A 57,671-nucleotide genomic window follows, 5' to 3' on the forward strand; every position below is an offset into this window, starting at 1 on the left:
CGAATCCGGTGCACTGGACGGTGACCCGCTGCTGTCGACGATTCTGCTATTTGTGCTGTTCGGTTTCTTCGCCAAGTTCTGGACCCATTCCGGGCAAACCCTGGGCATGCAGGTATGGGGCGTGCGCGTGCAAAACGCCGACGGCACGCGTATCAGCCTGTGGCAGGCACTGCTGCGCTTTGTGGTGTCGATTGCGTCGTGGTTGTGCGTGGGGCTGGGGTTTATCTGGTCGCTGTTCGACAAGCAAAAGCGTAGTTGGCATGACATCTATTCGAACACGCAACTGGTGCGTATCCCCAAGCAAAAGAAGTAACCACAAGATAGCGCAGATCCAAATGTGGGAGGGGGCTTGCCCCCGATGGCGGTGTGCCAGTCACCCGATATATTGACTGATCCACCGCTATCGGGAGCAAGCCCCCTCCCACAGTTTTTACCCGGGCAGCCTTGAGTCAGGCGTTGCCGGCGAGCTTGAGGCGTGCAGCCTGGGTGAAGTCGAGCATGCGCTTGAGCGGCCGCACCGCCTGCGGGATCACCGAAGGCTCGACGAATACCTCGTTAGTGCCCTCGCGCAAGCACTGCAATGTACGCTCCAGCGTATTCATCGCCATCCACGGGCAATGCGCGCAGCTGCGGCACGCGGCACCGTTACCGGCGGTAGGTGCTTCGATGAAGACCTTGTCCGGGCACAGCTGCTGCATCTTGTAGAAGATGCCGCGGTCGGTGGCGACGATGAACGTCTTGTTCGGCAGGCGCTGCGCCGCCGCAATCAACTGGCTGGTGGAACCGACGGCGTCCGCCAGTTCGATCACCGAAGTCGGCGATTCCGGGTGGACCAGGATTGCGGCCTCCGGATACAGCGCCTTCATGTCTTCGAGCTGCTTGGATTTGAACTCTTCGTGGACGATGCAGGCACCGTCCCACAGCAGCATGTCGGCGCCGGTCTGACGCTGGATGTAAGTGCCCAGGTGTTTGTCCGGCCCCCAGATAATCGTCTCGCCGTTGTCCATCAGGCTTTCGACGATCTCCAGCGCGCAACTGGACGTCACCACCCAATCGGCACGGGCTTTGACTGCCGCCGAGGTATTGGCGTAGACCACCACCGTGCGCTCGGGGTGCTGGTCACAGAACGCGGAGAACTCATCCACCGGGCACCCCAGGTCCAGGGAGCAGGTGGCTTCCAGGGTCGGCATCAGGATACGTTTTTCGGGGGTAAGGATTTTCGCGGTTTCGCCCATGAACCGCACCCCGGCCACCAGCACGGTCCTGGCCGGATGAGCGGCGCCGAAGCGCGCCATTTCCAGGGAGTCGGACACACAGCCGCCGGTCTCTTCGGCCAGGGCCTGAATCACCGGGTCGCAGTAGAAGTGGGCGACCAGCACCGCGTCTTGCGCTTTGAGCTCGGCGGCAATGGCAGCCCGCAGGCTCGCCTCTTCATCGGCGCTGAGGGCCTTGGGCTGCTTGGCGTCCAGATGGGCTTGAACCAGTAGGCGTTCGGAAATATGGGTCATGTTCGCAAGACCTGCAGGCGCAGTAGCGCGAAAGTCGAGTGTACCACCGGCTCTGGAGCCCTTCGGGCGCCGCCGGACGAAGTGTGTGTTCATCAAGCACGGGTAAAGCTGAAGCTGCGCAAGGCTACAGAATATCGAATGGATTCAAAAGCCTAATCTGGCGCACGCAGGCCTGCCCGTCGGCTACAAACACACGTGAGCCTACGCCGGCCGCGTCACTTGCCTGACTCTATAGTTTCACTAGTGCCCACAGCCCGTTGATAGTATCTTCGCCGCGATGTTTCTAAACATTTCAAGGCTGCATGCAAGGCTGCATGAATGTCAGGTCAGATCTGCTTCATTCAGGCGCGGCTGAAAAAAATAAGGATGGGACGCCGCTCCCGGCACCTTCATCAGGTAACGCGGAGCCAGGCACAGTCCCTGAAACGTGACTTGCCGTTGAGGCAGAGAGACAAGGAGGTCTGATGAATACATGGAAAGGCGATATGTGGAACATTTTCGAGTTCGACATATGTGAACAAAGTATTTTCAAAAAAATTACCGCCACTGCGCAGCAACTCGGCTTTGACCACTGCGCTTATGGCCTGCAACTGCCTTTGCCACTGACCGCCCCCAAGGTCATTATTCTCGACAACTACCCTGATGCCTGGAGAGCCCGCTACAGCGCGGCTCACTACGTCAAGAGTGATCCTGCGGTCCTGCACGGGCGTCGCACGCAGGATCCACTGGTCTGGAGTGCGTCAAGTTTCAGTCTCGCCCCTGAACTGTGGGAGGAAGCAAATGCTCATGGCATTAAAGTAGGCTGGTCGCAGTCGCACATCGATCTTGTTGGCGCCGGCGGTATGCTCAGCGTGTCCAGGTGCGCACAGCCACTGAGCCCATCAGAACTGGCGGATATTCAAAGCAAACTTGTCTGGCTGGTGTCCATTGCTCATTCTTCGCTGTCGAGAGCCATCACCCATCGTCATCGAAAAGAACAAGACCCCAACCTGACGTTTCGTGAATTGGAAGTACTCAAATGGACCGCCGATGGAAAATCAGCAGGCGAGATTTCAGACATTCTTACCGTGTCTAAAAACACCATAGACTTTCATATTAAAAATGCCATTCTCAAGCTAAAAACCTGCAATAAAACCGCTGCCGTCGTGCGTGCGGCCATGCTCGGTTTACTTGTGTGAATGAGTGATCGAATACTCAGCGCGTCAATAATATAGCGCTGTCGAGTGCCAGAATCATGGCATGTACGAAACTAGCACGCGGTGCCCAGTCGGGCAACCTACGATTTATGGTAGGTGGCCCGCGACCCATTTTTATATCTAATTGCCCGGCAGACTCTCGCCAGGTGATAAAAAGTGCACTTCATTACCGGAACATCATCCACATTGCCGCCCGCTGTAATGACCGCGATAGGACACTATCGTCACAAAGTGTTCGTTGAACACCTGGGTTGGAAGCTGAATTGCACCGACGGTCTCGAATACGATCAATTCGATCGTGACGACACCGTCTATGTGGTTGCTCGGAATGACGATGATCACATCATCGGCACTGCCCGGTTACTCAGCACCACCCGCCCCTATTTATTGAGCGAAGTGTTTCCCGAGTTGTTAAGCGGCGAAACACCGCCGAATTCGGAAACTGTCCTGGAATTGTCGCGCTTCGCCGCAATGGATTTCGACGTGCGAAATAAAAAAGCGGCGTCTCAGTTTTCTTCCGATATCGCCATCGACTTGATGCGCGAAACCCTGGCGAGCGCCGCCGGCCAGGGCGCAAACAAGTTAATTACGGTGTCGCCCCTGGGCGTTGAACGGTTGCTGCGCAATGTCGGCATTCATGCCAGCCGTGCCGGAAAAGTCACGCACTCCGACGGAAAGAAGATTTTCGCATCGTGGATAACAGTCGCGTGATTCACCCCTTTTTTATTAGCTGACAGACACACCACCGTCGACCGCGACGCTGTTCGCGCCTCGTGTCTCAACCCCTGGAGGGCCGTCATGCCTGAATCTCAATTGCTCAATAAAATTACCGACACCTGGTACGCCAAGGCGACCGTACGTTCAACACCACGCATTCTCGTGCCCGACTACAGCAGCGAACAGCTTATTTATCCAGTGGCGCGCTGCTCTATCTGCGAGCACCCCTTGGTGCTGGAGCTGGGCCCGCAGGTACGCTCGTATATCTTGACCCAGGCGGCTTATCAGTTTTTGTACGGCGTCGGCTTACTGGAAACAAAATTCGTCATCCAGTGCTGTCTGGACATGCTTCATAACAATATTAAAGACATCAGTGATGCAGCCAAACTGCAGGCGCTGACGGTGATCGTTGACGAGGGCTACCATGCTCATGTTGCGCTTGACTACATCATTCAGATGAAGAAAAAGAGCGCCATTGACCCCCTGGAAGTGCCGCAAACCAATCGCAAACTTGATGCCACCGCGCGCGCCTATGCCAGCCTGCCGGAAAGTATGCGCATGGACTTCCAACTGTTGGCCGTGACACTCGCCGAGAACGTCTTGACCGATGAAGTTGCCAACTTGGGCCGTGAGCGGGAACTGGCCCAGTCGTTTACCACATTGATGATGGACCATGTACGCGATGAAGGCCGCCATTCTCGATTTTTCGCGGACTTGATGAAAGAGCGCTGGCCACAACTGCCTCGCGCAACACAAGAACACTTCGGTTTAATGCTACCGGCCTACCTGGATGATTTTCTCGGGGCCGATCTCAGCCGTGGTTTCGAACGCAAGATACTCGCTCATTGCGGTTTGACCGAGGCGCAGGCAGAACAAGTGATTCATGAATCCGATCCGCACTTCTCGACGGATCAGGCACGCATGAAAAAATCGATATTGCAACGTATCTACCGACTGCTCAACCAGATCGGCGTATTAGAACTGGACAGCGTTAAAGATGCTTTTTCAGATCGCAACTATGTCACGACTTGAGCGTTAAGAAACGAGAGCCGGCCCCATGTTCAAGACTTTGATCATCGATAACTTCGATTCTTTCACCTACAACCTCTATCAATATATGGGGCAAGTAACGGGGGAAGAACCTGATGTCTTTACCAATGATGCGTCGCCCCACGATATCGACTTGGGCCGCTACGACTGCATCATCGTATCTCCAGGCCCGGGCACACCCAAGCGCCGGCAAGACGTGGGGATCAGTGAAGACATGATCCGCGACGCGCATGTGCCTCTGCTGGGGGTTTGCCTCGGGCATCAGTGCATGGCGCACGTGCATGGCATGGATGTGGACCATGCGCCGGAACCCATGCACGGCAGGGTCAGGCATATACGCCACAACAATGAAGGCGTGTTCAAAGGCCTGCCCGTGGATATGCCGGTGGTTCGTTATCACTCCCTCGTGGTGAAGGCGCTCAAGGGGCCCTTCGAACTCAGCGCCTGGGATGAAAACGGCATGATCCACGGTATCCGCCATACCGAACGACCGCTCTACGGCATCCAGTTCCATCCCGAATCCATCTGTACCGACTCCGGGCTCGACCTGCTGCGCAACTTTCGAGACATCGCGCATCGGCACAAGCTCGAGCGTCTACCCCGCTAAACCTGCCGGATGCCGGCATCACAACTATCAGGAGTGGGCAATGACGACCTTTGATGTCGAAGTCAGAGCGCTTGATTACAACCCCGATCCATTGCGTGTATTTCGCAGCGAGTTTCTTGCTTCGCCGCGTCATTTCTTTCTCGAAAGCAGCGTGGTGAAACCAGGTTTTTCGCGTTTCTCCTTTATGGGCGATTCCCATGGCCGCCTTGCTGAAACGATCACCTACGACACCTCCTCCCGCAGCGTGCGCGTTGAGCGCAGCGACGGCGTTACCCGGGAGCCGACGTCGGACTTTCTTGAGTTGATGGCCGCGCGCCTCAACCATTTCCACTGCGAGCAGCCGCAGTGGCTGCCATTTGACTTCAACCTCGGGTACGTCGGCCTGCTGGGCTACGAACTCAAGTGCGAAACCCTCGGCGCTCAGGCTTACGCATCCCACTCACACGATGCAGCATTCATCCTGGCAACCCGGATGATTGCTTTCGACCACGCCGAGCAGCGCTGTTACCTGCTGTACCTGGTTGAACATGACGAAGACCGGCAGGATGCGGCGCAGTGGTTCGATCAGGTCCAGGCGCGACTGCGCGAGCAACCCCAGGTGGCGGAGCCTGTCAGTCGTCAACGCAAGCTGTCACTGCCTCAGGTTGAGGCGTGGATACAAGAGCACGCCTGCATACGGCACTCCAAGCAGCGCTATATCGACAAGATCAACGAGGCCCAGCGCGAGATCATTGACGGTGAGACCTATGAGGTCTGCCTGACCAACTTGATCGAGTTTGCGTTCGCCGACTCATCCTTCGACCTTTATTGCGTAATGCGCGAGCTGACGCCCGCTCCTCACGCCGGTTATTTTTCGATCCCCGACTTTCAGATCATCAGTTCGTCACCGGAACGCTTTCTGAAAATCGACCGTCACCACCAAGTGGAAGCCAAGCCGATCAAAGGCACCCGGCCGCGCGGGCGGTGCGCCGAGGAAGATCAGGAACTGATCGAACAGATGCGCGGTGACGAAAAAGACCGGGCAGAAAACCTGATGATCGTCGACCTGTTGCGCAACGACCTGGGGCAGGTCTGCACCATTGGTTCGGTAAGGGTGCCAGCGCTGTTTGCGGTCGAAACCTACTCCCACGTGCACCAACTGGTCTCGACCATCAGCGGGCAGCTCAAACCATCACTCAGCGCGGTTGACTGTGTACGGGCGACGTTTCCGGGTGGCTCGATGACCGGCGCGCCGAAGAAACGCACGATGGAAATCATCGACCGCCTCGAAGAGGGCCCACGTGGCGCCTATTCCGGCTCGCTCGGCTGGTTTGGCCTGGGCGGCGCCTGCGATCTCAACATCATGATTCGCTCCATCACCGTCGACGCCCAGGTCGCCCGCTTCGGCGTCGGCGGCGCAATTACCTCGCTCTCTGACCCGCTGGGCGAATACATCGAGACCATGGTCAAGGCCAGCGGTGTTGTCGAGGCCGTCACACAATTGAGGAGCACATCGGTATGAGCCTTTCCTCCCCGCATCGCCATGCCGTTGTCGTCGGCATACTCGGCTCAATCGGCCAGCTACTGGCCAATCAACTGAGCATTGCCGGGTACAGCGTCACCGGTATTGATATTGCCGTCGATGATCAATCGGCGCAGCCCCACACGGTTATCCAGGGCGATGTCTTGCGTCCCGGCAATGAAATGAAGCAGCGACTGGGTGATGCTCAAATCCTCGTGTTGGCGCTGGCCCAGAACGTCCTGAGCGAAGCGCTGCCGCAGCTGTTGCCCTCTTTACGCTCCGATTGCCTGATCGTCGACACCCTGTCGATCAAGAGCGAATTCGCCGACTTCGTCGCGACGCTGGATGTAGCGCAACCCATGGTCGGCATCAACCCGATGTTTTCCGGCGACCTGGATCCTGCCGGCAGGCCTGTGGCCGTGGTGACCTACCGCGATGGCGACGGCGACGCAGTGGCCCGGCTTGTCGAGTGGTTGCACAGCTGGCCAGCGAATGTTTTCCAGATGACCGCCAGCGAGCATGATCGGACGATGGCATACCTGCAGACCCTTGGCCACGCGTTGGTCATGGGAATGGGTTTGACGCTGGCGGAGTCCGCCGCCCCTCTGGAGAACTTGTTCGAACTGGCCCCGCCCCCCTTCAAGGTCATGCTCGCGCTGCTGGCGCGCATGACTAAAAACCATCCCGATGTGTACTGGGAAATCCAGTCGAACAACCCCTACTCCCAGGAAATACGCAGTCGCATGCTGGCGCAGCTGGGCAAGCTTGATGACAGGGTCAATAGCGGCTCACGCCTGGATTACCACGTGTCGATGGCGATGCTGAGGAACGCGCTGAAGCCACTGAATCCGGGGCTCGAAAATACCAGTCGCCACCTGTTTGAGCAGCTTGACCAGGCGCCCAAAGCGATTGAAGGGGCACCTGAAAGCCTGGCCGACTACCGCCAACGTATCGACCACATCGACGATCAACTGGTGGACTTGCTCGGCCAGCGCCTGAGCCTCATTCGAGAGGTAGCGCAAAGCAAAAAAGATCACCAGACCGCGGTCATGCAGCCCAACCGCGTGGTCCAGGTCGTCGAGCGTTGCAAGGCCAGGGGTCGCCGGCACCACATCCGCGAATCCCTGATCGAGCAACTCTACGGGCTGATCATCGATGAAGCCTGCCAGATCGAATACGACGTGATTGGCGGCCCCCGCGAGTCGCTTTACGAAGCCAGCCCATCCGCCTTCACCTCAAGCGCAGAGAAAACCCAATGAGCAATGTCAAACAACAAACCGCCCAGATCGTCGATTGGTTGAGCTCAACCCTGGGCAAGGACCACCAGTACCGTGAGGACAGCCTGAGCCTCACGGCGAACGAAAACTATCCCAGCGCCCTGGTGCGCCTGACATCCGGCTCTACAGCCGGTGCGTTCTACCATTGCTCGTTTCCCTTTGAAGTACCCGCAGGCGAGTGGCATTTCCCGGAACCGGGTCACATGAATGCCATCGCCGATCAAGTGCGTGACCTGGGTAAAACACTGATTGGCGCGCAGGCCTTCGACTGGCGCCCGAACGGCGGCTCGACAGCCGAGCAGGCTCTGATGCTCGCGGCGTGCAAACCGGGTGAAGGCTTTGTCCATTTTGCTCACCGCGACGGCGGCCACTTTGCGCTGGAGAGCCTGGCGCAGAAAATGGGGATCGAGATTTTCCACCTGCCGGTGAACCCGACCAGCCTGCTGATTGACGTCGCCAAACTCGATGAGATGGTCCGGCGCAACCCGCATATCCGTATCGTCATTCTCGATCAATCATTCAAGCTGCGCTGGCAGCCGCTGGCCGAGATCCGCAGCGTGCTGCCCGACTCCTGCACCCTGACGTATGACATGAGCCACGACGGCGGCCTGATCATGGGGGGCGTGTTCGATTCTCCCCTCAGTTGTGGCGCCGACATCGTCCATGGCAACACGCACAAGACGATCCCCGGCCCGCAAAAAGGCTATATCGGCTTCAAGTCGGCTCAGCATCCCCTGCTGGTAGACACCTCGCTATGGGTCTGCCCGCATTTGCAGAGCAACTGCCACGCCGAACAACTGCCGCCAATGTGGGTGGCATTCAAGGAGATGGAACTCTTCGGTCGGGACTATGCCGCGCAGATCGTCAGTAATGCCAAGACTCTGGCCCGTCACCTGCATGAGTTGGGGCTGGATGTGACCGGTGAGTCGTTCGGTTTCACCCAGACCCACCAAGTGCACTTTGCCGTGGGTGATCTGCAAAAAGCCCTGGACCTGTGCGTCAACAGCCTGCATGCCGGCGGCATTCGCTCCACCAATATCGAAATTCCCGGCAAACCGGGCGTGCATGGCATCCGCCTGGGTGTTCAGGCGATGACACGCCGTGGCATGAAAGAAAAAGATTTCGAAGTGGTCGCACGCTTCATCGCCGACCTGTACTTCAAGAAAACCGAACCGGCCAAGGTCGCGCAACAGATCAAGGAATTCCTCCAGGCCTTCCCCCTCGCGCCATTGGCCTACTCCTTCGATAACTACCTGGATGAGGAGTTACTGGCGGCGGTGTATCAGGGAGCCCAACGATGACCAACCTCCCCTCCACGCACATCAACCTGACCTCCGAGGAGGTCAGTCTGGGCGACCTGGTGGGTCGCGTGTTGGTAGAAAGCGGGATCGATGACCTGTTTTGCATTCCCGGTGACTTCACCATGCAGCTGTCGCGTGAGCTGTTGACCACGCCGGGGCTCGCACTCAGGACGATGTCCCATGAGTACGGCACCACACTGGCGGCGTTGGGTTATGCCGTCGGCAAAGGGGTGCCCGGCGCCGTGTGCTTCACCTACGGCGTCGGCGTGCTGAACGCTACCAACGCCATTGCCCAAGCCTATGTAGAGCGCGTGCCGTTGCTGGTGTTTTCCGGCTCTCCAGGTACCCGTGAGCGCCAGGCGCCGTTATTCCTGCACCACACGATCGTGGATCACCAGACCCAATATCGCATCATGAAGGAGATTACGGTGCACCAGGTCTGTGTGACGGACCCGCACCAGGTGCTGGAGCAACTGCGCGAAGCCGTGGCCTTGGCGGTGCTTCACTCCAGGCCGGTGTATATCGAAATCCCCCGAGACCTGTTCCAGGCGCGGGTGCGCTACAGCCCTGCCCGTCGGGTGCCGTTGGAACCCTCGACGCGCTATAGCCAGGCCGCTCGCCAGGCCGCGGAGCTGGCTTACGCGCTGGTGCGCAAAGCCCGGGATCCGGTGTTCGTGCCCGGCCTTGATCTCAAGCGGCGCGGGCTGACGGACCTGGCCATGCGCGTCTGCGAGCGCCTGGCCATGCCGTGGGTGGCCACGCCGATGTCCCGAGGCGGCATCCCCGTTTCGCACCCCAACTACCGCGGCATCTATGCCGGGCCTGCGTCACCCTCTCGGGTTACCCGTGAGCTGTTGGCCAAATGCGATGTACTGATGCTCATCGGCGAACCCAACTCAGACGTCAACATGGGCATCGCCAGTCATATCGCCAAAGGCCGCTTGATCCACGCCGATGACGGCAAGATCAGCGTCGGGCGTCAGCACTTCAACGCCTCCACCGCCGAGTTCCTGATTGCCTTCAGCGATGTGATCCACAACGCCAAGACACCGCTGGCACCACTGACTGAGACGCAAAAGGACTTCATCGTACCGACGCCGGCCAGCCTCTACCCCTCAGAAGAAAGCCCGTTGACGCCCTTCGACATCATCAACGAGCTCAACCGTCATTTCGTCACCCAACCGGATACCCAGCTGGTGGTCGACTGCGGCGACGTGTTCTTCATGTCCCTGGGCATGTTCCCTGCCGACGTTCTGACCTCGCCGCTGTACATGAGCATGGGGATCGCCGTGCCGGGCGCCATGGGCTACCAATTGGGTACAGGCAAGCGGCCTATCGTGCTGGTGGGCGATGGTGCGTTTCATATGACCGGCAACGAGCTGATGCGAGCCGCCAAATTCGGCCTGAGTCCTATCGTGATTGTGCTCAACAACCAACGCTGGGCCTCGCTTTCCTCGGATGCGGCAGATATCGCGCTGACCGAACAGATGCCCATGAGCTTCTCGGCAGCCGGGCAATTCCTGCAAGTCCAGGCGTTCACCGCCACCACGGGCCGCGAACTGCGCCAGCACCTGGAAGAAGCCTTGAACATGGACAGACCGGTACTGATCGACGCTCAAGTCGACCCGTCCAAGCGCAGCTATTTGTGCGAGCGTTTTTTCGACGCGGTGAAAGGCCAGCAGCACTTGCCCAAGGCATGACCTCTCTTGCATTTACCATTTCCGACCGGAGTTAAACTGGCATGTCAGCCTCATTCACCACTGCTTTGACATCTGCCCAACAGTCGATCTGGATGGGGCATCAATTCGATCCGCAAAGCCCTGCCTACAACGTTGCCAGCTATATCGAAATGAGCGGCGATATCGATCCCCAGCGACTTCAGCACGCCCTGCAGCGGGCGGTGGACGACATCGAAGCACTACGTGCGCGCTTTCATGAAGACGAGACTCAGGGCGGCGCGCTGACCCAGACCATCCTCGCCCAAGTGGCCGTCGAGCTCAACGTGCTTGCAGTGGATGCCGAGCAAGCGCGCAGCTGGATGGAGAGCGACCTGGCCCGTCCCACTGACCTGACGAGCGGCCCGATCTTCTCCAGCGCGCTGCTACAGGTGGCGCCCAACGTCAACTATTGGTACTTCAAAACCCACCATATCGTCATGGATGGCGTTGCGCTCTCCATGCTGTTCAAACGCGTTGCCGACCTCTACGGGCAAGCCCCGGACCTCTGCTCGCCATCGCCTTTCGGCAGTGTTCGGCAGGTGCTGGAGAACGAGCAGGCCTGGCGCGCATCGCCGGCCTTTGCACAGGACCGTGCATTCTGGCAGCAGCACTGCCAGGACATGGCCGAAGTGGCCAGCCTCAACAGTGATGTCGCTCAGCCGTCCTACCAGGCCATCCAACATCGCCGGGTGCTGGACGAATCCATCATGGCCAGCTTGCGCGAACGCGCCGAGGCCATGGATTCGCAATGGGTCAACGTGCTGTTGGCGGCCTTTGGCGCGTTTGTCGGGCGTAGCACGGGTTACCGACAGGTGACCGTTGGCGTACCCATGATGAACCGCTTCGCCACGGGCGCAATCAACGTGCCCTGCACCCTGGCCAATGTGCTGCCGCTGCGCCTGGACATCAAACCCGGCCAAAGCGTTGAGCAACTGGTCGCCAGCGTGCAGGCACAGTTGGACCGCATGCGCCCTCATCAGCGCTATCGGGCCGAAGACATCCGCCGCGATTGCAACCTGCTGGGGGACAACCGACGCCTGACCGGACCGCAAATCAACATCGATTTCTTCTCCGCAAAGCTGTCGTTCGATGGCGTTCCCGGCGAGGTCAATGTGCTCAGCGCAGGCCCGGCCGATGATCTCTCGCTGCTGATCCAAACCCCGGCCGACGATAAAACGCTGAACATCATTGCCATGGCCAACCCGGCGCTGTACAGCCGCGCTGCCCTTGAACGGCACGTGCAACGGTTCATCGACTTTGTCGAACGTTTCGCCGCGGCCAGCGACACGCCATTGGGGCAGTTGGACGCCTACGATGCAACAGACCCGGGCTACGCCCAAGGCAATGCCTGCTTCAGCCCGGTCAACCAGGCGCATACGCTGGCGCAGACCCTGGTCGAACGCTTTGAGCGCGCCGTCGACGCGACTCCGGACGCCATCGCCCTGACCTTCAACGGCGAACACCTCACCTATCAGGCGCTGAACCAACGCGCCAACCGTCTTGCCCATTTGATCCAGGACCAGACCGGGCAAACCAGCCCCCAACCGGTCGCGCTGCTATTGGCGCGCTCGGTCCAAACCTTTGTGTGCATCCTTGGCGTGTTGAAGGCCGGCGCGCATTACGTGCCACTGGACCCGGATGCACCCGCCGAACGCATCACCACCATCCTTGAGGACACCTGCCCGACACTGGTGATCTGCGACCAGTCCAGCCAGGCGCTGGTCTCGGGCAGCGACGTGAAGGTCATGGTGATCGACACCCCATCGTGCATGGATGCGGTGCAACAGCAATCGATCGACAACCTGCAATCGGGCCCTCGCGCCAACGACCTGGCCTACATCATCTACACCTCAGGTTCGACGGGCAAACCCAAAGGCGTGTGCATCACCCACCACAACGTCGTGCGTCTGTTCGAAAACACCCATCACTGGTTTGATTACCGCAGCAGCGACGTGTGGACGGCCTGTCACGGCTACATCTTCGACGCTTCCGTGTGGGAAATGTGGGGCGCATTCGCGCATGGCGGCCGCCTGGTGCTGGTACCGGTGGACACGACCCGCGACCCGGAAAAACTGCTGGAACTGGTGGTGCAGGAGCAGGTGACGGTATTCGGCCAGATCCCCTCTGCGTTCTACCGTTTCATGGAGGCCCAGGCCGATCAGCCAGCGCTGGCCGCTCGACTGAATCTGCGCTACCAGTGCTTTGGCGGCGAAGCGCTGGACTTGAGCCGGCTCAAACCCTGGTTCGAACACTACGGTCACAGCCGGACGCGCTTGCTTAACCTGTACGGCATCACCGAAACGACCATCAACGCGACGTACCAGTTCGTCACGCTGGAACAGGTGCAGACCAACCAGGGCAGCCTGATCGGCACGGTCTACGATGACCTGGACATCAAGGTTCTGGATGACGCGCTGCGTCCGGTACCCGTGGGCGGTTATGGCGAGATGTACGTACGGGGCGCAGGCCTCGCCCGTGGTTACCTCAATCGCCAGGACCTGGATGCCACGCGCTTTGTGGCCGACCCTTTCGGTGCCCCCGGTGAGCGCATGTACCGCAGCGGTGACGTGGCGGCATTGCAGGAGGGTGGCGTACTGGAATACATCGGGCGGGCCGACCAGCAGGTCAAGGTCCGCGGTTATCGCATTGAATTGGGCGAAATCGAAACCCAACTGCGTGGCCACCCGCTGTTGTCCGACGCCATTGCATTGGTGGTGACCGACGCCTCGGGCGATCCCAAGCTGGTGGCGCACGTCGTCCCCAAAGCCACCTGCCGTTGCGAGGATATCGACACCGCACAGGTGCGCGACTACCTGCGCGAGCGGTTACCGTCCTACATGGTACCCGGCGCCATCGGCGTGCAAGAGCGCCTGCCCGTCACCTTGAGCGGCAAGGTTGATCGCAAGGCCCTGCCGACCATTGCCCTGTCGGGCGCACGCCAGGTCGAAGCGCCACGCGATGAGTTGGACGAGCGAGTGCTGGCCGCCTGGAGTGAGCAACTGGAGATAGACACCCTCGGCATCGATGACAACTTCTTCGATATCGGCGGCGATTCAATCAAAGCCATTCGGATCTGCCGGGACCTGGGACTGCCGGTCACCGAACTGTTCGACCACCCCACCCCCCGGGCCAACGCTGACTACCTGCGCGATCATCAAGACAACGAGGCGCAAGGCGCGGTCAACTGGCTGCATGCGTTCGACAAGAGCGCAAAGAAAGAGCGCTTGAATCTGGTCTGCGTTCCATTTGCCGGCGGCAATGCGTTTGCCTACCGTAACCTGGTCAACCAGCTGTCGAGTGTCTTCAACTGTGTCTCGGTGAACTTGCCGGGGCACGACATCATGCGCCCGGACGAAGGCATGCAAGCGCTGGAAGTCGTCGCTGATGCCGCGACCCAGGAAATCCTCGCCACGTTGAGCGGGCCGATTATCGTCTACGGGCACTGCGCCGGTAACGCCACCGCCATCGAAATCGCACGCCGCCTCGAACAGGCCGGCGCCGACCTCAAGGCCCTGGTGATTGGCGGTATGCTGCTGGATCAGGACCCGGTCGACGTGCAGGCCAGGGTTGCCGACCAGAGCGGCGAAAACATTATTGATTTCCTGCAGCAGATCGGCGGATTCAAGGAAGTCCTCGACGATGCCAGCATGGCAAGCATCGCGCGCATGACCAAGCATGACGCTACCCAGACGGCGCGCTTCTTCGCCGAGGAAGCGCTGAACCGGCAAACGCTGCAAGCCCCCATTCATGTAATCGTCGGCGACATGGACCCGCTCACGCCCGACTATGAGGAGCGCTACACGGATTGGCAGATGTACTCCTCGGACGTCACGCTGTCAGTGATCGAAGGCGGCGGGCATTATTTCGTGACCGATCTTGCCGAACCGTTGGCGCAGGTGTTGCTGGCGAACTATAAGCACCTCAACCCGGTTGTACCCGTGCGTGCGCCCCGTGCCCTGCGCGCGTTTCATAACCCGTTCGATGATGTCGAGGGCCGTTTCAGCCTGCTCGCCAACGATGCCCGCCAGCTTTCCTTGTGGCCTGAGTTTGCGCCCACGCCGGCAGGCTGGACTGCCCTGTTCGGCCCGGCCAGTCACAGCGAATGCCTGGCCCGCACACAAGCCCACGACCATGAGGCGCTCATCAGTCCTCCTGCACCGACCGAAGGGCTCGATGCACCTTACTGGCCCGAAGCGTTCGAGTCTCGCTACCGCGCCAGTGGCTGGTGGACCGGGGAAACCCTCGGCGCCATCCTCACCCGCCACGCACTGCTCGCCCCGCAGCGGGTAGCCGTTACCGACGGCGATCGGAACCTGAGCTATTCGCAACTGGACAGCAATGCCGACCGCATTGCCGACGGCTTCGCCACCCTCGGTGTGAAGGCCGGTGACCGAGTGGTTGTGCAATTGCCGAACTCCCTGGAGTTCATCGAAACCATCTTCGGCCTGTTTCGCCTTGGCGCGATTCCGGTGTTTGCGTTGCCCTCGGATCGCCTGAACGAAATCACGCACATCTTTGAGATTTCAGGTGCGATCGCCTACGTGATCAAGGACCAGGCGCTGGGTTTCGATTACCGGCGTATCGCAACCGAGCTCACGCAGCAGATTGCGTCGATCAAGCAGGTCATCGTGGTCGGTGATGCCGAAGGGTTCGTCCCGTTCGCCAACCTGTACGGACGCACCGCCGCCTGGCCGCAGCGCAGTTCGCGCGAGCCTGCGCTTATCACCTTGTCCGGCGGCAGCACGGCACTGCCCAAACTCATCCTGCGCCGCCATGACGACTACCTTTACAGCTTCAAGGCCAGCGCCCGGATCTGCCAACTGGACAGCGACAGCGTGTACCTGTGCGTGCTGCCTGCCGGGCACAACTTCACGCTCAGTTCGCCGGGCTTTCTCGGCGTGCTGTACGCCGGCGGGCGCGTCGTCATGACCTCGGACCCCAGCGGTTCAGCCGCCTTTGCCCTGATAGAGCGCGAGCGCGTGACACTGACGTCGGTGGTTCCAAGCCTGGCCCAGGCCTGGCTGCATGCCTCCCGCGACCATGACCTGTCCAGCCTGCAGTTGCTGCAGGTCGGAGGCGCGCGCCTGAGCGATGACGTCGCCGAGCGGCTTGCCACCTCGTTCGACTGCCAGCTGCAGCAGGTCTATGGCATGTCCGAAGGCCTGGTTTGCTACACGGCAGTGGGTGACACCGAGGAGCACGTGTTGCATACCCAGGGACGCCCGATCAGCAGTGGCGATGAAATCCTGATCGTCGACGAAAACGATGAGCCCGTGGCCAATGGGGTCGCCGGGCAATTGCTGGTACGCGGCCCCTACACCATCCGCGGCTACCTGAACGCGCCGGAACACAACGCCAGGGCCTTCACGCCAGATGGTTTCTACCGCACAGGGGATGTCGTGGTGTTCCGCGATGACGGCTACCTGGTGGTCACCGGCCGCATCAAGGACCAAGTGAACCGCGGCGGCGAAAAAATCGCCGCAGAAGAAATAGAAGGTTATCTGCTTGCTCATCCAGGCGTTCTGGAGGCCGGGATCATCGGGCTGCCGGACGAGTACCTGGGTGAGGTGTCGTGCGCCGTGGTCGTATTGGCGCCCGGCGCGCAGCTGACTGCCAGCGCCCTCAAGTCGTTCGTTCGCCAGCAAGGCATAGCGGCCTTCAAAGTGCCGGATCAGGTTCATCTGGTCCCGTCGTTGCCCAAGACCACGCTGGGCAAGATCGACAAGAAATTACTGCGAGTACAACTGGGCCAATAAACCCAAGGCTTAACTGGCACCTGAACCTACAAGGACTGAATAATGGCAATCCCGAAAATCATGGAATACCGCGCACCGAGCGAAGTGGCACTGCAACGCAAACCGTTGGACTGGACCGTCGAGCCGTCCCGTGCGGCGCTGTTGATCCACGATATGCAGAATTACTTCCTGGCGCCTTACGCCTCCAAGGCGTTCATCGATGGCGTGATACACCGTATCGCCGCCATCAAGGAGTGCTGCCATGCGCTGAATATTCCGGTGTATTACACCGCCCAGCCGGGCAACCAATCCAGTGACGACCGCGGCTTGCTGACGGACTTCTGGGGGCCGGGCATGCCCGAGGAAGGCAACGCCAAGGACATCGTCGCAGGGCTTGAACCCACCGCCGAACGCGACGAGGTGCTGGTCAAGCATCGCTACAGCGCCTTTGCCAAATCGCCTCTTCTCAAGAGTTTGCAGGAGGGCCGCCGCGACCAACTGATTATCTGTGGTGTGTATGCCCACATCGGTTGCCTGGTCACGGCGACCGAAGCATTCATGTGCGACATCCAGCCCTTCGTGGTGGCGGATGCCATGGGCGACTTCTCTCTGGACTTGCATGAAATGGCGATACGCCATATGGCCAGTTGCTCCAGCAAAATCATGTCCTGCGACGACATGCTGGCAGAACTGGGGAAGGCACGATGACCCAGGGCAAGCTGATCTACGACAAAGCGGATTTTTATGCCGAGATTGCCGCGATACTGCGCATCCCCACGGAGGAGCTTGCCGAACTCGAGTCGCCTCAAGAGGCTGGAGTCGACTCGGTTCGCCTGCTGACGCTCAGTGAGAAATGGCGCAAGCGCGGCATTGACGTGAGCTTCATGGAGCTTGCCGAACGGCCCGGGTTTACCGCCTGGTGGGAACTGCTCAGCGCGCGGATGCCTGTGACGGAGTGCGAGCAGCCATGAACCGTTTCGAACATCAGTCGATTGTCGTTACCGGCGCGGCCCAGGGTATCGGTGCCGCCATCACCCGCCTGCTGCTCCAGGAAGGCGCCGATGTGTTTGCCCTGGACAACAACGCCCAGGCATTGGCAGCGCTGGCAGACGAACAACGCTCACCCAGGCTGCATCCGAAGGTGGTCGATATCACCCGGCCCCACGAAGTGGAACTGGCCATTGCCGCCATTGACAACCAGTACCCGCTGACCGGGCTGGTCAACAATGCCGGTGTGCTGGTCGCCAAGAGCATTGCCACTACGTCAGCCGAAGAATGGCAAACGACCTTTGAGGTGAATGTCCACGGTACCTTCTTCGTCTCCAGGGCCGTGGCCACTCGTATGGCCGAACGGGGTCAAGGCGCAATCGTTACGGTTGCCTCCAATGCCGGCAGCACGCCGCGCATCAACATGGGCGCTTACTGTTCGTCCAAGGCCGCGGCAGCCATGCTCACCCGGTGCATAGGCCTGGAGTTCGCCGCTCAGGGAATTCGTTGCAATGTCGTATCGCCCGGCTCGACCCGCACCTCCATGCTGGCAACCATTGCCGGTGAAGGACCGCAGACCGAGCAGCGCATCATAGCGGGCGACCCCGGGCAATATCGACTCGGGATTCCGCTGCAAAAAATCGCCGAGCCGCAGGATATTGCTGCGGTAGTGGCCTTTCTGCTGTCTGGCGATGCGAACCACATAACCCTGCAAAACCTGGTCGTTGACGGTGGGGCCACCTTTGAGTGAGTCGCCTATCGCCATTGATGTCGAGTACTGCCTGGAGGCTTGAAGTGTTGAATCTCGATTCGGTATACGCGTCGCAATCCTGGCGACCGGGAAGCTGGCGCGATAAAGAGCGCCGGCACATGCCTAACTATCAAGGCAAGCAGCTGCCCGCCGTGCTCAAGCAACTGTCACGGCTGCCCGGGCTGGTCAGTGAAGACGACATTGTCCGGCTGCGACGGGCACTCGTGCACGCAGCGCAAGGGCACACGTTCGTGCAGCTGATGGGCCAACGTGAACAAAGCCTGAACGATGTTACCCACGCCACGTTCGATCAACGCTTCAAGACGGTTGAATCGTTGAGCCGCTACCTCGCATTGATGCTGGGCCTGCCAGTACTGGCAATCGGCTCGGTCGCCGGCAGTTATGCGCACACCCAACCTGACGCCACAGAACTCGTCGACGGCATCACGCTGGATCGCTACTTTGGCGACATGGTCAACTGCCAGGCGCCAACGCCGTGGGCCCGGCGCCCGGACGCCAATCGCCTGCTGTGGGCTTACGAGGCCACTGAAGCGGCAATGCAGCGGTTGCGCGCCAAGGCATCGGCGATCCATACCAGCCATGAGTGCGCGCATCTGGACTATGAAGAAGCCCTGGTACGTCGCACCCGTCACTCGGGTTTCTATGCCTCCAGTGCATCGTTACTGTGGATCGAGGCGTGCAACCTGTTCAGCGACAGTTGCTACGTGGAATTTGCCCGTGGCCTGGACAACCCCATCGCCCTTCGCCTCGGGGGGCCATTGGATACGCACACGCTGGTCAACATCGTGGAGCGCCTCAACCCTGAGCGTCAAACGGGCAAAATCCTCCTGATTGCCAATACCGCAGATGGCACCCAAGCAGTGGGCGAAGCGATCCGCGCCCTGCAGACACAACGATCGCCCGTAATCTGGTTATGTGACCCACTCAATAGGCACACCGCGCACCCAGCGACCTGCAGCCTGACCCAAAGCGTCGCCCAGCAATGGGATCAGACCCTGAATCTGCACAGGACCCTCGACAGCCGGTTGAGTGGCATCGCCCTGGAAGTTCGCAGCCACGCCTCCAGTCTTGCGGCCCCTGAGCGCCATGAAGACGCAGTGCCCTTCTTCGATTTTCAAAAAACCTTGCAGCTATGCAGTCATCTGGCCCATGCCTATCGGGAGTCTCGATGAATACCCCTAAACAGTCGAGCTACGCCAACCCTTATCCAAACCTGAACGCACACGAACTGGGCGCCGCGTTGTTACCGGTATTGGAGCGGCGTTTTCCGAAGCTGGCCGGTGAATTCATGGGCTTGTTCAGCCAGCATACCGACGGCGTGCGAACGTCGATGGTCGGCCTGGGCAGTGAGTTTCGCGTAGTGGTCACCCATGATGGGGCGCACCTGAACCTGCAGTTGCAGCACGAGCAGGCGGTGTGTCTGGCGCAGACGCTGGCACTGGACGCTTCGCGATTGTTCCATGAACAGTTGTTTGATGCGGTGGCCCGCTTTGTGGAGCAGCTATGCCCATGGTTGATGCAAAAGCATGGCTTGCCCGCTTCTGCGACTTTCCTCGGAGGCTGGCGTTGCGCAACCCATCCCGAACACTTGAGTGAACCACTGGTCTTCACCCTGCCCCGGCTATTCTGCCGGATCAGCGACGAGCAGCTGACGTTCAGCTGTCTGCACGACGATATCTGGTACGCCATCGACGAGCGCCTCATCGCCTCTGCGGCAGACTTCACGCCAACGGCCAACCCGCGCATCACCCAACGCGAAGACATTCCTGCGTGTGCCGACTACGTCAACGATCTGGTCGGTTTGTTGAACGAGCTTGCCTGCACCGATGCAGACAAAGTGGTCATTGGCCGTGAAGTCAAACTGACCCTCGAACGGCCAATTTCACCCGCACTGCTGCTGCGCCTGGTGGCACCGCGCCCCAACCCGCATTACGAGTTCGTCTTCCGATGGGCCGACCAGGTGGCCTGGGTCGGTATTTCACCCGAGACGCTGCTGCGCAAGGACAACGACCTGCTGGTTGTCGAGCCCTTGGCGGGAACCCGCAAAGGCTCGAGCGAGGGTGAAAAAAACGCCCGCTATCGGCACGAACTCACCAGCGACCTGAAGGAACTCGAGGAGCATGAAACCGCAGCCGGTCTCTTTCTTGAACAGCTGGCCACGGTCTGCGAGAACGGCTCATTGGACTTGCGCGAGTCGCGCAGCGTAATCGACCTGGGTTATGTGCAACACCTCAAGAGCTTGATCAGTGGCACGGTAAAAGCAGGGCTGAACGTATTCGATGCCTTGGCGGCGGTCTATCCACCCGCCACGATCTGGGGGAAACCCTTGGCCGTCTGCGGCGAACGTATTCGTCGCTATGAACAAATCGACCGCGGCTTTTTTACCGGTGGGCTTGGTTACTTCACCCTGGGAGATGATGCCAACTTCGCGCTGGCCATTCGCACGGTCAAGCTCACCGAATCGCACATTCATGTCTACGCCGGCAGCGGCATCGTCAAAGCCAGTGACCCCTACCGGGAATGGTTGGAAACCACTAACAAAATGAAACCCTATCTCGCCAATGAATATGTATGGAACATATCGTGATATGGTTGCACACCGCAGTTCCAGACGCTCAGGCAGCATACACAGGATGTGTTGCTTATAAGCTCATGTGCCTATACACGATGCATTCACCCGTTAGAAACTATTAATATTCGAGCACCCTTACATATGGTCACTATCGCTCTACCGGACGGCAGTCGCAGAGATTTTCCAGAAGCTTTGACTGTGCAACAGCTGGCTCAATCCATTGGCGCAGGCCTCGCTGCCGCGACGATTGGCGGCAAGGTCGACGGCACGCTGGTCGATGCCAGCTACCTCCTGGAAACAGACGCTACCGTAGAGATTGTCACGACCAAAAGCCCGCAAGCGCTGGAGCTGATACGCCATTCGACGGCCCACTTGATGGCACAGGCGGTTCAGCGCCTGTACCCCGGCACGCAAGTAACGATAGGCCCCGTTATTGATAATGGCTTCTATTACGACTTCGTGGCACCTCGTCCTTTCACAATGGACGATCTTCCGCTCATCGAAGCCGAAATGACCAGGATCGTCAAAGAACAACTACCGGTTACCCGTACGCAATTACCACGGGATGAAGCACTGGCGTTTTTTGAACAACTGGGCGAAAGCTACAAGACGCAAATCATCGACGCCATACCCGCCGGGGAAACGCTCTCACTTTATACCCAGGGCGAGTTCACCGACCTGTGCCGTGGGCCGCATGTGCCCAACACAGCGAAGCTTGGCGCCTTCAAACTGATGAAAGTGGCTGGTGCCTACTGGCGCGGCGACTCCAACAACATCATGCTCAGCCGTATCTACGGCACTGCCTGGGGCAACGAAAAAGAGCTCAAGGCCTACTTGAACCAACTTCAAGAAGCTGAAAAGCGTGATCACCGCAAACTGGCAAAACAGTTCGACTTGTTTCACCAACAAGAAGAAGCGCCAGGCATGGTCTTTTGGCACCCCAAGGGCTGGTCGTTGTGGCAGACGGTCGAACAGTACATGCGCCGGGTTTACCGCGATGGCGGCTACCGTGAAGTCAAGTCGCCGCAAGTACTCGACAGCACCTTGTGGAAGAAATCAGGGCACTGGGACAACTACAAAGAAAACATGTTTGTCACTGAGTCCGAAAACCGCCAGTACGCACTCAAGCCGATGAACTGCCCCGGCCACATCCAAATCTTCAAGCATGGCCTGCGCAGCCACCGTGAACTGCCGATCCGTTACGGCGAGTTCGGCGGCTGCCACCGCAACGAGCCTTCGGGCGCTTTGCACGGCATTATGCGGGTGCGCGCATTTACCCAGGATGACGGGCACATTTTCTGCACCGAAGAGCAAATCGCGGCCGAGATCAAGGCGTTCCATTACCAGGCAGTCAAGGTTTATGCCGACTTCGGCTTCACTGACATTGCGGTAAAAATCGCACTGCGTCCTGAGCCAGGCAAACGCCTGGGCAGCGACGAAGTGTGGGACAAGGCCGAAAACCTGTTGCGTGAAGCCCTGTCCGAGTGTGATGTGGAGTGGGAAGAACTGCCGGGCGAAGGCGCGTTCTACAGCCCCAAGATCGAGTACCACCTGCGTGACGCCATCGGGCGTGAATGGCAGGTAGGCACGATGCAGGTCGACTATCACATGCCGGATCGCCTGGGCGCCGAATACGTCGATGAGCATTCGCAACGACGCAAGCCGGTCATGCTGCACCGCGCAATCGTGGGCTCCCTGGAGCGGTTCCTTGGCATTCTCATCGAACACCATGCCGGTCAGTTCCCGCTCTGGCTTGCGCCGGTGCAGGCCATCGTCGTGACGGTCACTGATGCACAGAACGATTATGCCGACCAGACACGCAATGACCTGGTCCAGCTTGGGTTCAGGGTGGAAGCTGATCTGCGCAATGAGAAAATCGGCTACAAGATTCGTGAAAGCACTCTTCAACGCGTGCCTTACTTGCTCGTGGTCGGTGAGCGCGAAAAAGAAAACGGTACTGTCACCGTGCGCTCGCGCGCAGGCGAAGACTTGGGAAGCATGACGATGGAAGCGCTGCACGCCTTCCTGTTGAACGAGCAATCAGCAGGCGGCTGATTATCGGTTCGCAACAAAAAAAGGCCATTCTCGCGAATGGCCTTTTGCGTTTCTACCGTTCACCCGACAGTGCCGGCACGGTGGGCGCCCCGGCACTTGTTGCTCATCCGTTGAAGAGCGCCTGCACGTTCTTCATCGCATCGTCGGCAAAACCCTGCAGGAACGCCTCGAATGCCGGCACGTCCTCCTTGCTGCCAGTGTGCGGCTGACCAATGATGGTCCAGGTCGCCTGGCTCTGGTTGTCACCGTCAGGCACAACCTGCATCACCGCCCAGAGGTTGCCGATGTTCAGCGAGGTGTAGAGCAGTGACCAGGTCATGGCCATCGCTTGATCGTCATGGGTATTGAGTTGCTCAATCACCACATTGCCGTCCTTGAACAGTTTCTTGCGCACCGAACGCACGCCCTCGCCCGTCATTTCGATATGCGCCAGCGCAGGGATAAACGTTGCGAAACCGGCGAAATCCCCAACGACATTCCACACGCTGCGCGCATCGCTCTTCACCGTGACACTCGCGACGACAGGATTGCCCACTGGATTGCGGACCAAAGTATCGGGTTCAAACTGTTGCACAAGAAAGTTCCTCTGCTGTTCAGATAAGTCGATTTGCTTAAGATAGACGTACCCCTTTGCAGTGCGCTGTTCCTGACCGGTTAATCGCCACCCATGGTCCGAGACGTGAATCGCGATAAACCGTGCAAGGAAGGCCACCGGCATCCGGTCGAAATCGAGCGCCCGTTCGGGTACCTGCTTAAGTTGCAGCGAATCCTTGAGCATTGACATAAGACGGTTCTGATGCAGCCGGCACACATCGGCACGCGTATTGAGCGCAATGTTCCCCAGCGTTCTGCCGTTCAGGAATGTGTATGGGCTAACCAGCGAGATGAACCGATCACGGCGCAATGCGTGTCGATTTGGCGATGCGGAATGACAGGCAAAAAAAAACCCGGAAATCCTCACTTGCGTGGGCCTTCCGGATTTTCTAAACCGCCAAAAATGGTGGGTCGTGTGGGATTCGAACCTACGACCAATTGGTTAAAAGCCAACTGCTCTACCAACTGAGCTAACGACCCGCTGTGTGGTGGCGCGTATAATACTGATTTCTAAGGATTATTCAACACCTTATTTGAAAAAAATCAGAAATAACGCATTGAAGCTAAAAATGGCGCGGTTTGAAGGCCTTCCACAGCCTTCTCATCAGCCGCATCAGCGACCTGGTTCGTCGTTCCACAGGTATTTGTGCAACTGCAATTGCAGACGCACCGGCAGGTTATCCGCCACTACCCAGTCCGCAAGCTCGCGCGCGTTGAGGTCGTGATGACTCGGGGAGAACAGCACCTCCCCTGCTCGACGTTCAAGCCCATACTGGATCAGCTTGGAAGTCGCCCAGTCATAATCATTACGAGAGCAGATGACGAACTTGACCTGATCGTTAGCCGTCAGCAAGTCCATGTTCTCGTAGCGATTGCGGTGGGCTTCCTTGGAGTCAGGGGTCTTTAGATCGACCACTCGGCTGACACGCGGATCTACCGCAGAGATATCCAAGGCGCCGCTGGTTTCCAGCGACACCTCGTAGCCTGCGTCACACAGCTGTTTAAGCAAGGGGATGGCATTGGGTTGCGCCAATGGCTCGCCGCCCGTCACACAGACGTAGCGCGGCCGGTAACCGGCAACCTGCTCCAGGATGTCATCCAGGGTGCGTAGGGTGCCGCCGCTGAAGGCATAGGCGCTGTCACAGTATTGACAACGCAAGGGGCAGCCAGTGAGTCGTACGAATACGGTAGGCAGGCCGGCAGTGCGCGTTTCACCCTGCAACGAGTAAAAAACTTCGGTAATACGTAATGTGTCTTGCATAGTCGCCACGGGCGTAACAGCTAAACAGGCTGTCCGCCTCCGTCAGGCACTTCAAGGGATCGCGCCAACGCGTCAACCCCAGGAAGCGTGTGTCATAAAAGGGCGTGGATTCTAACGAAAAAACCCGCGCCAGGCGCGGGTTTCTTCTAAACGGGCTGCATTGCTTACAAGCGTTGCAGGTCCCGCTGGGCCAGCTGCGCGGCGGAGGAGCCCGGATACTGGGCAACCACCTGCTGCAGAATGCCTTTGACCTTGTCGGTATGACCCAGGCGGCGTTCTACGTCAGCCAGTTTATACAGCGAGTCCGGCACCTTGGAATGCTTGGGGTACAGCTGGCTGACCTTGGCAAACGCCTGGCCCGCCCCCTGCAAATCACCTTTTGTCAGGTTGACCTCACCCAACCAGTACTGGGCATTGCCCGCGTACTGGCTATTGGGGTACTTGCGCAGGAACGCGGTAAAGGCCTGGCTGGCCTTATCGAAGTCCTTGGCCTTGATCAGGTCGAAGGCTGCATCGTAATACAGTTTTTCCTTCGCCGGATCGCCCGGTTCGCTGCTCGCGGCAGGGGCAGCCGCTGCGGCCCCCGCTACTGCGCCACCGGCAGCAGCACCACCGGCAGCGGCACTGGGCGCGCCACCGGCAGAAGAATTATCAGGAGTAGCGGCAGGTGCAACACCGGCTCCAATACGTCGATCAAGATCCTGGTAACGTTCCAGGCCTTCTTGCTTGAGTTGATTCACTTGATTCTGCAGAACTTCAATGGCGCCTTGTTGCTGGGCCAATTGATCCTGCATGCGTTGCAGCTGGTTGAACAGCTCGCCCTGTGCCGAGGGCGCGGCCGTAGCCGCCCCCCCAGCATAGGCGCCGTTCGTGCCATAACCCGCTGGCGGATAACTGCTGCCGCTATTGTTATAGCCAGAGTTGCTATCCGTTACAGGAACCGCAGCCCACACCGCAAGCGGTGCGAGGCTGAGAGCCAATACAGTCAGAGCACGACGGCACGTTCGCATGACGAATTACTTACGCAGTTCGACGCGACGGTTCTGAGCCCACGACTGCTCGTCGTTGCCAGTTGCAACTGGACGCTCTTTACCGTAGGAAACCAGTTCCAGTTGGCCTGGAGCAACACCTTGCAATACCAGGTAGCGCTGAACGGCTTTCGCACGACGCTCGCCCAGAGCCATGTTGTACTCACGAGTACCACGGGCGTCAGTGTTACCTTCCAGAACAACGCGAGCGCCGTTAGCTTTCAGGTCCTTGGCGTGAACGTCCAGAGCGCGCATGGCTTCTGGCTTCAGGTCCGAACTGTCGTATTCGAAGTAGAAAGTGGTGATCGCGCGCAGAGCAGCTTCTTCGCTCAGGGAGCCGTCGACTGCACCAGTGTTAGCGCCGTAACCAGCGTTTGGATCAACAGCTGCGCCTTCACCGGCATTGTCGCCGCCTTTAGAGGAGCAACCAACGGCTACGGACAGAGCCAGAGCCAGAGCAGCAAACTTACCAAACTTCAGCATTTCCATCGTGAAACTCCTAATGAACCCCAGTGTGTTAAGTACTTCTTTTTGTAGCGCCGCGTCAGTTCAGGTAAGGGGACCAGGATGGTTCTCTGACTTCGCCTTGTGCGGTAGGAAGCGGGAGCCTTACGCGTCCGTTGATGGACACGAGCATCAAGACTCCCCGGCCCTGCTGGCGGGTGGCGTAGATTACCATGGTGCCGTTGGGCGCAACAGTGGCTGACTCATCAAGGTTGGTATCTGTAAGGATTTTCACGGTTCCGCGCTGCAAATCCTGGGCCGCAACCCGGAAATTAGTGAAACCATCCTGACGGTGAATCATTACCAACGTCTTTTCATCGGCCGAAAGCTTGGGATTGGCGTTGTAGTTACCGATAAAGGTCACACGTTCCGCGCCGCCACCGTTCACATTTGCCTTGTAGACCTGAGGCTTGCCGCCACGGTCAGAGGTGAAATAGATGGTCGAACCATCTTTACCCCAGAACGGTTCGGTGTTGATACCTGGGCCGCTGGTCACACGCGAGAGCTGACGCGAGGCCATGTTCATCACGTAGATATCCGGGTTGCCGTCCTTGGACAGCACGAATGCCAGGCGCGAACCATCCGGCGACCAGGCCGGTGCACCGTTGAGGCCTTCGAAGTTGGTGATCTGCTCACGACGGCCGGTATCGATGTGCTGGACGAAGATACGTGGACGCTTCTGTTCGAACGATACGTAGGCAATACGCTTGCCGTCCGGCGCGAAGCGCGGCGACAGGATCGGCTCACGCGACTGCAACAAGGTCACTGCACGCGCACCGTCGTAGTCCGAACGCTGCAGGGTGTAGCGAGTGTTGTCTACAGAGAAACGCTCAGCCGTCACATACAACAGGCGCGTCGAGAACGCCCCTTTGATACCGGTGAGTTTTTCAAACGACTGGTCCGAAATGTAGTGGGCCATGTCACGCAGTTGTTCAGCGGTGCCGGAGACGTTGCCGGTCAGGACCTGCTGCTCGGTGGCCACGTTGAACAAGGTGTAGGTGATTTGCAGGCGACCGCCGGCCGGCGTGATGTTGCCGACCATCAGGTACTGCGCGCCCACCGCTTTCCAGTCACGGAACACGACTTCGCTGGCCTGGTTGGGCTGGCTGATCATGTTGCCCTTTGGAATCGGTGCGTAGTAGCCGGAATTGCGCAGGTCGTCGCTGACGATCTGGGCCATGTCATCCGGCAGCACGCTGCCGCCCTGCCAGCCGAACGGTACTACCGCGATCGGGGTGGCCCGATCGCTGCCGCTGGTAACCAGGATGTTCTTTTCATCCGCCGCCGCTATCCCTGCCATACAGCAAATAACGACAAGCATTCCTCGAAGAAGGTTTCTCACAAGGCTAGATCCTCAGGTGTGAATGTCATCTTGAATGAACGATAGGGAGCGAAGTCGCTTGGTTTCATTCCCTGCATCTCGGTCAACCGGCCAATATTCTTGACTGCGGCAACCGCCGAACTGTCGAACGAACCGTCACCACTGGACTTGGCCACGCTGACCGAAGTCACCGTACCGTCCGGCAACATGCCGATCTGCAGCACTACTGTCATGCCTTTACGTGCCGAAGGTGGACGTGTCCAGCCTTCCGCTGCCCGCGCCCGGATCAGGTCGTCAAAACTGCCCGCGACTTCATCGCCACGTTCATCGGCCAAGGCTTGCTGACGCTGCGGCGTGTCGGAAAGCAAATCTGCCAGGGCCTGGGCCTTTTTCTCTTCGGCGGATTTACGGGCTGCTTCCTGGGCCTTTTTCTTGGAGGCGTCGGCGGCAGCTTTCTTCTTCGCGTCGTCGGCGACTTTCTTCTTCGCCTCGTCTGCTTCAGCTTTTTTCTTGGCGTCTTCGGCGGCTTTCTTCTTCGCGTCTTCGACGATCTTTTTCTTGGCTTCCTCAGCGGCCTTTTTCTTGGCCTCTTCTTCGGCAGCTTTCTTGGCTTCTTCTTCGGACTTCTTCTTGGCTATATCAGCCAATTGTTTCTCTTCGGCCTTTTTGGCTTCGGCGGCTTTCTCGGCTTTCTTGGCTTCATCAGCCTTTTTCGCTTCGTCGGCTTTCTTGGCTTCGTCAGCTTTTTTCGATTCCTCGGCCTTTTGAGCCGCCTCTTCTTTCTTTTGTTCCGCAGCAGCCTTCACCGCTTCCTGCTCGACCTTCTTCTGTTCCATCTGCTCGACTTCGGTCTGGCGCGCAGCCGACTTCTGGGCCTCACCCGCAATCTTCTGATTGGTCTGGGTGGTGGCCTGACTTTTCGATTTCAGCTGATACAGGGTCGCCTGCACGATCGGCTTGGCTGGCGGCAGGTCCGGGGTCATGGCAAAGCTGACGAACAGCATGCCGAACACCAGCACGTGCAGGGCAATTGCCCACACGCCAGGCCAGAAGTAGCTTTCCGAGGCGGACGGCTCTCGCTGTTGCTGCATCAGGGTGCCTCGGTAATCAAGCCAACGTTACCCACGCCGGCCTTCTGCAGCCCGCCCATGGCGCCCATGACGGAACCGTAGTCGACCGACTTGTCACCGCGGATGAACACCTGGGTGTGCTTGCCGCCTTCGTTGCCGGAGCGAATGATCTTGGTCACGGCATCCGTCATCGCCGGCAAGGTCAAGGCCTTGTCCTGCTGCTTCTGCGTGTCGACTTCGCTGCCAAGGTTCCAGTAGTAGGTCTTGTCAGCCTTGATCGAAATGGTCAGGACCTGAGTGTTGTTGTCCTGCGGCAAGGCTTCACTGGAAACCTTGGGCAGATCAACCTTCACGCCCTGGTTGAGCATCGGCGCGGTCACCATGAAGATGACCAGCAGCACCAGCATCACGTCGATGTAGGGCACTACGTTCATCTCGGCGACCGGCTTGCGCTTTTTGCGAGCTCGAGCGATTAAAGCCATTGGGAATTACCTGCTTATTCTTCGCTGGTGTGCACTTTACGGTGCAGGATCGCCTGGAATTCATCGGCGAAGGTGTAGTAACGGCCGATCAAGGTTTCGCTGGTGGCGGCAAAACGGTTGTAGGCGATTACTGCGGGGATAGCGGCGAACAGGCCGATCGCGGTGGCGATCAGGGCTTCGGCAATGCCCGGGGCCACGGTGGCCAGGGTCGCCTGCTGGGCCTGGGCCAGACCGCGGAAGGAGTTCATGATGCCCCATACGGTACCGAACAGGCCGATGTACGGACTGACGGAGCCGACGGTCGCCAGGAACGGCAGGCTTTGCTCCAGCTTCTCTTCTTCGCGGGAGATGGCCACGCGCATGGCGCGGGCCACGCCTTCCATCACGGCTTCCGGATCAACGCCCGGCTGCTGGCGCAGGCGCGAGAACTCCTTGAAGCCGGCGCGGAAGATTTGCTCGACGCCCGAATCCGGGTCCGGATTGCTGCCGGCCTGGCGATACAGCTTGGACAGGTCGATACCCGACCAGAAGCGCTCCTCGAAGCTCTCCAGGGCGCGTCGACCGGCACGCAGCAAGTTGCTGCGCTGAAAAATCATGACCCAAGAGGTAACCGATGCGGCCACCAGGGTCAGCATGACCAGTTGCACCACGACACTGGCATTACTGACCAGGCTCCACATCGAGGAATGGTCGACGACGGTAGGTTCCACGCTAAATCTCCTGCTTTGATTGTTTACCCGCGCCGCTCACGGCAGCAAAGGCCGCACGTAGAGTTTCGGGAATGGCCCGAGGTTTCAAACTGTTGGTGCGTACACACGCCACCAGGAACTGCCCCTCACAGAGCAGCGTTGCATCCGTAGCCCGCCTGACCTGCTGCTTGAATCGCAGGCTGGCACGGTTCAATTCGACGACTTCAGCGCTGACCAGCAACTCATCGTCCAGTCGCGCCGGTGCGTGGTAACGCGCCTCGCTGGAATGCACGACGAATAACAGGTCCTCCCCTGCCAGCGTGGATTGGGCAAAGCCCAGCTCCCTGAGCCGCTCGGTTCGAGCCCGTTCCATGAATTTCAGGTAATTGACGTAATAAACGATGCCGCCGGCATCAGTGTCCTCGTAATAAACGCGACAGCGATGTGCGAACGACTGATCCCCGTTTTGCGCGCGCATACTCTAGTGCTTACTCCTCAGGTTGCCAATCCGGCTGGACAACTGTTTTTTCATTCCTGAAACTTTCTTCAGTGACTCAAATGACGACACCAGACACTGGGACAGCACAAAGCTCGGATAAATCACCCCACATGGCAAATACCCTGTAGGGGCGAGCTTGCTCGCGAAGGACCTGAGGCCGCCGCGTATAACCAGACACACTGCGTTATCGTTGGCGTTTTTCGCGAGCAAGCTCGCTCCTACAAATTTTTTAATCGTCCACTGCATCGAGAAATTCGTCTACCACAGGCATGTCTCCCAATCGTGACGGGATGTTTAGCCCAAAGTGCAGATAGGCATGCCGCGTCACCACCCTGCCCCGCGGCGTGCGCATGATGTAGCCCTGCTGGATCAGGTAGGGCTCCAGCACATCCTCGATGGTGTGACGCTCTTCACTGATGGCGGCAGCGAGGCTGTCCACGCCCACCGGGCCGCCGTCGAACTTCTCGATCATGGTCAGGAGCAGACGCCGGTCCTGATGATCGAAGCCATGTTCGTCCACATCCAGCAGATTCAAGGCCAGGTCCGCGACCGCCTTGGTGATATGCCCCTTGGCGCGCACCTCGGCAAAATCGCGCACACGGCGCAGCAAGCGGTTGGCGATCCGTGGTGTACCGCGGGCGCGCCGGGCGATTTCGAACGCGCCTTCCGGGTCCAGCGGCAGGCCAAGGATGCTCGCCGAACGGCTGACGATGGTCGCAAGGTCTGCCGTGCTATAGAACTCAAGACGTTGAACGATGCCGAAACGGTCTCGCAGCGGGTTGGTCAACATGCCCGCGCGGGTCGTGGCACCCACCAATGTGAACGGCGGCAGGTCGAGCTTGATTGAACGGGCCGCCGGGCCTTCACCGATCATGATGTCGAGCTGGAAGTCCTCCATCGCCGGGTACAGCACTTCCTCGACGATCGGCGACAGCCGGTGGATCTCATCGATGAACAGGACATCGTGAGGCTCCAGATTGGTCAGCAAAGCGGCCAGGTCGCCAGGGCGCTCCAGGACCGGGCCGGACGTGGACTTGATCGACACGCCCATTTCCTGGGCGATGATGTTGGCCAGGGTGGTCTTACCCAGGCCCGGCGGGCCGAAGATCAGCGTGTGATCCAGCGACTCACTGCGCCCGCGTGCGGCCTGGATGAACAGCTCCATCTGCTCGCGCACGGTGGGCTGGCCGATGTAGTCGGCCAGGCTCAGGGGGCGGATGGCGCGGTCCTGGACTTCTTCACGGTCGCGCGGACCGGTGGCCGCGATCAGACGATCAGCTTCTATCACTTAAATCATTCCCTTCAGGGCTCGGCGGATCATGTCTTCACTGCTCAGGTTCTTGTCCTTGATGGCCGATACCGCCTTGCTGGCCTCCTGCGGCTTGTAGCCCAGGGAGATCAACGCACTGACCGCATCGCTTTCGGCACTGGCGACCTGGCCTGCCGGCATATCCGGCTGGTTCGGTACCAGGGCGAACATGCTCGGCACCACTTCCCAGGCCTTGAAACGGTCCTTGAGTTCCACCAGCAGGCGCTCGGCGGTTTTCTTGCCCACACCCGGCACCTTGGTCAGGGCCGAGGTGTCCTGGGCTGAAACGGCACGTACCAGTTCATCCACTTCCAGGCTCGACATCAATGCCAGGGCCAATTTCGGCCCGACGCCGTTAAGCCGAATCAGCTCGCGGAAGAAGTCGCGGTCGCGCTTGCCGATGAAACCATAGAGCAGTTGCGCGTCTTCGCGCACGACTAAATGCGTGTGCAAGGTTATCGGCTCGCCGACCGAAGGCAAGCGGTACAAGGTGGTCATGGGCACTTCAAGCTCATAACCCAATCCATTCACATCCAGAATCAGGTGCGGCGGCTGTTTCTCAGCCAGGGTACCGCGCAAGCGTCCAATCACGGTTCAGATCCTTAAAGCTTGGGGTCAGAGCAGGCCTGACCGGAAATAACGATTGCGCTGATGCTATCAGAGACGCAGGCGTCCGCCACGACTGCGTGCCGCGCCCAAACCATGGGGCAGCAGGCTGGAGCGGGTGTGGGCGTGGCAAATGGCGATGGCCAGGGCGTCGGAGGCGTCGATCTGGGGTTTTGAGGTGAGTTTGAGCATGTGCATGACCATCATCTGCACCTGCTCTTTATTCGCCCCACCCGTACCCACGACGGCCTGCTTGACCTGGGTCGCGGTGTATTCGGCGATTTCCATGCCCTCCTCGGCCCCCGCCACGATGGCCGCACCACGCGCCTGGCCAAGCTTCAACGCCGAATCGGCATTCTTGGCCATAAAGACTTTTTCGATGCCCATGGTCACCGGACCGTAGGTCTGGATGACTTCCCGCACCCCGCGATAGACGATCTGCAGGCGTTCGGCCAATTCCCCCGCGCCGGTGCGGATGCAGCCCGAGGCGACATACACGCAGCCGCGCGGAGTCTGTTGCACCACGCCAAAACCGGTGATGCGCGAACCGGGGTCGATACCTAGGATTAAAGTCATAACGCCTGCGGATTAAATAAACATATTTTTTGATACACCGAGAACCCAATGTGGGAGGGGGCTTGCCCCCGATGGCGGTGGGTCAGTCACAAATGTGCCTACTGACACTCCCTCATCGGGGGCAAGCCCCCTCCCACATTTTGAACGACATTTTTCTCAGCCTAGCTGTTCAGCCACGGATTCCGGGATGTCGGCATTCGAATACACATTCTGCACATCATCCAGGTCTTCGAGCATATCCAGCAGCTTCAACACCTTCTGCGCACCGTCCAGGTCAAGTTCGGCGCTGGTGGTCGGCAGCATCACGATTTCCGCATCGGTGCCCTTGAAGCCTGCGGCTTCCAGGGTATTGCGCACTGAGTAGAAGCTGGCGAACGAGGTGAATACGTCAATAGAGCCATCTTCGTGGGTGACGACGTCGTCGGCGTCCGCCTCCATCGCCGCTTCCATCAGCGCGTCTTCATCCGTGCCCGGTGCAAAGGTAATCTGCCCCTTGCGCTCGAACAGGTAGGCCACCGAACCGTCGGTCCCCAGGTTGCCGCCGCACTTGCTGAAGGCATGGCGCACCGCTGCAGCGGTACGGTTGCGGTTGTCGGTCATGCATTCGACCATCACCGCCACGCCGCCCGGGCCGTAGCCTTCATAGGTCAATTCGACCATGTCGTCGGTATCGGCCGCACCGGCACCACGGGCCACGGCGCGGTCGATGATGTCGCGGCTCATGTTGGCGCCCAGCGCCTTGTCCAGCGCCAGGCGCAGGCGCGGGTTGGAACCCGGGTCACCCCCACCCTGGCGGGCGGCGACGGTCAGTTCGCGAATCCACTTGGTGAAGATCTTGCCTTTCTTGGCATCCTGACGCTCTTTGCGGTGCTTGATGTTCGCCCACTTGGAATGGCCAGCCATAACACAACTCCGAAATTCTCTAGAAACCTATCAATCCCGCCGCCGGCGAGATTTCCCTCTTTCAAACGCAAAGGCGCATCCGAAGATGCGCCTTTTTGACTGCTTACAACCTTATCGCGCTTTCACGCAGCAGCCTTACTCAGCCTTCGGCGTCTCGCGCAGACGGATGTGCAGTTCGCGCAGTGCCTTGGCATCCACCACACCCGGGGCCTGGGTCATGACGTCCGCGGCGCTCTGGGTTTTCGGGAACGCAATCACTTCACGGATCGACTGGGCGCCGGTCATCAGCATCACCAGGCGGTCCAGGCCGAACGCCAGGCCACCATGGGGCGGCGCACCGTATTTGAGCGCGTCGAGCAGGAAGCCGAACTTCTCTTCCTGTTCCGCTTCGTTGATGCCCAGCAGACGGAACACCGCTTGCTGCATCTCTTTGCGGTGGATACGGATCGAACCGCCACCCAACTCGGTGCCGTTGAGCACCATGTCGTAGGCACGGGACAGCGCGCCGGCGGGGTTGGCTTCCAGCTCGGCCGGGGAGCACTTCGGCGCGGTGAACGGATGGTGCAAGGCGCTGAAGCTGCCGTCGTCGTTTTCTTCGAACATCGGGAAGTCGACAACCCACATCGGCGCCCATTCGCAGGTCAGCAGGCTCAGGTCGTGACCGAGCTTGATGCGCAGCGCGCCCAGGGCCTCGCTGACGATCTTGGCTTTGTCGGCACCGAAGAACACGATGTCGCCATCGACTGCACCGACGCGATCGAGGATCGCGTTGAGGTTGTCCAGCGGAATGTTTTTAACGATCGGCGATTGCAGGCCGTCAACGCCGTTGGCGCGCTCGTTGACCTTGATGTACGCCAGGCCCTTGGCACCGTAGATGCCGACGAACTTGGTGTAGTCGTCAATCTGCTTGCGCGGCATGCTCGCGCCGCCCGGCACGCGCAGGGCGGCAATGCGGCACTTAGGGTCATTGGCCGGGCCGCTGAACACCTTGAAGTCGACTTCTTTCAGCTGGTCGGCCACGTCCACCAGTTCCAGCGGGTTGCGCAGGTCCGGCTTGTCGGAACCGTAGCGGCGCATGGCTTCTTCGAAGGTCATGTGCGGGAAGTCACCGAATTCCAGGTCCAGCACTTCCTTGAACAGGTTGCGGATCATCTGTTCGGTGAGGCCCATGATCTCTTTTTCATCGAGGAAGCTGGTCTCAATGTCGATCTGGGTGAATTCAGGCTGGCGGTCGGCGCGCAGGTCTTCGTCACGGAAGCATTTGGCGATCTGGTAGTAACGGTCGAAGCCGGCCACCATCAGCAGTTGCTTGAACAATTGCGGCGATTGCGGCAGGGCGAAGAAACTGCCTGGGTGGGTACGGCTAGGCACCAGGTAGTCACGCGCGCCTTCCGGGGTGGCGCGGGTCAGGATCGGGGTTTCGACGTCGAGGAAGCCGTTCTCGTCGAGGAAGCGGCGGATGCTGGTGGTCATGCGCGAGCGCAGACGCAGCTTCTCGGCCATTTCCGGGCGACGCAGGTCCAGGAAGCGATAGCGCAGGCGAGTTTCCTCGCCAACGTCGGAATATTCGTTGAGTGGGAACGGCGGGGTTTCCGACTCGTTCAGCACTTCCAGCTCATAGCCCAGCACTTCAATGCCGCCGGACGCCATGTTCTTGTTCACCGCACCGGCCGGGCGCAGGCGCACCTTGCCGGTAATCTTCACGACGTATTCGCTGCGCACGCGGTCGGCGGCAGCGAAGCTCTCGGCGCGGTCGGGATCGAACACCACCTGGGCCAGACCATCACGATCACGGATATCGAGGAAGATCACCCCGCCGTGGTCGCGGCGACGGTGAACCCATCCGCAAAGGGTGATTTCCTGACCTTCCAGGGTCTCGTTCAATTGGCCGCAATAGTGGCTGCGCATCATGGTAGTGGTTTCACTTCTCGTAATTCGAAATTCGGTGGCAGGCCTGCCGCGCCACCGTACATTAAAGCAGGGGACGGATAATGCAGGAGCCTGCGCGTAGAGTTCAACTCAGTCTGCTTTGTCGCCGCCCGCCAGGTTCTTCTTGGCGCCGGTCTTGAAATCGGTCTCGTACCAGCCGCTGCCGCTCAGGCGGAAGCCCGGCATGGACAACATTTTTTTCAACTCAGGTGCCTGACAGGCTGGGCAATCGACCAACGGCGCGGCGCTGATCTTCTGAATGACTTCCAACTGATGACCACAGGAAGCACATTGATAGTCGTACATGGGCATGGAGATGTCTCGGCGATCAGATCGTGACTGCGCCACGCCCTGCCGTTGTGCATATAGCCCGGCATGCGCAGCAAAGCGCGGGATTATATCTGGTAAATCGAGGCAGCGCAGCCGGCTTTCTGCCCGAGGCCCGGCCCGCCAGAAGGACGGGCCGGGCCCTGGAGCCATCCAGTCACACTGCCCCGGAGGCGCCAAGGCGATCTTTCAACAGGTGAACGACGCACACCACCCGCACCAGCCCGCTGAAGTTCTTCACACCGCCATAACGCAGATGCACTTCGCGGTCGACGTAGGACAACAACGCGCTGACCGAGCAGGTATTGATCCTGGCTATTTCCGTCAGGATATTCCAATAGATCTGTTCAAGCCGCAGGCACGTGGAAAACCCATTGAGGCGCACCGACCGCGATAAGGGTTTGGCGAGCCCCATGTCGAACCCTTTAGCGAAGGGATCGACCTTTATCTTGTGAAAACCACCGGTTTCCACGCCCTTACCCACTCCACATGACATACACCTGACACTCCCTTGCCAAACAGCAGTCCATGGGTTTGTCCCATTGGACGGTAGGCCTATAAAACCGCAGGAACACAAGAGCGGCCAGAAGACGCGGGAGCTGGGAGTCGTAGGACAACGCCAGGAAGTGCAGGGAAACCAGTGAGTGGCGCCCTGCAGACGCCACCCGGTTCGACGATTACTGGTTTTCGAGCAGCGAGCGCAGCATCCAGGCAGTTTTTTCGTGCACTTGCATACGCTGGGTCAACAGGTCCGCCGTCGGTTCATCGCTGACTTTGTCGAGCAACGGGAAAATGCCACGTGCGGTGCGAGTGACGGCCTCTTGGCCGGCCACCAGCTGCTTGATCATCTCTTCGGCGCTCGGCACACCCTCTTCTTCCTTGATCGAAGACAGGCGGGCATAGATCGAGTAGGCACCCGGCGCCGGGAAGCCCAGGGCACGGATCCGCTCGGCAATGGAATCCACCGCCAGCGCCAGTTCGTTGTACTGCTCCTCGAACATCAGGTGCAGCGTACGAAACATGGGACCCGTGACGTTCCAGTGGAAGTTGTGGGTCTTCAGATACAGTACATAGGTATCGGACAGCAACCGCGAAAGTCCGTCGACGATGGATTTACGGTCTTCTTCACTGATACCAATATCGATTGCCATGTTTTTCCCCTTCAATTGATGAGCATTCATTGATCAGGTGCAGGACCACTCTAGCAAGAGTGCGGGCCTCGTGCAGCCCGGCACGTCCAGGCGATGTGCGGCAAATCGCCCCGCATCGCTTGCGAGGCAGCGGCCGGCGAGCCTGTTGTCCTGTAGGAAAACGCTCGAAAGGCCGCTCAAATTACCTGCACCCGTCTAGGACAAGCCTTCGGCGCAAAAATGCCGCCGCGATTGCAACACCCCGAAATGCTTGATTTGAGTAGGCACAGCCTTTGCTGTTAAATAGGCGCCGTGTGGCTGCCGTTCATTTCTGCGGCACGCCTCATAGGCTGATACCCGCGCACGTGCTCAACGCCTCCCATTGTTCAGAAGCGAACCGTGCCAGTCAGCTCTTCCTTGTGATCCGTCTTAACGTGAGTTAATCAAAATGTTGAAAATCGTCCACCTGCTAACGGGCGTTGCAGCTTTGCTGCTGTCCTTTATCCCGAGCCTGCAGCCTGAAAGCCTGCCCTACCTGCAACAACACGACGCTCTATACCTGGCCTTGTTCGGCCTTCTCAACCTGACACTGGCACCGGTAATTCCTTACTGGAACAAAGGCACGCGTCATCAACTGCAAAACCTGGTCAGCGCGCTGCTGGTACTGACCGTTGTCGTTCAAACCCTCACCCTGCTGGCACCCATGCCTGAAGTGGGCGGCCACCCGGCCATCCTGCTCAGCCTGGTGATTGCGGTGGTCGCCATCGTTCTTCACCTGGCCATCAGCTTCTACCGTTCGTCCCCAGCGGCCGCGTCGCAAAACTACGACATGACCAACCGGGATACCGGGACCGTCAAGTGGTTCAATACCTCCAAAGGCTTCGGCTTCATTTCGCGCGACTCGGGCGACGATATCTTCGTCCACTTCCGGGCTATCCGCGGTGAAGGCCACCGCGTCCTGGTCGAAGGCCAGCGCGTGGAGTTCTCGGTGATGAACCGCGACAAAGGCCTGCAAGCTGAAGATGTAATCGCTGCCCTGCCGCGTCGCTGATTCCAGCCTGCGCTGCAAAAAAAACCGCGATCCGGCGTTGGCTGGATCGCGGTTTTTTATTGCGCGCTCATTCAATAGTGCGGCGGCGGTGCTTCTTCTTCCGAGGTTTCAAACTGGCCGCCCATCTCTTCCTGGCGCTTGAGCAACGCGATCATCTGCAATTGCAGGCGCTCCACGGCTTGCTGTTGGGCGACCAGGATGTCATTGAGGGTTTCGATGGTGTCGTCCTGGAAGGCCAGGCGGCTTTCCAGATCGGTGACGCGTTGTTGCAGGTCCATGGTTCAGTCCTGGGTAAAAATGAAGTCGGCGGGCAGTAATTCACGCAATCGACTGCGGATCGCCACCACTTGCTCCGCGCTGTAGGGACGGGCCGGATGCTTGCCCCACACCGGCGCCGGCCAGGCTGCGTCATCGCGCTTGCGCACGATCACATGCACATGCAACTGGCTGACGACGTTGCCCAGCGCGCCGATGTTCATCTTGTCGGCGGCCAGGCCTTCGTTCAGCAGCTGTGCGAGGCTCGTCGTTTCCTGCCACAACGTCTGTTGATCGGCGACATCCAGCTGAAACACTTCGCTGATACCGTTGACACGCGGTACCAGGATGAACCAGGGGTAATTCGCATCATTGGAGAGCAGCAGGCGGCAAAGCGGAAAGTCCCCGATGGCCAATGTGTCTTGTTGCAGGCGTTGATCTAAAGCGAACACGTAGGCACTCCGTTCGGCAGGTCAATTCAGGCGCCCAGCATAACGCCGAATGCTCACGGCTTCACGGTGAATGCGCAGGAAGCCTTGAGGCAAATGGATCGCCTGCACGCACCCTTTCGAGGCAGCGGGACACTTGAACCACCCTAACTCGGGCTTCGAAGGGATGCACCAAAATGACCCAGCCGTGCCTCAAAGAGGTCCAGCACCTACCCACTTGGAGGGTCAATAGGTAACGTTTTGCTCAGGTGCGGGTTTGGTGGTCCACCAAAAGGGGGTAACACCCGCGCGCCAAGCGAGAACCAAACGGTTTAAAAAGCCCGTGCTTATGCGGTTTTTACATTCCCGTAACGTTTTTCACGAAAAAATGACATTCGGTCAGTGCTTTGTGCACGCTTGTTGCATTCACCTCACTATCGTCGGCAACGACACTGGGTGGATGCCAGGGTTTCGCGATAGGAAACAATAGCGTTTCAATGTGTACCAGGGATGAGTTTCAAACTTTTAACCCGTTTGAAGAGAACATTGAAGTTGTCAGCCGGGTGATAGCCGGGCTGTGATTTGCGACACGGAGCTAGCAATTTACGACAGCCTCGTAAAGAAGCTGAAAGGATAGTTGAGTCAGTATCGTCAATAGAGCCGGCGTGAGATAACTTTGCGCCGACACAAATAAAGAAAGAGCCGCCCAGATAAAAATACAGGTGGGACGGCAGTACTCTTCCTAAAACCAAAGGAGCAAATCACGATGCGCGTGATGAAGTGGAGCATGATCGCCCTGGCTGTTTCAGCAGGCACCTCGCAGTTCGCAATGGCGTCCGCCCAGGACGATTCCAAGGGCTTTGTTGAAGACAGCACTTTCAGCATCAATACTCGCGCTCTGTACTTCAGCCGCGACTTCCGTAACAACCCGTCGGGCCCGGGCTCCAAGAGCCGTGCCGAAGAAACCGGCCTGGGCTTCAACGCCTTGTACGAATCGGGCTTCACCCAGGGCACCGTGGGTGTCGGTGTCGACGTGATCGGCCTGATGGGCCTCAAGCTCGACAGCGGCAAGGGCCGCGCCGGCACCGGCCTGTTCCCCACCGGTTCCGACGGTCGCTCGCAAGACGAATATTCCAAAGGCGGCGGCGCGGTCAAGTTCCGTATCTCCAATACCGTGCTGAAAATCGGTGACCAGTACACTACGGCACCGGTCTTCGCCTCCGATGACAGCCGTCTGCTGCCCGAGCTGCCACAGGGCATCTCGATCACCAGCAACGAAATCAAGGGCCTGAAGCTCGAAGGCGGTCACTTCACTTCCAGCGTCGCGCAGAGCCAGACCTACCACGACAGCCTGGGCCTGACGAAGACCGACTTTGTCGGCGGCGTCTATGCCTTCACGCCTGAAGTCACCGGTAGCCTGTACTACGCGAAAACCGAAGATTACTTCCGCAAGTACTACAGCAACCTGAACTGGACCCACGCCCTGAGCGATGACCAGTCGTTCGCGCTGGACTTCAACATCTACGACACCAAGAGCGATGGTGCCGGCCTGCAGCGCGCCGAGAAAGATGGCGTGACCAAGCTCGACAACCGCGCATTCAGCTTGCAGGGCGCGTACACCATCGGCGCTCACACCTTTACCCTGGCTGCGCAGAAGGTTACCGGCGACGGCGACTACGGCTATGGCGTAGATGGCGGCGGCACCGTGTTCCTGGCCAACTCCATCGCCCGTTCCGACTTCAACGCCGAAGGCGAGAAGTCCTACCAGGCGCGTTACGACATCAACATGGCGACCTTCGGCATTCCCGGCCTGAGCTTCATGACCCGTTACGTCACCGGTAGCGGCGCCAACACGGCCACCACCAGCAACGGTAAAGAGTGGGAACGTGACATCGAAGCCAAGTACGTGATCCAGAGCGGCCCGGCTAAAAACCTCAGCCTGCGTCTGCGTCAAGCAACCTATCGTTCCGGTGACGGCGTTTACTACGGTTCGCCTTCGATCGACGAACTGCGTCTGATCGCGAACTACCCGCTGAACATCCTGTAATCGCGCAAGCCGTTGCAACGATGACTTAAGGTTTCGACCTTGAATAAAAAGCCGCTCCCCTATTACAAGGGAGCGGCTTTTTTATGGCAGTTATATTTCAACGGACAAGTAACTAGCAAGCTAAGTAACTATTCAGTCAAGCCATCCAATAACGCTATTCCCCTGTTGCGTTTAAGCTGACCCATCGGCCAACTTAAATGCGGCACTGCTTATCACTTCGCCGGGGCTTCCTGCATCACGCGAATAACGCGCTGCGGGAACGGAATATCAATGTTCGCCGCTTTCAAACGGTCGCGCGCCAGTTCATTGAGCATGAACACAACATCCCAGTAATCCGCAGTTTTGGTCCAGCAACGCAGCGAAACGGTGATGGAGCTATCGCCCAGGGTCGATACCACTGCCGCGGGGGCCGGGTCGGCCAGTACGCGCGGGTCTTTGGCCAGTTCCAGCAACACTTCACGGGCTTTCTGCAGGTCAGCCTCGTAGTCAACGCCTACATCGAACACCACCTTGCGAGTCGGCTGGCGGTTGGTGTTGGTGATGATGCCGTTGGACAGGATGCCGTTCGGCACGATTACGGTCTTGTTGTCGCCGGTACGCAGCACCGTGTGGAAAATCTGGATACTGTCGACGGTCCCCGAGGTGCCCTGGGCTTCGATCCAGTCACCGATGCGAAACGGGCGGAACAGCAGAATCAGCACGCCGCCGGCGAAGTTGGCCAGGCTGCCTTGCAATGCCAGGCCGATCGCCAGGGTAGCCGCGCCGATGGCGGCGACGAACGAGGTGGTTGCCACGCCGATCATCGACGCCACACTGACAATCAGCATGACTTTCAGCGCTATGTTCGCAAGGCTGGTGATGAAGTGCTGCAGCGCCAGGTCGGCGTTACGCAGCGCCAGCAGGCGCCCTACGCGGTGGGTAAACACGTTGATCAGCCACCAACCGATGGCCAGGGTGATAACGGCCAGCAGTACCCGGCTGCCATATTCCATGATCATCGGGATCCAGGACTGCGAGGTCTTGATCAAGTGATCCACTTCTGCGTTTAAATCCATGTAGCTTCTCCTGTCTTAGCGGATATGCGGCTTGATTGACTGCCTGAAAACGCAATTGAGCCCCGTAGGGCTCAATTGTAGGCGCCGATTCTGCGCCGTGGGACGTCAAAAACGCCCACAGGTTCCCCAAACTGCCATCAGTCGCGGAAGTTATTGAACTGCAGCGGCATGTCGAAGGTCTTGGCGCGCAGGGCCGCAATGGCCTCTTGCAGGTCATCACGCTTCTTGCCGGTGACACGCACCTGCTCGCCCTGGATGGCAGCCTGGACCTTCAGCTTGGCATCCTTGATGTGGGCGACGATCTTCTTCGCCAGTTCCTTGTCGATGCCTTCCTTGAGCACGGCTTCCTGCTTCATCAGCTTGCCGGAAGCGTAAGCGTCCTTGACTTCAAGGCACTGCACGTCGATCTTGCGCTTGACCAGGGCCAGCTTGAGGATTTCGATCATCGCTTCCAGCTGGAAATCGGCTTCAGCGGTCAGGTTGACGGTCAGTTCCTTTTCCTTGAATTCGAAGCTGCCCTTGCCTTTCAAGTCATAGCGACGGTCCAGTTCCTTGACGGCGTTTTCGACGGCGTTGGTGACTTCGTGTTTGTCCAGTTCGGATACCACGTCGAACGAAGGCATGTCATTTCTCCAATATAAGGGGCGGGCTCAGTAGAGATGGAGCGCGCCCGAGCTAAAATGCCGGGGCATTATAGCGGTTCTTTCGCCGCGTTCACCGCTGGCGACCCTAAGGAGCACACACTGATGGCGACCACCTGGCATATTCTCGGCGCCGGTAGCCTGGGCACCCTCTGGGCCACGCGGTTGGCGCGGGCGGGTGTGCCGGTGCGGCTGATCCTGCGCGATCAGGCGCGCCTGGCCAGCTATGCGTCGGGGGCGGGCCTGACCCTGGTTGAACAAGGCATTGCGCACACCTACCGGGTCACCGGCGAAACGCCCGACAGTCCCGAACCAATCCATCGCCTGCTGGTGGCGTGCAAAGCCTACGATGCCCAAAGCGCCGTCGCACAGGTGCAACATCGCCTGGTGCCCGACGCGGAACTGATCCTGCTGCAAAACGGCCTCGGCAGCCAGGATGCGGTGGCCGCGCAGTTGCCGCAGGCGCGTTGCATCTTTGCCTCCAGCACCGAAGGCGCGTTCCGCGATGGCGAGTGGCGCGTGGTATTTGCCGGCCACGGCTACACCTGGCTGGGGGACACGGCGCACCCCACCGCGCCGCAGTGGCTGGCGGACTTGCAGGCCGCTGCCATTCCCCATGAATGGAGCGCCGATATCCTTACGCGACTGTGGCGCAAGCTGGCGCTCAATTGCGCGATCAACCCGCTGACCGTGCTTTACCAGTGCCGCAACGGAGGCCTGCAGGCTCATCAATGCGAAGTCGCCACCTTGTGCGCCGAATTGACCGAACTGCTGGAGTGGTGCGGCCAGCCTGCGGCTGCGCAGGATTTGCACAGTGAAGTGCAGCGGGTGATCCAGGCCACTGCGGCCAACTACTCGTCCATGTACCAGGACGTGGCCAACGCACGGCGTACCGAAATCAGCTACTTACTGGGCTACGCCTGCCAGGCGGCCGCCCGCCATCGACGGGTGCTGCCGCATCTGCAGCAGGTGCAGGCGCGTTTGATCGAGCACTTGGTTGCACGCCGATTGCCCCGCGACTGAGGCACGCGCTACCCTGCCTTATGTCTATTGCCTGCGAAAAACCTGATGCCACTGCGCCAGCGTCTTGAAAACTTACCGGTAGGGCAGAAATTGCTGGCCGCCCTGCTGGTACTGCTGACCACCGTATTACTGGTGGCCAACCTGACCTTTATCAGCGCCGCCTACTGGATCTCCCAGGAAAGCATGGCGCCCCAGGCCTTGCAGGCCATCGGTCGACTGGTGTCCAACCCGGCACTCGCCGCCGAAGCCCTTCAATCCCCGGCCAAGGCCAACGCGCTGCTCAATGAACTGACCAGCTATTCACCGTTGCGCGCCGCCGCTCTGTACGACGGCGAGGGCAATCGTCTGGCGCAGATGCAGCACGGCGACCGCCTGCACCTGCCCGACAACTATCGGCATATCGAGACCTGGCGCATCACCGAGTTTCGTAGCAATCAGGTCATCAGCCTGCCCCGCGCCGGCCAGCCGTCAGGGCATTTGCTACTGGTGGCCAGCAGTGAGCTACCGGTGGCGTTCTATACCGGCACCCTGACCGCGAGCCTGGGCATCCTGATTTTCAGCGTCTTGCTGTGGCTGGTGATTGCCCGGCAGATCAAACGCCTGATCACCCGCCCCATCCATGAGCTCGAAGAACTGTCACGCCAGGTGACGCGCGAAGAGAACTACGCCCTGCGCGCAGGCCCCGGCAACCATGACGAAATCGGCAGCCTGGCGGAAGCGTTCAACACCATGCTGTCGCGCATCGAGGCCCGTGAACAACAGCTCAAACGTGCACGGGATGATTCCCAGGCCGCCTACGACCAGGCCCAGGGCCTGGCTGAAGAGACCCGCCATACCAACCGCAAGCTGGAACTGGAAGTCCAGGTGCGCAGCAAAATCGAGAAAAAGCTCACCGGTTTTCAGAATTACCTGAACAGCATTATCGACTCAATGCCTTCGGCGCTGATTGCCCTGGACGAACAGCTCTACGTCACTCAGTGGAATCAGGAAGCCACTGCGCTTTCCGGCACGCGCCTGGATGAAGCGCTCAATCAACCGATCTTCCTCGCATTCCAACCGCTCAAGCCGTACCTGCCGCAGATCAAGGCCACGGTGGAACAGCACACGGTGGAGCGGATCGAGCGGGTCACCTGGGTCAAGGACGACGAGCCAAAGCATTACGCCCTGACGTTCTACCCGTTGATGGGCGGTGCCGGGCGTGGCGTGGTGATCCGCATCGACGACATCACCCAGCGCCTGTCCCTGGAAGAAATGATGGTGCAATCGGAAAAAATGCTGTCGGTGGGCGGCCTGGCTGCCGGCATGGCCCATGAAATCAACAACCCGTTGGGCGCGATCCTGCACAACGTGCAAAACATCCGGCGCCGCCTGTCACCCGACCTGCCCAGGAACCTGGAACACGCCGAACAGGCAGGTATCGAACTGGAAACGGTCAACCGCTACCTGCAAGCGCGCGAAGTCCCGCAATTACTCGACGGCATTCAACAGGCGGGGGCGCGTGCAGCGAAAATCGTCACGCACATGCTCAGCTTCAGCCGGCGCAGCAATCGGCAAATGGCCCCCTGCGACCTGCCGGCCCTGATCGACCAGGCCGTGGAGATCGCCGGTAACGATTTCGACCTGGCCATCGGTTTTGACTTCAAGGGCCAGGCGATCATCCGCCAGTTCGACCCGCAACTGGGCCCGGTGCCCGGCACGGCCAACGAACTGGAGCAAGTGCTGCTCAACCTGCTGAAAAACGCCGCCCAGGCGATTCACTTGCGTGACGACGACAGCGAACCGGGGCGCATCATCCTGCGCACCCGCCTCAACCCGCCCTGGGCCGAGATCCAGGTGGAAGACAATGGCATCGGCATGAGCGAAAACGTGCGCAAACGCACCTTCGAGCCGTTCTTCACCACCAAGGAAATAGGCCAGGGCACCGGGCTTGGGCTGTCGGTGTCTTACTTCATCATTACCAATAACCACAAGGGCCAGATGGAAGTGCACTCAACCCTCGGCCAAGGCACGTGTTTCACCTTGCGCCTGCCGCTGGCCGGCAGCCAATTATCCCCTGCTGAACTCACCCAACTGGAGCAATGACCATGGGCTTTCGCCTGTCGAAGATTTACACCCGCACCGGCGACCAGGGCGAAACCGGCCTCGGCGACGGCCGCCGCGTGCCCAAGGATCACCCCAGGGTGGAGGCCATTGGCGAGGTGGATACGCTGAACAGTCAGCTGGGGTTGCTCTTGGCCAACCTGGAAGAACAGAGCGGCAAGCACCCCGAATTGAACGATGTCATTGAAGTGCTCACGCCCTGTCAGCATCGATTGTTCGACCTCGGCGGCGAACTGGCGATGCCGGTGTACAAAGCGTTGACTGCAGCGGAAGTGGATCGGCTGGAAGCGGCCATTGATCGGTGGAACGAAGAGGTGGGGCCGCTGGAGAACTTTATCCTGCCCGGCGGTTCAGCACTGATCGCCCAGGCACATGTGTGCCGCAGCCTGGCGCGCAGTGCCGAACGTCGCTGTCAGCATTTGAATGCGGTGGAACCGTTGGAGGGGGTGGGGTTGGCGTATATCAATCGGTTGTCGGACTTGCTGTTCGTGGCGGCCAGGGTGATTGCCAGGCGCCAGGGGGTTGCTGAAGTGTTGTGGCAGGCGGCGGCCAAGCCACACTGATATTTTCCGGTGTCTGGCAGGGCCTCATCGGGGGCAAGCCCCCTCCCACATTTTTAAAGTGTTCACAAATCAAGTGTGGGAGGGGGCTTGCCCCCGATAGCGCCCGTCAAAGCAACATCAATCCCCCGGCCAAAACGCCCGAATCCCCGCCACACCCTGCGCCCCAACCTCCCACGCCTGCTCCCGCTGCGCAGGCCCAACTCCGCCCAATAGAAACACCGGCTTGCTGAACCCACGGATCAGCTCGGCCGCCTGCTCCCAACCCAACGGCTGGGCCTCGGGATGGGTTTGAGTCGGCTGAACCGGTGACAGCGTGACGAAATCCACGTCCATCAATTCCGCCAGCGCCAGCTCCTGCGCATTGTGGCAAGAAGCCGCCAGCCAACGATCCTTAGGCAGCGGACGGCCCTTGCTCGCATATTTGCGTAATTGCGCCGAGGTCATGTGCCAGCCAGCTGCGGGAAAATCCCCCAGCCATTCGAACGGCCCCTTGATCATCAATTGCGCCTTGCCGGCACACAGGCCCACCGCATCCACCGCCAGATCACGGTATTTGGGGTCGTAGCCGTTGGGCGCGCGCAGTTGAATCAGCTTGATGCCACCTGCAACAGCCTTCTGGATGCCACGTAACAGGGTCGGGGTTTCCAGCTCGCCAGGGGTGATCAGGTATTCGGCGGGCAGGCGCGCAGCGGCGACAATCGGCGCATTCGCCGCCGGGAACGCATAGTTGACGAGGTCCCGTGGCGTCACCCATTCCAACGGCTGCCCTTCAGCGCCGTGGGGCTCGCCGGTGAAGGCCGAGACCTCCCAGACATCCAGCAGCACCTGCTTGTCCGGGTAGTCGTGTTGCACCTGGATCAACGGCCGCGCCGTGGTGACCTGGATGCCCAGTTCTTCCTGCAATTCGCGGGACAAGGCCGTGGCGACCGACTCATCAGCCTCCACCTTGCCGCCGGGAAACTCCCAGAGGCCGCCTTGATGCTGAGTATCGGCGCGGCGTGCCAGCAGGATCCTGCCATCGACACCGCGGATCACCGCTGCTGCTACATGCACTCGTTTCACCGCCACTGCTCCCTCTCGTTATAACCCTTGTAGGAGCGAGCTTGCTCGCGAAGAACGCCAACCATAACGCGTACAGCCTGGATAACGCGGTGGCGTTGAGTTTTTCGCGAGCAAGCTCGCTCCTACTTTCAGGTGCGATATTCCGCGTTGATCTTCACGTATTCGTGGGACAGGTCCGTGGTCCAGATGGTTTCGCTGCACTCGCCGCGACCCAGCTCGATGCGGATGGTGATTTCTTCCTGCTGCATCACTGCCGAGCCCTGGGCTTCGGTGTAGGTTTCGGCGCGGGCGCCACGGCTGGCAATGCACACGTCGCCGAGGAACACGTCGATCTTGCTCACATCCAGGTCAGGCACACCGGCACGACCAACGGCCGCGAGGATACGACCCCAGTTCGGGTCGGACGCGAACAAGGCGGTCTTGATCAGCGGCGAGTGCGCCACGGTGTAACCCACGTCCAGGCATTCCTGGTGATTGCCGCCGCCGTTGACTTCAACGGTCACGAACTTGGTCGCGCCCTCGCCGTCCCGCACGATGGCCTGGGCCACGTCCATGCACACTTCGAATACCGCCTGCTTCAACGCCGCAAACAGCGGGCCTTCGGTGGAGGTAATTTCAGGCAGGTTGGCCTGGCCGGTGGCGATCAGCATGCAGCAGTCGTTGGTGGAGGTGTCACCGTCGATGGTAATGCGGTTGAACGACTTGTTGGCGCCGTCCAGCATCAGGCGCTGCAACACCTCACGGGAAACTTTGGCATCGGTGGCGATATAACCGAGCATGGTGGCCATGTTCGGACGGATCATGCCCGCGCCCTTGCTGATACCGGTCACGGTCACGGTCACGCCGTCGTGCACGAACTGACGGCTCGCGCCTTTGGGCAAGGTGTCGGTGGTCATGATGCCGGTGGCCGCCGCCGCCCAGTTATCCACAGACAGGTCATCGAGCGCGGCTTGCAGGGCGCCTTCGATTTTCTCCACCGGCAGCGGCTCACCGATCACGCCGGTGGAATACGGCAGCACCTGGCTGGCGTCTACACCGGTCAACTGAGCCAGCTTGGCGCAGGTGCGCGCAGCAGCGACCAGGCCAGGCTCGCCGGTACCGGCATTGGCATTACCCGTGTTGGTCAGCAGGTAACGAATCGACCCGGCCACACGTTGCTTGGCCAGAATCACCGGCGCCGCGCAAAAGGCGTTGAGGGTGAACACACCGGCGACGGTCGAGCCTTCGGCACAACGCATCACCACCACATCCTTGCGCCCTGGACGCTTGATACCGGCCGAAGCGATACCGAGTTCAAAACCGGCGACCGGGTGCAATGTGGGCAAAGGACCAAGACCAACAGCCATGTATGCGCTCCTTGAGAGAGAGGATGTGTGTGCCGTCACTGTCGACGGGGAATTAATGGCAAAACGCCGCGACGGCTGATGCCGGTCGCGGCGCAGGATGTTGCAGCGTCAGGCGAAAATCTTATTCGATCTGGCCGTGGCAGTGTTTGAATTTCTTACCCGAACCGCAGTAGCACAACTCGTTGCGGCCCAGCTTCTGATCATTGCGTACCGGGGTTTGAGCCAGGGCCACATCGACCTCTTCGCCCAACACCTCAGGCGCATCCAGGCCTGGCGCTTCGTCATGCTGGAACTGCATGCGGGCCGCCAGTGCCTCGGCTTCCTGACGCAGACGTGCTTCTTCCTCGATCGGGTCTTCGCGACGCACCTGAACATGGGACAGCACGCGAATCGAATCGCGCTTGATCGAATCCAGCAGCTCGGAGAACAACGTGAACGACTCGCGCTTGTACTCCTGCTTCGGGTTCTTCTGGGCATAGCCACGCAAATGGATACCGTGGCGCAAGTGATCCATGGTCGACAGGTGGTCTTTCCACAGGTCGTCCAGCACGCGCAGAACGATTTGCTTCTCGAAGGTGCGCAGTGCTTCGGCACTCGCCTGCTCTTCTTTCTCGTTGTACGCGGCCAGCAGCTCGGTCATCAGCTTCTCGCGCAGCGTCTCTTCGTACAGGTGATCGTCTTCGTCCAGCCACTGCTGAACCGGCAGGTCGACCCCGAAGTCGCTCTTCAAGGCAGCTTCCAGACCGGCCACATCCCACTGCTCAGGCAGCGACTGCGGCGGGATATGCGCGCTGACGGTAGCGTTGAGCACGTCCTGGCGGAAGTCAGCGATGGTTTCGCCAATGTTGTCGGCGGCCAGCAACGTGTTACGCATGTGATAGATCACTTTACGTTGTTCGTTGTTGACGTCATCGAACTCAAGCAGTTGCTTGCGAATGTCGAAGTTGCGGCCTTCAACCTTGCGCTGGGCCTTCTCGATCGCGTTGGTCACCATGCGGTGTTCGATCGCTTCCCCGGACTGCATGCCCAGGGCCTTCATGAAGTTCTTCACCCGATCCGAGGCGAAGATACGCATCAGGCTGTCTTCCAGGGACAGGTAGAAACGGCTGGAACCGGCATCACCCTGGCGACCGGCACGACCACGCAACTGGTTGTCGATACGGCGCGATTCGTGACGCTCGGACGCGATCACCTGCAAACCGCCGGATTCCAGCACGGCCTGGTGGCGTTTCTGCCAGTCGGCCTTGATCTGGGCGATCTGCTCGGGGGTCGGGTTGTCGAGGGAGGCCACTTCCACTTCCCAGTTACCGCCCAACAGGATGTCGGTACCACGACCGGCCATGTTGGTGGCGATGGTCAGCGCGCCGGGGCGACCGGCCTGGGCGATGATCTCGGCTTCCTTCTCGTGGAATTTGGCGTTGAGGACCTTGTGCTCGATGCCTTCCTTGTTGAGCAGGTTGGACACGTGCTCGGACGTCTCGATGGTCGCGGTACCCACCAGGATCGGGCGGCCCTTGGCCATGCCGTCCTTGATGTCGTTGATGATCGCCGCGTATTTCTCTTCGGCGGTCAGGAACACCAGGTCGTTATAGTCTTTACGCGCCAGTGGCTTGTTCGGCGGGATGACCACCACCGACAGACCATAGATCTGGTGGAATTCGAACGCTTCAGTGTCGGCCGTACCGGTCATGCCGGACAGTTTGTTGTACAGACGGAAGTAGTTCTGGAAGGTGGTGGACGCCAACGTCTGGCTTTCGGCCTGGATGTTGAGCACTTCCTTGGCTTCGATGGCCTGGTGCAGGCCTTCGGACAAGCGACGACCGGGCATGGTCCGGCCGGTGTGTTCGTCGACCAGTACCACCTGACCGTCCTGGACGATGTATTCGACGTTGCGATGGAACAGCTTGTGGGCGCGCAGGCCGGCATACACGTGGGTCAGCAGGCCCAGGTTATGCGCCGAATACAGGCTCTCGCCTTCGGCCAGCAGGCCGATCTGGGTCAGCATGTCTTCGACGAACTGGTGACCGGCTTCGTTGAGTTCGACCTGACGGGTCTTCTCGTCAATGGTGAAGTGACCTTCTTTGGTCACCACGCCTTCGACTTCCTCGATGTGCTGCTCCAGACGCGGGATCAACTTGTTGATCTCGGTGTACAGGCGCGAGCTGTCTTCGGCCTGGCCGGAGATGATCAGCGGGGTACGGGCTTCGTCGATCAGGATGGAGTCGACTTCGTCGATCACGGCAAAATTGAGTTCGCGCTGGAATTTTTCTTCCATGCTGAACGCCATGTTGTCGCGCAGGTAGTCGAAACCGAATTCGTTGTTGGTGCCGTAGGTGATGTCGGCGGCGTAGGCGGCGCGCTTCTCTTCCGGCGGCTGGAACGGCGTTACCACGCCGACGGTCAGGCCGAGGAATTCATACAGCGGGCGCATCCAGTTGGCGTCGCGGCGAGCCAGGTAGTCGTTCACCGTCACAACGTGCACGCCCTTGCCGGACAATGCGTTGAGGTAAACACCCAGAGTTGCCACCAGGGTCTTGCCTTCACCGGTACGCATTTCGGCAATCATGCCTTCATGCAAGGTCATGCCGCCGATCAACTGGACGTCGAAGTGGCGCATGCCCATGACGCGCTTACCGGCTTCACGGGCAACCGCAAAGGCTTCGGGAAGCAGCTTGTCGAGGGTTTCACCTTTGGCTATGCGGGCCTTGAACTCTTGGGTCTTGGCGCGCAATTGCTCGTCCGACAGGGCAACCATCTGCTCTTCGAAGGCATTGACCAGCTGCACCGTCTTGAGCATGCGTTTGACTTCGCGCTCATTCTTGCTTCCAAAAAGTTTCTTTAACAAAGGCGCAAACATATCGGCAGGTTCTTCCACACATAGGGATGGAGGGCGCACCGTGAGTGGCCCGAGCAGCCCTCACGGCCGCATGCGAACGCGCATTCTACCCGGAATCGTGGGTGAGGAAAGTGGCGTTGTTCCCGGATGCGGGCACGGCGCTGTGAGAGGGCTTGTTTAAAATAAGGACTTTTGCTGGACTTTCAACCCATCAAGCGCTGAAGTTACTTATTGATTTCACGGGAAAAGCCCTGCCGATGCATGGGTTCGGGGCCCACAGGCGCTTTCTGTTAAGATGCTCGCTCTGTTACCTAAGGTGTCTAAACATGGCATTTCGCCCTCTTCCAGCCCGCGCTCCCGGCGTGTTGCTTCGCGAAGCCAAACCGTTGAGAGCCATCTTTGGCCACGCGCAGCGCCTGGGGCATTTGCAACGCCTGCTCGAAAGCCAGCTGCAGCCGGCCGCGCGCGAACACTGTCATGTGGCGTCCTGGCGTGAAGGCAATCTGCTGTTAATTGTCACTGACGGCCACTGGGCGACCCGTTTGCGTTATCAGCAAAAACGCCTGCTGCGCCAATTGATGGTGTTCGATGAGTTTGCCGGCCTGGTGCGTATCCAGTTCAAGGTCCAGCCGCCCACCGTGCTGCGCAGCACGGCGGGACATACAATGGACCTGTCGGACAATGCAGCCGAAACCCTCCAGGCCACGGCCGAAGGGATCAACGATCCGGGGCTGCGCGCGGCCCTGCAACGGCTGGCCGCCCATGCCAGGCCCAAACCCTGAGCCTCACTTGCGCTTGCTGCCGCCCAGCAACGAGCCCAGCAAGCCGCGCACCAACTGCCGCCCCATCTGATTGGCGGCCTGCTGCATGGCCGATTTCAGCGCCTTGCCTGCCGCGGTTCCCAGGAACGCGCCGGCCTTGTCGGTGAAGCTGGGCGCTTGAGCCGCAGGTTTGGCCTCCTCGCTCGGCCCCAAGTCCTTACGCGCCATCAGCACCTCGTAGGCTGATTCGCGGTCAATCGGCTTGTCGTAACGGCCCTGCAGCGGCGAACTGGCGATCAACGCCGCACGTTCAGCCTCGGTCAGCGGCCCGATCCGCGACTGTGGCGGCGCAACCAGCACCCGCTGGACCATTTCCGGCGTGCCCTTTTCCTGCAAGGTGCCCACCAGCGCCTCCCCGGTGCCCAACTCGGTCAGCACCGCCAGGGCATCGAAGGCCGGGTTGGGCCGGAAACCGTCCGCCACCGCCCGCAGGGATTTTTGCTCTTTGGTGGTGAATGCCCGCAGGCCATGCTGAATACGCAAGCCCAGTTGCGCCAGCACTGTGTCTGGCAAGTCGCCCGGCGATTGCGTGACGAAGTACACGCCCACGCCTTTGGAGCGAATCAACCGCACCACCTGCTCCAAACGGTCCTGCAACGCCTTGGGCGTGTCGGCGAACAACAGGTGCGCCTCATCGAAAAACAGCGCCAACAGCGGTTTTTCCGCATCACCGCGCTCGGGCAACTGCTCGAACAGTTCCGCCAGCAGCCACAACAGGAAGGTCGCATAGACCTTCGGCGCGTCATGCACCAGGCGGCTGGCGTCCAGCAGATGGATACGGCCGCGCCCGTCGCCGGCGGGCTGCAAAATATCCTCGAGCTGCAGGGCCGGCTCGCCGAACAGGGCTTCGGCGCCCTGCTGCTCCAGCACCGCGAGACGCCGCAACAACGCCTGGCTGGAACCGGTGGTCATCAGCGCCGCATCGTCGCCCAACAGTTCAGGGTGATAACGCAAGTGGTTGAGCAATGCCTTGAGGTCTTTCAGGTCCAGCAGCAACAGGCCTTCCCGGTCGGCCACCTTGAATGTCGCGTACAGCGCCGACTGCTGGCTGTCGGTGAGTTCCAGCAGGCTGCCGAGCAACAACGGGCCCATTTCACTGATGGTGGTGCGCAACGGATGACCGGACTGCCCGTGGATATCCCACAGCGTGACCGGATAAGCCTTCGGCGCGTAATTAAGGAAGGGCATCCCGGCGATGCGTTCGGCGACTTTGCCCTGGGGATTGGCCGCCGCGCCCAGGCCGCAAAGGTCGCCCTTGATGTCGGCGGCGAATACCGCCACGCCCGCATCACTGAAGGCTTCCGCCAGGCGCTGCAAGGTGACGGTCTTGCCAGTCCCCGTGGCACCGGCGATCAGCCCGTGACGGTTGGCCAGGCGCATGGGCTGGGCGATGGGCTGGCCATCTGGGCCGGCGCCGATAAGCAGTTGTGTGGAGTCAGGCATTTCGTCACCTATGGTTAATCTTTAATGCCGCGAGGTCGATATAGACGTATGTAAGCCCGACAAAGACTAAAAAACGGCCAGATAATTCCGACATGGACCAACGGAGCTATCACCAGAAATATCACACCTTTTTTAACGCTGCCATTTTGCGCCTCTTGTACAGGGCGCGCCCTGGATATCAAGACCTTAGCGGACCCTACAAGCCATGAATAAAAACCTGCGCTTCAGCCATAAAATTTTGCTTGCAGCCTCCCTTATCGTCATCGCCGCCTTTGCGTTGTTTACCCTCTATAACGACTACCTTCAGCGCAATGCGATTCGTGACGATCTCAATAGCTACCTGCATGAAATGGGCGACGTCACCGCAGGCAGTATTCAGACCTGGCTCACCGGGCGTATCGCGCTGGTCGAAAACGCCGCGCAGAATATCGCCCTCAATCCCGAACCGTCCGTGGTTGCCAGCCTGCTGGAACAGAAAGCCCTGACATCATCGTTCATGGCAACCTACGTCGGCGACAGCCAGGGCACGTTCACCATCCGCCCTGACACCAAGATGCCCGACGGTTTCGACCCGCGTGTGCGCCCTTGGTACAAGGGCGCCCAGGCCAGCAACGGCGCGACCCTGACCGAGCCTTATATCGACGCGGCCACGGGGCAGCTGATTATTTCCATCGCCACACCGAGTACCAAGGCCGGCCAGAGCATCGGCGTGGTGGGCGGCGATCTGAGCCTGCAAACCCTGGTGGACAACGTTGGCGCGCTGGACTTGGGCGGCATGGGTTACGCGTTTCTGGTCAGCGCTGATGGCAAAGTGCTAGTTCACCCGGACAAGGCCCTGGTCATGAAGACCCTGGCTGACGTGTACCCCAAGGACACGCCGAAGATCAGCGCTGATTTCAGCGAAGTGCAGGCCAATGGCAAGACCAATATCGTCACGTTTACCCCGATCAAGGGCCTGCCATCGGTAAACTGGTACCTGGGCATTTCGGTGGATAAAGCCAAATCGTTCGCCATGCTCACCGAGTTCCGCACGTCGGCGGTCATCGCCACCCTCATCGCCGTGGTGATCATCATCGCGTTGCTGGGCATGCTGATCCGCGTGTTGCTGCAACCGCTGCACGTGATGACCCGCGCCATGCAGGATATTGCCGACGGCGAAGGCGACCTGACCCGGCGCCTGACCATCCAGAACCACGACGAGTTCGGCACCCTGGGCACCGCGTTCAACCGTTTCGTCGAACGCATTCACACCTCGATCCGCGAAGTGTCGTCGGCCACCGAGCAGGTCAATGAAGTGGCATTGCGGGTGGTCAGCGCGTCCAACTCGTCGATGGTCAACTCAGACGAACAGGCCAACCGCACCAACAGCGTCGCTGCTGCGATCAATCAACTGGGCGCTGCCGCCCAGGAAATCGCGCGTAACGCGGCGCAGGCATCCAGTCAGGCCAGTGATGCGCGGCATTTGGCCGAAGACGGCCAGCAGGTGGTAGACCGCAATATCAAGGCCATGACCCAGCTGTCGAACATGATCAGCGCCTCCAGCAGCAATATCGAAGCACTGAACAGCAAGACGGTGAACATCGGCCAGATCCTTGAAGTGATCACCAGTATTTCCCAGCAAACCAACTTGCTCGCACTCAACGCCGCCATCGAGGCCGCGCGTGCCGGTGAAGCCGGTCGCGGCTTCGCGGTGGTGGCCGATGAAGTGCGCAACCTGGCGCATCGCACCCAGGAATCGGCGCAACAAGTGCAGAAGATGATCGAGGAACTGCAAGTCGGCGCCCGCGACTCGGTGAGCACCATGAGTGAAAGTCAGCGACACAGCCAGGACAGCGTGGAAATCGCCAACCTGGCCGGCGAGCGCTTGAACAGCGTGACCCAGCGTATTGGCGAGATCGACGGGATGAACCAGTCCGTGGCCACCGCCACCGAGGAGCAGACCTCCGTCGTGGAGTCGATCAATATGGACATTACTGAAATCAACACCCTCAACCAGGAAGGCGTGGAAAACCTGCAATCGACGCTGCGCGCCTGCACCGACCTTGAACGGCAAGCCGCCCGCCTGAAGCAATTGGTGGGCAGCTTCCGCATCTGATACACAGAGGAGCTTGGCGGTACTCGGTAAAAATGTGGGAGGGGGCTTGCCCCCGATGGCGGCCTCTGGGCCGGCCAGGATAATGGATCAGACCGAGTACATATCCGTTTCTGCGGTAACGGCTGCTAACGGTTCCGCTTTTACAGCGGCTCACTTCGCATCGTGGTTACGGTTAGGTGCTACGGAGGTGTGTAGATACCTATGCCCCGATGAGGGAGATGACACACCGCCATCGGGAACAAGCCCTGATACCAGTCAGCTAAGGCTTTTTGTAGGAGCGAGCTTGCTCGCGAAAAACTCACAGGCACTGCGTTCATTCAGGAAGCACGCGTTATCGTTGACGTTTTTCGCGAGCTTGCTCGCTCCTACAGAGGGCGGTGTTCGCTTAACTGACTGGTATCAGGGCAAGCCCCCTCCCCCATCATTTCAAGCTCGAACACGCAGCACGACACCAATCCCGATCGAACATCTATCCTTACCTCAGGTCCACGTTAAGGAGAGCAATGGATCGGAGGGATGTTCATCGTGCATATCGCTGACATAACCATGTTCTACGCCCCGGCCAGCGGTGGCGTGCGTACTTATCTGGACGCCAAGCACCGGCGCCTGGCGCTCAAGCCCGGCATTCGCCACAGCCTATTGGTGCCGGGAGCCCATTTGAGTGAGCGCGATGGTATTTTCGAGGTGCCGGCGCCGCCGCTGCCCTTCGGCAAAGGCTACCGCTTTCCGCTGCGCCTGGCGCCTTGGCGAAATGTCCTGCACGATTTGCAGCCTGATCTGATCGAGGTCGGCGATCCCTACCTGACCGCCTGGGCGGCCCTGGACGCCCGGCGCCAGCTGGATGTGCCCGTCATCGGCTTTTATCACTCCGATCTCCCCCTGCTGGTGCGTAACCGCATGGGCGCCTGGTTTACCCCCAACGTCGAAGCTTATGTCAGCAAACTCTATGGGAATTTTGACCGGGTACTGGCTCCCAGCCAGGTGATGGCCGACAAACTCATCGGGCTTGGGGTGAAAAATGTCTTCGTGCAACCCCTGGGCGTCGACCTGCAAATCTTTACCCCCGCCGTGCGCGACCCCGGCCTGCGCGCCGAACTGGGGATCGATGAAGACACCCGGCTGCTGATTTTCGCCGGGCGTGGCTCCAAGGAGAAAAACCTGCCGGTGCTGCTCAACTGCATGAAGCGCCTGGGCGAGGGCTATCACTTATTGTTGGTGGGTTCCGGCATGCCGGCCAATGTGCCGGACAATGTCACCGTAGTCGATGGCTTCCGCCCGGCCGATCATGTTGCCCGCCTGATGGCCAGTGCCGATGCGTTGCTGCATGGCGGTGACCAGGAAACCTTCGGCCTGGTCATTCTGGAAGCCATGGCCTGCGGCATTCCGGTGGTCGCCGTGGCGGCGGGGGCCTTCACTGAGATTGTCGACGAGCGCTGCGGCCTGCTCTGCGCGCCCAACAACCCCAAGGCGATGGCCGATGCGGTATGCGAACTGTTTGGCGCCGACAGCCGCCGTCTGGGAGAACAGGCCCGGCGCCATGTCGAACAGCATTACGCGTGGGATGCGGTGGTGGACAGCCTGCTGGGGCATTACCACGCCGTGCTCGGCACACAAAAACCGATGCTCGCCCATGGTTGAACGATCGGTCATGCTGGTGCTGCACGACGTGGCGCCGAGCACG

The 57,671-nt window shown here is 59.6% G+C and carries 51 protein-coding genes and 1 tRNA gene (2 of these 52 running past the window's edge); 25 read left to right on the forward strand and 27 right to left on the reverse strand.

All coding sequences use genetic code 11. The features are described from left to right. Window positions 1-313, forward strand: the 3' portion of a protein-coding gene (locus PspCFBP13528_RS19510; RefSeq protein WP_065949351.1) for an RDD family protein. 176 nt of this gene lie to the left of the window's left edge; 313 of the gene's 489 nt are visible here — the last part of the coding sequence; its start codon lies beyond the left edge, outside the window; its stop codon occupies window positions 311-313. A 136-nt stretch (window positions 314-449) separates the two neighbouring features. On the opposite strand, the gene nadA is transcribed toward PspCFBP13528_RS19510, so the two are convergent. Further along, window positions 450-1,508, reverse strand: coding sequence for a quinolinate synthase NadA (gene nadA / locus PspCFBP13528_RS19515; protein ID WP_065949350.1), 1,059 nt, complete (start codon window positions 1,506-1,508; stop codon window positions 450-452). Window positions 1,509-1,972: 464 nt separating this feature from the next. Between nadA and PspCFBP13528_RS19520 the strand changes: the two genes are divergently transcribed. The 15 genes from PspCFBP13528_RS19520 to thrS all read left to right on the forward strand — a co-directional run bounded on the left by PspCFBP13528_RS19520 (window position 1,973) and on the right by thrS (window position 22,996). Further along, window positions 1,973-2,686, forward strand: a complete 714-nt coding sequence (locus PspCFBP13528_RS19520; protein WP_137201279.1) for an autoinducer binding domain-containing protein — start codon at window positions 1,973-1,975, stop codon at window positions 2,684-2,686. Between the two features lie 174 nt (window positions 2,687-2,860). Then, window positions 2,861-3,415, forward strand: a complete 555-nt coding sequence (locus PspCFBP13528_RS19525; RefSeq protein WP_232790547.1) for an acyl-homoserine-lactone synthase — start codon at window positions 2,861-2,863, stop codon at window positions 3,413-3,415. Between the two features lie 87 nt (window positions 3,416-3,502). After that, window positions 3,503-4,453 carry a diiron oxygenase gene (locus PspCFBP13528_RS19530; protein WP_101219943.1) on the forward strand — a complete coding sequence of 317 codons (951 nt, stop codon included), beginning with the start codon at window positions 3,503-3,505 and terminating at the stop codon, window positions 4,451-4,453. A 25-nt stretch (window positions 4,454-4,478) separates the two neighbouring features. Next, window positions 4,479-5,078 carry an aminodeoxychorismate/anthranilate synthase component II gene (locus tag PspCFBP13528_RS19535; RefSeq protein ID WP_083216665.1) on the forward strand — a complete coding sequence of 200 codons (600 nt, stop codon included), beginning with the start codon at window positions 4,479-4,481 and terminating at the stop codon, window positions 5,076-5,078. A gap of 40 nt (window positions 5,079-5,118) precedes the next feature. Then, window positions 5,119-6,579, forward strand: coding sequence for an aminodeoxychorismate synthase component I (pabB, locus tag PspCFBP13528_RS19540; protein ID WP_137201280.1), 1,461 nt, complete (start codon window positions 5,119-5,121; stop codon window positions 6,577-6,579). Continuing rightward, a complete protein-coding gene (locus PspCFBP13528_RS19545) occupies window positions 6,576-7,838 on the forward strand; it encodes a chorismate mutase (protein WP_137201281.1) in 1,263 nt (420 codons plus the stop codon). The genes pabB and PspCFBP13528_RS19545 overlap by 4 nt, the downstream gene beginning before the upstream one ends. Next, entirely contained in the window at window positions 7,835-9,157 is a 1,323-nt protein-coding gene (locus PspCFBP13528_RS19550; RefSeq protein ID WP_065949345.1) for a hypothetical protein, read from the forward strand. Before PspCFBP13528_RS19545 ends, PspCFBP13528_RS19550 begins: the two co-directional genes overlap by 4 nt. Further along, window positions 9,154-10,857 (forward strand): thiamine pyrophosphate-binding protein, encoded by a 1,704-nt coding sequence (locus PspCFBP13528_RS19555; RefSeq protein ID WP_065949344.1) that lies wholly within the window; start codon window positions 9,154-9,156, stop codon window positions 10,855-10,857. The genes PspCFBP13528_RS19550 and PspCFBP13528_RS19555 overlap by 4 nt, the downstream gene beginning before the upstream one ends. Before the next feature lie 41 nt (window positions 10,858-10,898). Further along, window positions 10,899-16,631 (forward strand): non-ribosomal peptide synthetase, encoded by a 5,733-nt coding sequence (locus PspCFBP13528_RS19560; RefSeq protein ID WP_137201282.1) that lies wholly within the window; start codon window positions 10,899-10,901, stop codon window positions 16,629-16,631. 42 nt (window positions 16,632-16,673) lie between these two features. Next, on the forward strand, window positions 16,674-17,318 hold the full coding sequence (locus PspCFBP13528_RS19565) for an isochorismatase family protein (protein WP_065949342.1): 645 nt from the start codon (window positions 16,674-16,676) through the stop codon (window positions 17,316-17,318). After that, window positions 17,315-17,581: a phosphopantetheine-binding protein gene (locus PspCFBP13528_RS27715; RefSeq protein ID WP_065949341.1), complete on the forward strand. Its 267-nt coding sequence runs from the start codon at window positions 17,315-17,317 to the stop codon at window positions 17,579-17,581. The genes PspCFBP13528_RS19565 and PspCFBP13528_RS27715 overlap by 4 nt, the downstream gene beginning before the upstream one ends. After that, window positions 17,578-18,348: a 2,3-dihydro-2,3-dihydroxybenzoate dehydrogenase gene (locus PspCFBP13528_RS19570; protein ID WP_137201283.1), complete on the forward strand. Its 771-nt coding sequence runs from the start codon at window positions 17,578-17,580 to the stop codon at window positions 18,346-18,348. Before PspCFBP13528_RS27715 ends, PspCFBP13528_RS19570 begins: the two co-directional genes overlap by 4 nt. Before the next feature lie 17 nt (window positions 18,349-18,365). Beyond that, a complete protein-coding gene (locus PspCFBP13528_RS19575) occupies window positions 18,366-19,541 on the forward strand; it encodes a 3-deoxy-7-phosphoheptulonate synthase (RefSeq protein WP_083217903.1) in 1,176 nt (391 codons plus the stop codon). Further along, window positions 19,538-20,956, forward strand: a complete 1,419-nt coding sequence (locus PspCFBP13528_RS19580) for a chorismate-binding protein (RefSeq protein WP_157829716.1) — start codon at window positions 19,538-19,540, stop codon at window positions 20,954-20,956. The genes PspCFBP13528_RS19575 and PspCFBP13528_RS19580 overlap by 4 nt, the downstream gene beginning before the upstream one ends. Window positions 20,957-21,082: 126 nt before the next feature. After that, window positions 21,083-22,996: a threonine--tRNA ligase gene (thrS, locus tag PspCFBP13528_RS19585; protein WP_065949337.1), complete on the forward strand. Its 1,914-nt coding sequence runs from the start codon at window positions 21,083-21,085 to the stop codon at window positions 22,994-22,996. A 103-nt stretch (window positions 22,997-23,099) separates the two neighbouring features. On the opposite strand, the gene PspCFBP13528_RS19590 is transcribed toward thrS, so the two are convergent. The 18 genes from PspCFBP13528_RS19590 to PspCFBP13528_RS19675 all read right to left on the reverse strand — a co-directional run bounded on the left by PspCFBP13528_RS19590 (window position 23,100) and on the right by PspCFBP13528_RS19675 (window position 37,245). After that, window positions 23,100-23,570 (reverse strand): SRPBCC family protein, encoded by a 471-nt coding sequence (locus tag PspCFBP13528_RS19590; protein WP_065949336.1) that lies wholly within the window; start codon window positions 23,568-23,570, stop codon window positions 23,100-23,102. Window positions 23,571-23,994: 424 nt separating this feature from the next. After that, window positions 23,995-24,070: transfer RNA gene (locus tag PspCFBP13528_RS19595), tRNA-Lys, on the reverse strand. A 133-nt stretch (window positions 24,071-24,203) separates the two neighbouring features. Then, window positions 24,204-24,851, reverse strand: a complete 648-nt coding sequence (gene queE / locus PspCFBP13528_RS19600) for a 7-carboxy-7-deazaguanine synthase QueE (RefSeq protein WP_065949335.1) — start codon at window positions 24,849-24,851, stop codon at window positions 24,204-24,206. A 164-nt stretch (window positions 24,852-25,015) separates the two neighbouring features. Then, window positions 25,016-25,861, reverse strand: coding sequence for a tol-pal system protein YbgF (ybgF, locus tag PspCFBP13528_RS19605; RefSeq protein WP_065949334.1), 846 nt, complete (start codon window positions 25,859-25,861; stop codon window positions 25,016-25,018). A 6-nt stretch (window positions 25,862-25,867) separates the two neighbouring features. Further along, window positions 25,868-26,368, reverse strand: coding sequence for a peptidoglycan-associated lipoprotein Pal (pal, locus tag PspCFBP13528_RS19610; RefSeq protein ID WP_003193861.1), 501 nt, complete (start codon window positions 26,366-26,368; stop codon window positions 25,868-25,870). A gap of 55 nt (window positions 26,369-26,423) precedes the next feature. Then, window positions 26,424-27,704, reverse strand: a complete 1,281-nt coding sequence (gene tolB / locus PspCFBP13528_RS19615; protein WP_065887603.1) for a Tol-Pal system beta propeller repeat protein TolB — start codon at window positions 27,702-27,704, stop codon at window positions 26,424-26,426. A 17-nt stretch (window positions 27,705-27,721) separates the two neighbouring features. Beyond that, window positions 27,722-28,795, reverse strand: a complete 1,074-nt coding sequence (gene tolA, locus PspCFBP13528_RS19620) for a cell envelope integrity protein TolA (RefSeq protein WP_034115767.1) — start codon at window positions 28,793-28,795, stop codon at window positions 27,722-27,724. Next, window positions 28,795-29,247, reverse strand: coding sequence for a protein TolR (tolR, locus tag PspCFBP13528_RS19625; protein ID WP_161793227.1), 453 nt, complete (start codon window positions 29,245-29,247; stop codon window positions 28,795-28,797). Before tolR ends, tolA begins: the two co-directional genes overlap by 1 nt. Before the next feature lie 23 nt (window positions 29,248-29,270). After that, complete coding sequence (tolQ, locus tag PspCFBP13528_RS19630) at window positions 29,271-29,966, reverse strand: protein TolQ (RefSeq protein ID WP_015885609.1); 696 nt, start codon at window positions 29,964-29,966, stop codon at window positions 29,271-29,273. 1 nt (window position 29,967) lies between these two features. Continuing rightward, complete coding sequence (gene ybgC / locus PspCFBP13528_RS19635) at window positions 29,968-30,423, reverse strand: tol-pal system-associated acyl-CoA thioesterase (RefSeq protein ID WP_065949333.1); 456 nt, start codon at window positions 30,421-30,423, stop codon at window positions 29,968-29,970. Between the two features lie 250 nt (window positions 30,424-30,673). Then, window positions 30,674-31,732 carry a Holliday junction branch migration DNA helicase RuvB gene (gene ruvB / locus PspCFBP13528_RS19640; protein ID WP_065949332.1) on the reverse strand — a complete coding sequence of 353 codons (1,059 nt, stop codon included), beginning with the start codon at window positions 31,730-31,732 and terminating at the stop codon, window positions 30,674-30,676. Then, a complete protein-coding gene (ruvA, locus tag PspCFBP13528_RS19645; protein ID WP_003175802.1) occupies window positions 31,733-32,344 on the reverse strand; it encodes a Holliday junction branch migration protein RuvA in 612 nt (203 codons plus the stop codon). It lies immediately after the preceding gene. Between the two features lie 66 nt (window positions 32,345-32,410). Further along, window positions 32,411-32,935 carry a crossover junction endodeoxyribonuclease RuvC gene (ruvC, locus tag PspCFBP13528_RS19650; RefSeq protein WP_019821257.1) on the reverse strand — a complete coding sequence of 175 codons (525 nt, stop codon included), beginning with the start codon at window positions 32,933-32,935 and terminating at the stop codon, window positions 32,411-32,413. Window positions 32,936-33,091: 156 nt separating this feature from the next. Beyond that, entirely contained in the window at window positions 33,092-33,838 is a 747-nt protein-coding gene (locus tag PspCFBP13528_RS19655) for a YebC/PmpR family DNA-binding transcriptional regulator (RefSeq protein WP_065949331.1), read from the reverse strand. A gap of 135 nt (window positions 33,839-33,973) precedes the next feature. Further along, a complete protein-coding gene (gene aspS, locus PspCFBP13528_RS19660) occupies window positions 33,974-35,749 on the reverse strand; it encodes an aspartate--tRNA ligase (RefSeq protein WP_137201285.1) in 1,776 nt (591 codons plus the stop codon). Window positions 35,750-35,857: 108 nt separating this feature from the next. Further along, window positions 35,858-36,079, reverse strand: coding sequence for a zinc ribbon domain-containing protein (locus PspCFBP13528_RS19665; RefSeq protein ID WP_065949329.1), 222 nt, complete (start codon window positions 36,077-36,079; stop codon window positions 35,858-35,860). A gap of 172 nt (window positions 36,080-36,251) precedes the next feature. Further along, window positions 36,252-36,590, reverse strand: a complete 339-nt coding sequence (locus PspCFBP13528_RS19670) for a ribbon-helix-helix domain-containing protein (RefSeq protein WP_065949328.1) — start codon at window positions 36,588-36,590, stop codon at window positions 36,252-36,254. 181 nt (window positions 36,591-36,771) lie between these two features. After that, the gene (locus PspCFBP13528_RS19675; protein WP_003193874.1) at window positions 36,772-37,245 is read right to left on the reverse strand and encodes a Dps family protein; all 474 of its coding nucleotides are present in this window, start codon (window positions 37,243-37,245) and stop codon (window positions 36,772-36,774) included. A 427-nt stretch (window positions 37,246-37,672) separates the two neighbouring features. Between PspCFBP13528_RS19675 and PspCFBP13528_RS28080 the strand changes: the two genes are divergently transcribed. Further along, complete coding sequence (locus PspCFBP13528_RS28080; protein ID WP_005790922.1) at window positions 37,673-38,275, forward strand: cold-shock protein; 603 nt, start codon at window positions 37,673-37,675, stop codon at window positions 38,273-38,275. Between the two features lie 71 nt (window positions 38,276-38,346). On the opposite strand, the gene PspCFBP13528_RS19685 is transcribed toward PspCFBP13528_RS28080, so the two are convergent. Then, window positions 38,347-38,553, reverse strand: a complete 207-nt coding sequence (locus tag PspCFBP13528_RS19685; RefSeq protein ID WP_137201286.1) for a SlyX family protein — start codon at window positions 38,551-38,553, stop codon at window positions 38,347-38,349. Between the two features lie 3 nt (window positions 38,554-38,556). Then, a complete protein-coding gene (locus PspCFBP13528_RS19690) occupies window positions 38,557-38,982 on the reverse strand; it encodes an HIT domain-containing protein (protein ID WP_137201287.1) in 426 nt (141 codons plus the stop codon). Between the two features lie 742 nt (window positions 38,983-39,724). Between PspCFBP13528_RS19690 and PspCFBP13528_RS19695 the strand changes: the two genes are divergently transcribed. Next, entirely contained in the window at window positions 39,725-41,005 is a 1,281-nt protein-coding gene (locus tag PspCFBP13528_RS19695) for an OprD family porin (protein WP_065949325.1), read from the forward strand. 212 nt (window positions 41,006-41,217) lie between these two features. Here the strand turns inward: PspCFBP13528_RS19695 and PspCFBP13528_RS19700 are convergent, their stop codons facing one another. After that, window positions 41,218-42,060 carry a mechanosensitive ion channel family protein gene (locus tag PspCFBP13528_RS19700; RefSeq protein ID WP_065949324.1) on the reverse strand — a complete coding sequence of 281 codons (843 nt, stop codon included), beginning with the start codon at window positions 42,058-42,060 and terminating at the stop codon, window positions 41,218-41,220. 137 nt (window positions 42,061-42,197) lie between these two features. Next, complete coding sequence (locus PspCFBP13528_RS19705; RefSeq protein WP_003193880.1) at window positions 42,198-42,683, reverse strand: YajQ family cyclic di-GMP-binding protein; 486 nt, start codon at window positions 42,681-42,683, stop codon at window positions 42,198-42,200. A 123-nt stretch (window positions 42,684-42,806) separates the two neighbouring features. On the opposite strand from PspCFBP13528_RS19705, the gene PspCFBP13528_RS19710 reads away from it, so the two are divergent. From PspCFBP13528_RS19710 to PspCFBP13528_RS19720, 3 genes are read left to right on the forward strand one after another with little or no spacing between them, the layout of a single operon-like run. Next, the gene (locus PspCFBP13528_RS19710) at window positions 42,807-43,724 is read left to right on the forward strand and encodes a putative 2-dehydropantoate 2-reductase (protein ID WP_065949323.1); all 918 of its coding nucleotides are present in this window, start codon (window positions 42,807-42,809) and stop codon (window positions 43,722-43,724) included. Window positions 43,725-43,769: 45 nt separating this feature from the next. Beyond that, window positions 43,770-45,806: an ATP-binding protein gene (locus PspCFBP13528_RS19715; protein ID WP_137201288.1), complete on the forward strand. Its 2,037-nt coding sequence runs from the start codon at window positions 43,770-43,772 to the stop codon at window positions 45,804-45,806. A 2-nt stretch (window positions 45,807-45,808) separates the two neighbouring features. Then, on the forward strand, window positions 45,809-46,387 hold the full coding sequence (locus PspCFBP13528_RS19720; protein WP_065887594.1) for a cob(I)yrinic acid a,c-diamide adenosyltransferase: 579 nt from the start codon (window positions 45,809-45,811) through the stop codon (window positions 46,385-46,387). A gap of 117 nt (window positions 46,388-46,504) precedes the next feature. On the opposite strand, the gene PspCFBP13528_RS19725 is transcribed toward PspCFBP13528_RS19720, so the two are convergent. The 3 genes from PspCFBP13528_RS19725 to secA form a co-directional block, all read right to left on the reverse strand. Next, window positions 46,505-47,449: a Nudix family hydrolase gene (locus PspCFBP13528_RS19725; RefSeq protein ID WP_101219991.1), complete on the reverse strand. Its 945-nt coding sequence runs from the start codon at window positions 47,447-47,449 to the stop codon at window positions 46,505-46,507. Between the two features lie 128 nt (window positions 47,450-47,577). Continuing rightward, window positions 47,578-48,795, reverse strand: a complete 1,218-nt coding sequence (argJ, locus tag PspCFBP13528_RS19730; RefSeq protein ID WP_101219933.1) for a bifunctional glutamate N-acetyltransferase/amino-acid acetyltransferase ArgJ — start codon at window positions 48,793-48,795, stop codon at window positions 47,578-47,580. A 121-nt stretch (window positions 48,796-48,916) separates the two neighbouring features. Further along, window positions 48,917-51,652: a preprotein translocase subunit SecA gene (gene secA, locus PspCFBP13528_RS19735; RefSeq protein ID WP_065949321.1), complete on the reverse strand. Its 2,736-nt coding sequence runs from the start codon at window positions 51,650-51,652 to the stop codon at window positions 48,917-48,919. A 305-nt stretch (window positions 51,653-51,957) separates the two neighbouring features. Here secA and PspCFBP13528_RS19740 point away from each other — a divergent pair, with 305 nt between their 5' ends. Further along, window positions 51,958-52,413, forward strand: a complete 456-nt coding sequence (locus PspCFBP13528_RS19740) for a DciA family protein (protein ID WP_065949320.1) — start codon at window positions 51,958-51,960, stop codon at window positions 52,411-52,413. Between the two features lie 3 nt (window positions 52,414-52,416). Here the strand turns inward: PspCFBP13528_RS19740 and PspCFBP13528_RS19745 are convergent, their stop codons facing one another. After that, window positions 52,417-53,895 carry a helicase HerA-like domain-containing protein gene (locus PspCFBP13528_RS19745; RefSeq protein WP_065949319.1) on the reverse strand — a complete coding sequence of 493 codons (1,479 nt, stop codon included), beginning with the start codon at window positions 53,893-53,895 and terminating at the stop codon, window positions 52,417-52,419. A gap of 205 nt (window positions 53,896-54,100) precedes the next feature. On the opposite strand from PspCFBP13528_RS19745, the gene PspCFBP13528_RS19750 reads away from it, so the two are divergent. The 3 genes from PspCFBP13528_RS19750 to PspCFBP13528_RS19765 all read left to right on the forward strand — a co-directional run. Further along, entirely contained in the window at window positions 54,101-55,990 is a 1,890-nt protein-coding gene (locus tag PspCFBP13528_RS19750; RefSeq protein ID WP_137201289.1) for a methyl-accepting chemotaxis protein, read from the forward strand. A gap of 516 nt (window positions 55,991-56,506) precedes the next feature. Next, on the forward strand, window positions 56,507-57,628 hold the full coding sequence (locus tag PspCFBP13528_RS19760; RefSeq protein ID WP_137201290.1) for a glycosyltransferase family 1 protein: 1,122 nt from the start codon (window positions 56,507-56,509) through the stop codon (window positions 57,626-57,628). Beyond that, window positions 57,621-57,671, forward strand: partial view of a polysaccharide deacetylase family protein gene (locus PspCFBP13528_RS19765; RefSeq protein ID WP_137201291.1) — the beginning only. The gene runs 702 nt beyond the window's last position; the window shows 51 of its 753 coding nt (coding positions 1-51); its start codon is at window positions 57,621-57,623; its stop codon lies beyond the right edge, outside the window. Before PspCFBP13528_RS19760 ends, PspCFBP13528_RS19765 begins: the two co-directional genes overlap by 8 nt.

Origin of the sequence: Pseudomonas sp. CFBP13528 (assembly GCF_005233615.1) — a bacterium.
Classification (GTDB): Bacteria; Pseudomonadota; Gammaproteobacteria; order Pseudomonadales; family Pseudomonadaceae; genus Aquipseudomonas; species Aquipseudomonas fluorescens_AM.

Bases quoted from the DNA above. Each gene is read 5' to 3' on its own strand.
- nadA (WP_065949350.1), bottom strand. From the start codon at position 1,508: ATGACCCATATTTCCGAACGCCTACTGGTTCAAGCCCATCTGGACGCC.
- PspCFBP13528_RS19520 (WP_137201279.1), top strand. From the start codon at position 1,973: ATGAATACATGGAAAGGCGATATGTGGAACATTTTCGAGTTCGACATA.
- PspCFBP13528_RS19530 (WP_101219943.1), top strand. From the start codon at position 3,503: ATGCCTGAATCTCAATTGCTCAATAAAATTACCGACACCTGGTACGCC.
- PspCFBP13528_RS19535 (WP_083216665.1), top strand. From the start codon at position 4,479: ATGTTCAAGACTTTGATCATCGATAACTTCGATTCTTTCACCTACAAC.
- pabB (WP_137201280.1), top strand. From the start codon at position 5,119: ATGACGACCTTTGATGTCGAAGTCAGAGCGCTTGATTACAACCCCGAT.
- PspCFBP13528_RS19545 (WP_137201281.1), top strand. From the start codon at position 6,576: ATGAGCCTTTCCTCCCCGCATCGCCATGCCGTTGTCGTCGGCATACTC.
- PspCFBP13528_RS19550 (WP_065949345.1), top strand. From the start codon at position 7,835: ATGAGCAATGTCAAACAACAAACCGCCCAGATCGTCGATTGGTTGAGC.
- PspCFBP13528_RS19555 (WP_065949344.1), top strand. From the start codon at position 9,154: ATGACCAACCTCCCCTCCACGCACATCAACCTGACCTCCGAGGAGGTC.
- PspCFBP13528_RS19560 (WP_137201282.1), top strand. From the start codon at position 10,899: ATGTCAGCCTCATTCACCACTGCTTTGACATCTGCCCAACAGTCGATC.
- PspCFBP13528_RS19565 (WP_065949342.1), top strand. From the start codon at position 16,674: ATGGCAATCCCGAAAATCATGGAATACCGCGCACCGAGCGAAGTGGCA.
- PspCFBP13528_RS27715 (WP_065949341.1), top strand. From the start codon at position 17,315: ATGACCCAGGGCAAGCTGATCTACGACAAAGCGGATTTTTATGCCGAG.
- PspCFBP13528_RS19570 (WP_137201283.1), top strand. From the start codon at position 17,578: ATGAACCGTTTCGAACATCAGTCGATTGTCGTTACCGGCGCGGCCCAG.
- PspCFBP13528_RS19575 (WP_083217903.1), top strand. From the start codon at position 18,366: ATGTCGAGTACTGCCTGGAGGCTTGAAGTGTTGAATCTCGATTCGGTA.
- PspCFBP13528_RS19580 (WP_157829716.1), top strand. From the start codon at position 19,538: ATGAATACCCCTAAACAGTCGAGCTACGCCAACCCTTATCCAAACCTG.
- thrS (WP_065949337.1), top strand. From the start codon at position 21,083: ATGGTCACTATCGCTCTACCGGACGGCAGTCGCAGAGATTTTCCAGAA.
- queE (WP_065949335.1), bottom strand. From the start codon at position 24,851: ATGCAAGACACATTACGTATTACCGAAGTTTTTTACTCGTTGCAGGGT.
- ybgF (WP_065949334.1), bottom strand. From the start codon at position 25,861: ATGCGAACGTGCCGTCGTGCTCTGACTGTATTGGCTCTCAGCCTCGCA.
- pal (WP_003193861.1), bottom strand. From the start codon at position 26,368: ATGGAAATGCTGAAGTTTGGTAAGTTTGCTGCTCTGGCTCTGGCTCTG.
- tolB (WP_065887603.1), bottom strand. From the start codon at position 27,704: ATGCTTGTCGTTATTTGCTGTATGGCAGGGATAGCGGCGGCGGATGAA.
- tolA (WP_034115767.1), bottom strand. From the start codon at position 28,795: ATGCAGCAACAGCGAGAGCCGTCCGCCTCGGAAAGCTACTTCTGGCCT.
- ybgC (WP_065949333.1), bottom strand. From the start codon at position 30,423: ATGCGCGCGCAAAACGGGGATCAGTCGTTCGCACATCGCTGTCGCGTT.
- ruvC (WP_019821257.1), bottom strand. From the start codon at position 32,935: ATGACTTTAATCCTAGGTATCGACCCCGGTTCGCGCATCACCGGTTTT.
- PspCFBP13528_RS19655 (WP_065949331.1), bottom strand. From the start codon at position 33,838: ATGGCTGGCCATTCCAAGTGGGCGAACATCAAGCACCGCAAAGAGCGT.
- aspS (WP_137201285.1), bottom strand. From the start codon at position 35,749: ATGATGCGCAGCCACTATTGCGGCCAATTGAACGAGACCCTGGAAGGT.
- PspCFBP13528_RS19665 (WP_065949329.1), bottom strand. From the start codon at position 36,079: ATGCCCATGTACGACTATCAATGTGCTTCCTGTGGTCATCAGTTGGAA.
- PspCFBP13528_RS19670 (WP_065949328.1), bottom strand. From the start codon at position 36,590: ATGTCATGTGGAGTGGGTAAGGGCGTGGAAACCGGTGGTTTTCACAAG.
- PspCFBP13528_RS19675 (WP_003193874.1), bottom strand. From the start codon at position 37,245: ATGGCAATCGATATTGGTATCAGTGAAGAAGACCGTAAATCCATCGTC.
- PspCFBP13528_RS28080 (WP_005790922.1), top strand. From the start codon at position 37,673: ATGTTGAAAATCGTCCACCTGCTAACGGGCGTTGCAGCTTTGCTGCTG.
- PspCFBP13528_RS19685 (WP_137201286.1), bottom strand. From the start codon at position 38,553: ATGGACCTGCAACAACGCGTCACCGATCTGGAAAGCCGCCTGGCCTTC.
- PspCFBP13528_RS19695 (WP_065949325.1), top strand. From the start codon at position 39,725: ATGCGCGTGATGAAGTGGAGCATGATCGCCCTGGCTGTTTCAGCAGGC.
- PspCFBP13528_RS19700 (WP_065949324.1), bottom strand. From the start codon at position 42,060: ATGGATTTAAACGCAGAAGTGGATCACTTGATCAAGACCTCGCAGTCC.
- PspCFBP13528_RS19705 (WP_003193880.1), bottom strand. From the start codon at position 42,683: ATGCCTTCGTTCGACGTGGTATCCGAACTGGACAAACACGAAGTCACC.
- PspCFBP13528_RS19710 (WP_065949323.1), top strand. From the start codon at position 42,807: ATGGCGACCACCTGGCATATTCTCGGCGCCGGTAGCCTGGGCACCCTC.
- PspCFBP13528_RS19715 (WP_137201288.1), top strand. From the start codon at position 43,770: ATGCCACTGCGCCAGCGTCTTGAAAACTTACCGGTAGGGCAGAAATTG.
- PspCFBP13528_RS19720 (WP_065887594.1), top strand. From the start codon at position 45,809: ATGGGCTTTCGCCTGTCGAAGATTTACACCCGCACCGGCGACCAGGGC.
- argJ (WP_101219933.1), bottom strand. From the start codon at position 48,795: ATGGCTGTTGGTCTTGGTCCTTTGCCCACATTGCACCCGGTCGCCGGT.
- secA (WP_065949321.1), bottom strand. From the start codon at position 51,652: ATGTTTGCGCCTTTGTTAAAGAAACTTTTTGGAAGCAAGAATGAGCGC.
- PspCFBP13528_RS19740 (WP_065949320.1), top strand. From the start codon at position 51,958: ATGGCATTTCGCCCTCTTCCAGCCCGCGCTCCCGGCGTGTTGCTTCGC.
- PspCFBP13528_RS19745 (WP_065949319.1), bottom strand. From the start codon at position 53,895: ATGCCTGACTCCACACAACTGCTTATCGGCGCCGGCCCAGATGGCCAG.
- PspCFBP13528_RS19750 (WP_137201289.1), top strand. From the start codon at position 54,101: ATGAATAAAAACCTGCGCTTCAGCCATAAAATTTTGCTTGCAGCCTCC.
- PspCFBP13528_RS19760 (WP_137201290.1), top strand. From the start codon at position 56,507: ATGTTCATCGTGCATATCGCTGACATAACCATGTTCTACGCCCCGGCC.